General features: G+C 39.9%; 57 protein-coding genes and 2 tRNA genes (1 of these 59 running past the window's edge). 5 read left to right on the forward strand and 54 right to left on the reverse strand.

Annotated elements, in window-relative coordinates; all coding sequences use genetic code 11:
- Window positions 1-454: 454 nt before the first annotated feature.
- The 19 genes from lysS to spoIIE all read right to left on the reverse strand — a co-directional run bounded on the left by lysS (window position 455) and on the right by spoIIE (window position 20,726).
- Complete coding sequence (gene lysS, locus B7E07_RS00335; RefSeq protein WP_080843587.1) at window positions 455-1,945, reverse strand: lysine--tRNA ligase; 1,491 nt, start codon at window positions 1,943-1,945, stop codon at window positions 455-457.
- Window positions 1,946-2,216: 271 nt separating this feature from the next.
- Entirely contained in the window at window positions 2,217-3,218 is a 1,002-nt protein-coding gene (dusB, locus tag B7E07_RS00340; RefSeq protein WP_080843586.1) for a tRNA dihydrouridine synthase DusB, read from the reverse strand.
- A gap of 26 nt (window positions 3,219-3,244) precedes the next feature.
- On the reverse strand, window positions 3,245-3,451 hold the full coding sequence (locus tag B7E07_RS00345) for a helix-turn-helix domain-containing protein (RefSeq protein WP_080843585.1): 207 nt from the start codon (window positions 3,449-3,451) through the stop codon (window positions 3,245-3,247).
- Entirely contained in the window at window positions 3,403-3,930 is a 528-nt protein-coding gene (gene folK / locus B7E07_RS00350) for a 2-amino-4-hydroxy-6-hydroxymethyldihydropteridine diphosphokinase (protein WP_080843584.1), read from the reverse strand. The genes B7E07_RS00345 and folK overlap by 49 nt, the downstream gene beginning before the upstream one ends.
- On the reverse strand, window positions 3,924-4,286 hold the full coding sequence (gene folB / locus B7E07_RS00355) for a dihydroneopterin aldolase (protein WP_080843583.1): 363 nt from the start codon (window positions 4,284-4,286) through the stop codon (window positions 3,924-3,926). The genes folK and folB overlap by 7 nt, the downstream gene beginning before the upstream one ends.
- The gene (gene folP / locus B7E07_RS00360; protein ID WP_080843582.1) at window positions 4,279-5,115 is read right to left on the reverse strand and encodes a dihydropteroate synthase; all 837 of its coding nucleotides are present in this window, start codon (window positions 5,113-5,115) and stop codon (window positions 4,279-4,281) included. Before folP ends, folB begins: the two co-directional genes overlap by 8 nt.
- A gap of 11 nt (window positions 5,116-5,126) precedes the next feature.
- On the reverse strand, window positions 5,127-5,984 hold the full coding sequence (pabC, locus tag B7E07_RS00365; protein WP_080843581.1) for an aminodeoxychorismate lyase: 858 nt from the start codon (window positions 5,982-5,984) through the stop codon (window positions 5,127-5,129).
- A 2-nt stretch (window positions 5,985-5,986) separates the two neighbouring features.
- Entirely contained in the window at window positions 5,987-6,574 is a 588-nt protein-coding gene (gene pabA / locus B7E07_RS00370) for an aminodeoxychorismate/anthranilate synthase component II (RefSeq protein ID WP_080843580.1), read from the reverse strand.
- Complete coding sequence (locus tag B7E07_RS00375) at window positions 6,571-7,983, reverse strand: anthranilate synthase component I family protein (protein ID WP_080843579.1); 1,413 nt, start codon at window positions 7,981-7,983, stop codon at window positions 6,571-6,573. The genes pabA and B7E07_RS00375 overlap by 4 nt, the downstream gene beginning before the upstream one ends.
- Before the next feature lie 249 nt (window positions 7,984-8,232).
- Entirely contained in the window at window positions 8,233-9,162 is a 930-nt protein-coding gene (gene cysK, locus B7E07_RS00380) for a cysteine synthase A (RefSeq protein ID WP_080843578.1), read from the reverse strand.
- A gap of 197 nt (window positions 9,163-9,359) precedes the next feature.
- Window positions 9,360-10,235, reverse strand: coding sequence for a peptidyl-prolyl cis-trans isomerase (locus tag B7E07_RS00385; RefSeq protein WP_080843577.1), 876 nt, complete (start codon window positions 10,233-10,235; stop codon window positions 9,360-9,362).
- A gap of 62 nt (window positions 10,236-10,297) precedes the next feature.
- Entirely contained in the window at window positions 10,298-11,182 is an 885-nt protein-coding gene (gene hslO / locus B7E07_RS00390; RefSeq protein WP_080843576.1) for an Hsp33 family molecular chaperone HslO, read from the reverse strand.
- Window positions 11,183-11,243: 61 nt separating this feature from the next.
- A complete protein-coding gene (locus B7E07_RS00395) occupies window positions 11,244-12,029 on the reverse strand; it encodes a type III pantothenate kinase (RefSeq protein ID WP_176215077.1) in 786 nt (261 codons plus the stop codon).
- Between the two features lie 181 nt (window positions 12,030-12,210).
- Entirely contained in the window at window positions 12,211-14,202 is a 1,992-nt protein-coding gene (ftsH, locus tag B7E07_RS00400) for an ATP-dependent zinc metalloprotease FtsH (protein ID WP_080843574.1), read from the reverse strand.
- A 144-nt stretch (window positions 14,203-14,346) separates the two neighbouring features.
- Complete coding sequence (gene hpt, locus B7E07_RS00405) at window positions 14,347-14,892, reverse strand: hypoxanthine phosphoribosyltransferase (RefSeq protein ID WP_080843573.1); 546 nt, start codon at window positions 14,890-14,892, stop codon at window positions 14,347-14,349.
- Window positions 14,893-14,911: 19 nt separating this feature from the next.
- The gene (tilS, locus tag B7E07_RS00410) at window positions 14,912-16,303 is read right to left on the reverse strand and encodes a tRNA lysidine(34) synthetase TilS (protein ID WP_080843572.1); all 1,392 of its coding nucleotides are present in this window, start codon (window positions 16,301-16,303) and stop codon (window positions 14,912-14,914) included.
- Between the two features lie 139 nt (window positions 16,304-16,442).
- A complete protein-coding gene (locus B7E07_RS00415; protein ID WP_080843571.1) occupies window positions 16,443-17,432 on the reverse strand; it encodes a protein kinase domain-containing protein in 990 nt (329 codons plus the stop codon).
- Window positions 17,401-18,138, reverse strand: a complete 738-nt coding sequence (locus B7E07_RS00420; RefSeq protein WP_080843570.1) for a vWA domain-containing protein — start codon at window positions 18,136-18,138, stop codon at window positions 17,401-17,403. Before B7E07_RS00420 ends, B7E07_RS00415 begins: the two co-directional genes overlap by 32 nt.
- Before the next feature lie 104 nt (window positions 18,139-18,242).
- Entirely contained in the window at window positions 18,243-20,726 is a 2,484-nt protein-coding gene (gene spoIIE / locus B7E07_RS00425) for a stage II sporulation protein E (RefSeq protein ID WP_080843569.1), read from the reverse strand.
- A gap of 386 nt (window positions 20,727-21,112) precedes the next feature.
- Between spoIIE and B7E07_RS00430 the strand changes: the two genes are divergently transcribed.
- From B7E07_RS00430 to B7E07_RS00440, 3 genes are all read left to right on the forward strand, one after another.
- A tRNA-Met gene (locus B7E07_RS00430) sits at window positions 21,113-21,186 on the forward strand.
- A 23-nt stretch (window positions 21,187-21,209) separates the two neighbouring features.
- Window positions 21,210-21,281, forward strand: a tRNA-Glu gene (locus B7E07_RS00435).
- 178 nt (window positions 21,282-21,459) lie between these two features.
- Window positions 21,460-22,218 (forward strand): phosphotransferase family protein, encoded by a 759-nt coding sequence (locus tag B7E07_RS00440; protein ID WP_080843568.1) that lies wholly within the window; start codon window positions 21,460-21,462, stop codon window positions 22,216-22,218.
- Between the two features lie 89 nt (window positions 22,219-22,307).
- Here the strand turns inward: B7E07_RS00440 and B7E07_RS00445 are convergent, their stop codons facing one another.
- The 20 genes from B7E07_RS00445 to veg all read right to left on the reverse strand — a co-directional run bounded on the left by B7E07_RS00445 (window position 22,308) and on the right by veg (window position 41,727).
- A complete protein-coding gene (locus tag B7E07_RS00445; protein WP_066441720.1) occupies window positions 22,308-22,760 on the reverse strand; it encodes a S1 domain-containing RNA-binding protein in 453 nt (150 codons plus the stop codon).
- A 98-nt stretch (window positions 22,761-22,858) separates the two neighbouring features.
- Window positions 22,859-23,281 (reverse strand): FtsB family cell division protein, encoded by a 423-nt coding sequence (locus B7E07_RS00450; RefSeq protein ID WP_080843566.1) that lies wholly within the window; start codon window positions 23,279-23,281, stop codon window positions 22,859-22,861.
- A gap of 20 nt (window positions 23,282-23,301) precedes the next feature.
- A complete protein-coding gene (gene yabQ, locus B7E07_RS00455; RefSeq protein WP_080843565.1) occupies window positions 23,302-23,931 on the reverse strand; it encodes a spore cortex biosynthesis protein YabQ in 630 nt (209 codons plus the stop codon).
- A complete protein-coding gene (gene yabP / locus B7E07_RS00460; RefSeq protein WP_080843563.1) occupies window positions 23,928-24,230 on the reverse strand; it encodes a sporulation protein YabP in 303 nt (100 codons plus the stop codon). Before yabP ends, yabQ begins: the two co-directional genes overlap by 4 nt.
- A 221-nt stretch (window positions 24,231-24,451) precedes the next feature.
- On the reverse strand, window positions 24,452-24,727 hold the full coding sequence (locus B7E07_RS00465; RefSeq protein WP_080843562.1) for an RNA-binding S4 domain-containing protein: 276 nt from the start codon (window positions 24,725-24,727) through the stop codon (window positions 24,452-24,454).
- A 31-nt stretch (window positions 24,728-24,758) separates the two neighbouring features.
- Window positions 24,759-26,219: a bifunctional methyltransferase/pyrophosphohydrolase YabN gene (gene mazG, locus B7E07_RS00470; protein WP_080843561.1), complete on the reverse strand. Its 1,461-nt coding sequence runs from the start codon at window positions 26,217-26,219 to the stop codon at window positions 24,759-24,761.
- Complete coding sequence (locus B7E07_RS00475; RefSeq protein WP_080843560.1) at window positions 26,206-27,840, reverse strand: putative polysaccharide biosynthesis protein; 1,635 nt, start codon at window positions 27,838-27,840, stop codon at window positions 26,206-26,208. Before B7E07_RS00475 ends, mazG begins: the two co-directional genes overlap by 14 nt.
- Before the next feature lie 669 nt (window positions 27,841-28,509).
- A complete protein-coding gene (gene spoVT, locus B7E07_RS00480) occupies window positions 28,510-29,046 on the reverse strand; it encodes a stage V sporulation protein T (protein ID WP_080843590.1) in 537 nt (178 codons plus the stop codon).
- Between the two features lie 503 nt (window positions 29,047-29,549).
- Window positions 29,550-33,089 carry a transcription-repair coupling factor gene (mfd, locus tag B7E07_RS00485; RefSeq protein ID WP_080843559.1) on the reverse strand — a complete coding sequence of 1,180 codons (3,540 nt, stop codon included), beginning with the start codon at window positions 33,087-33,089 and terminating at the stop codon, window positions 29,550-29,552.
- A gap of 167 nt (window positions 33,090-33,256) precedes the next feature.
- Window positions 33,257-33,487: an anti-sigma-F factor Fin family protein gene (locus B7E07_RS00490; RefSeq protein ID WP_080843558.1), complete on the reverse strand. Its 231-nt coding sequence runs from the start codon at window positions 33,485-33,487 to the stop codon at window positions 33,257-33,259.
- A gap of 140 nt (window positions 33,488-33,627) precedes the next feature.
- Window positions 33,628-34,191: an aminoacyl-tRNA hydrolase gene (gene pth, locus B7E07_RS00495; RefSeq protein WP_080843557.1), complete on the reverse strand. Its 564-nt coding sequence runs from the start codon at window positions 34,189-34,191 to the stop codon at window positions 33,628-33,630.
- A 170-nt stretch (window positions 34,192-34,361) separates the two neighbouring features.
- On the reverse strand, window positions 34,362-34,991 hold the full coding sequence (locus tag B7E07_RS00500) for a 50S ribosomal protein L25/general stress protein Ctc (RefSeq protein WP_080843555.1): 630 nt from the start codon (window positions 34,989-34,991) through the stop codon (window positions 34,362-34,364).
- A gap of 190 nt (window positions 34,992-35,181) precedes the next feature.
- The gene (locus tag B7E07_RS00505; protein WP_080843553.1) at window positions 35,182-36,138 is read right to left on the reverse strand and encodes a ribose-phosphate diphosphokinase; all 957 of its coding nucleotides are present in this window, start codon (window positions 36,136-36,138) and stop codon (window positions 35,182-35,184) included.
- 19 nt (window positions 36,139-36,157) lie between these two features.
- Window positions 36,158-37,531 (reverse strand): bifunctional UDP-N-acetylglucosamine diphosphorylase/glucosamine-1-phosphate N-acetyltransferase GlmU, encoded by a 1,374-nt coding sequence (gene glmU, locus B7E07_RS00510; protein WP_080843552.1) that lies wholly within the window; start codon window positions 37,529-37,531, stop codon window positions 36,158-36,160.
- 390 nt (window positions 37,532-37,921) lie between these two features.
- A complete protein-coding gene (spoVG, locus tag B7E07_RS00515) occupies window positions 37,922-38,212 on the reverse strand; it encodes a septation regulator SpoVG (protein WP_009336662.1) in 291 nt (96 codons plus the stop codon).
- Between the two features lie 438 nt (window positions 38,213-38,650).
- Window positions 38,651-39,025, reverse strand: a complete 375-nt coding sequence (locus tag B7E07_RS00520) for a RidA family protein (protein WP_080843551.1) — start codon at window positions 39,023-39,025, stop codon at window positions 38,651-38,653.
- A complete protein-coding gene (purR, locus tag B7E07_RS00525; protein WP_080843550.1) occupies window positions 39,022-39,861 on the reverse strand; it encodes a pur operon repressor in 840 nt (279 codons plus the stop codon). Before purR ends, B7E07_RS00520 begins: the two co-directional genes overlap by 4 nt.
- A 59-nt stretch (window positions 39,862-39,920) precedes the next feature.
- Window positions 39,921-40,790 carry a 4-(cytidine 5'-diphospho)-2-C-methyl-D-erythritol kinase gene (gene ispE / locus B7E07_RS00530; protein WP_080843549.1) on the reverse strand — a complete coding sequence of 290 codons (870 nt, stop codon included), beginning with the start codon at window positions 40,788-40,790 and terminating at the stop codon, window positions 39,921-39,923.
- Between the two features lie 340 nt (window positions 40,791-41,130).
- Window positions 41,131-41,307: a small, acid-soluble spore protein, alpha/beta type gene (locus B7E07_RS00535; protein WP_080843548.1), complete on the reverse strand. Its 177-nt coding sequence runs from the start codon at window positions 41,305-41,307 to the stop codon at window positions 41,131-41,133.
- A 156-nt stretch (window positions 41,308-41,463) separates the two neighbouring features.
- On the reverse strand, window positions 41,464-41,727 hold the full coding sequence (veg, locus tag B7E07_RS00540) for a biofilm formation stimulator Veg (protein ID WP_080843547.1): 264 nt from the start codon (window positions 41,725-41,727) through the stop codon (window positions 41,464-41,466).
- 300 nt (window positions 41,728-42,027) lie between these two features.
- Here veg and yabG point away from each other — a divergent pair, with 300 nt between their 5' ends.
- The gene (gene yabG, locus B7E07_RS00545; RefSeq protein WP_080843546.1) at window positions 42,028-42,906 is read left to right on the forward strand and encodes a sporulation peptidase YabG; all 879 of its coding nucleotides are present in this window, start codon (window positions 42,028-42,030) and stop codon (window positions 42,904-42,906) included.
- 234 nt (window positions 42,907-43,140) lie between these two features.
- On the opposite strand, the gene rsmA is transcribed toward yabG, so the two are convergent.
- From rsmA to metG, 5 genes are all read right to left on the reverse strand, one after another.
- On the reverse strand, window positions 43,141-44,028 hold the full coding sequence (gene rsmA, locus B7E07_RS00550; protein WP_080843545.1) for a 16S rRNA (adenine(1518)-N(6)/adenine(1519)-N(6))-dimethyltransferase RsmA: 888 nt from the start codon (window positions 44,026-44,028) through the stop codon (window positions 43,141-43,143).
- The gene (rnmV, locus tag B7E07_RS00555; RefSeq protein WP_080843544.1) at window positions 44,021-44,581 is read right to left on the reverse strand and encodes a ribonuclease M5; all 561 of its coding nucleotides are present in this window, start codon (window positions 44,579-44,581) and stop codon (window positions 44,021-44,023) included. The genes rsmA and rnmV overlap by 8 nt, the downstream gene beginning before the upstream one ends.
- A gap of 210 nt (window positions 44,582-44,791) precedes the next feature.
- Window positions 44,792-45,982, reverse strand: a complete 1,191-nt coding sequence (locus tag B7E07_RS00560; RefSeq protein WP_080843589.1) for a G5 and 3D domain-containing protein — start codon at window positions 45,980-45,982, stop codon at window positions 44,792-44,794.
- A 441-nt stretch (window positions 45,983-46,423) separates the two neighbouring features.
- Complete coding sequence (locus B7E07_RS00565) at window positions 46,424-47,191, reverse strand: TatD family hydrolase (protein ID WP_080843543.1); 768 nt, start codon at window positions 47,189-47,191, stop codon at window positions 46,424-46,426.
- A 386-nt stretch (window positions 47,192-47,577) separates the two neighbouring features.
- The gene (metG, locus tag B7E07_RS00570) at window positions 47,578-49,545 is read right to left on the reverse strand and encodes a methionine--tRNA ligase (protein WP_080843542.1); all 1,968 of its coding nucleotides are present in this window, start codon (window positions 49,543-49,545) and stop codon (window positions 47,578-47,580) included.
- A gap of 734 nt (window positions 49,546-50,279) precedes the next feature.
- On the opposite strand from metG, the gene B7E07_RS00575 reads away from it, so the two are divergent.
- Entirely contained in the window at window positions 50,280-50,564 is a 285-nt protein-coding gene (locus tag B7E07_RS00575) for an AbrB/MazE/SpoVT family DNA-binding domain-containing protein (RefSeq protein WP_080843541.1), read from the forward strand.
- Window positions 50,565-50,621: 57 nt separating this feature from the next.
- Here the strand turns inward: B7E07_RS00575 and rsmI are convergent, their stop codons facing one another.
- The 10 genes from rsmI to B7E07_RS00625 form a co-directional block, all read right to left on the reverse strand.
- Window positions 50,622-51,500 (reverse strand): 16S rRNA (cytidine(1402)-2'-O)-methyltransferase, encoded by an 879-nt coding sequence (rsmI, locus tag B7E07_RS00580; protein WP_080843588.1) that lies wholly within the window; start codon window positions 51,498-51,500, stop codon window positions 50,622-50,624.
- 41 nt (window positions 51,501-51,541) lie between these two features.
- Window positions 51,542-51,808, reverse strand: a complete 267-nt coding sequence (locus tag B7E07_RS00585) for a GIY-YIG nuclease family protein (RefSeq protein ID WP_080843540.1) — start codon at window positions 51,806-51,808, stop codon at window positions 51,542-51,544.
- Complete coding sequence (locus B7E07_RS00590; protein ID WP_080843539.1) at window positions 51,795-52,538, reverse strand: tRNA1(Val) (adenine(37)-N6)-methyltransferase; 744 nt, start codon at window positions 52,536-52,538, stop codon at window positions 51,795-51,797. The genes B7E07_RS00585 and B7E07_RS00590 overlap by 14 nt, the downstream gene beginning before the upstream one ends.
- 117 nt (window positions 52,539-52,655) lie before the next feature.
- Window positions 52,656-53,033: a DNA replication initiation control protein YabA gene (gene yabA, locus B7E07_RS00595; protein ID WP_080843538.1), complete on the reverse strand. Its 378-nt coding sequence runs from the start codon at window positions 53,031-53,033 to the stop codon at window positions 52,656-52,658.
- A gap of 13 nt (window positions 53,034-53,046) precedes the next feature.
- On the reverse strand, window positions 53,047-53,877 hold the full coding sequence (locus B7E07_RS00600; RefSeq protein WP_066441806.1) for a PSP1 domain-containing protein: 831 nt from the start codon (window positions 53,875-53,877) through the stop codon (window positions 53,047-53,049).
- Complete coding sequence (gene holB / locus B7E07_RS00605; RefSeq protein WP_080843537.1) at window positions 53,870-54,877, reverse strand: DNA polymerase III subunit delta'; 1,008 nt, start codon at window positions 54,875-54,877, stop codon at window positions 53,870-53,872. The genes B7E07_RS00600 and holB overlap by 8 nt, the downstream gene beginning before the upstream one ends.
- A gap of 13 nt (window positions 54,878-54,890) precedes the next feature.
- Window positions 54,891-55,331 carry a YaaR family protein gene (locus tag B7E07_RS00610; RefSeq protein WP_080843536.1) on the reverse strand — a complete coding sequence of 147 codons (441 nt, stop codon included), beginning with the start codon at window positions 55,329-55,331 and terminating at the stop codon, window positions 54,891-54,893.
- A gap of 23 nt (window positions 55,332-55,354) precedes the next feature.
- Window positions 55,355-55,684 carry a cyclic-di-AMP receptor gene (locus tag B7E07_RS00615; protein ID WP_066441809.1) on the reverse strand — a complete coding sequence of 110 codons (330 nt, stop codon included), beginning with the start codon at window positions 55,682-55,684 and terminating at the stop codon, window positions 55,355-55,357.
- Between the two features lie 87 nt (window positions 55,685-55,771).
- Complete coding sequence (gene tmk, locus B7E07_RS00620) at window positions 55,772-56,407, reverse strand: dTMP kinase (RefSeq protein WP_080843535.1); 636 nt, start codon at window positions 56,405-56,407, stop codon at window positions 55,772-55,774.
- Between the two features lie 21 nt (window positions 56,408-56,428).
- Window positions 56,429-57,671 carry the 3' portion of an aminotransferase class I/II-fold pyridoxal phosphate-dependent enzyme gene (locus tag B7E07_RS00625; protein WP_080843534.1) on the reverse strand. 194 nt of this gene lie beyond the right edge of the window, so only the last 1,243 of its 1,437 coding nucleotides appear in the window; its start codon lies beyond the right edge, outside the window; the stop codon is at window positions 56,429-56,431.

The following is a 57,671-nucleotide window of genomic DNA, read 5'->3' on the forward strand; positions in this document are numbered from 1 at the left end:
GCCAGGATCAAACTCTCCAAGAAAGAGTTGATTAGCTCTTGTGTACATAATGTACATTGTTGATTCCGAAGAATCTTTTTAAACGTTGACGTTTTATTGTTCGTTCAGTTTTCAAAGAGCAATTTTTGTTGTTCGTTTGTCACGAGTGCGACTTTTAAATATTATCACAACCAGATGATCAAGTCAACAACTTTTTTAATTTATTTTTTCGTTTGTGCCGCTCTCTCGCAGCAACAGATATTAATATACCACCATACTGACGAGTGTGCAACATGTTTATTAAACTTTTTTTCATAAATGATAATAAAAAAATATTCATATAATTCACTACACCAATTTATAAGATAAGAAGAATCTAAACCAACTCACTTCAATAATAGATGGCCTTGACTAACACCTTCTTATATAAAGAAAAAAGACAGAGCATCTGCCCTGTCTTTTCCTATACTATAGATTAGCGGTGACGCATTAACGGGAATAAAAGCACATCTCTAATAGAAGGAGAGTTTGTTAAGAGCATGACTAGACGATCGATGCCGATCCCCAGTCCGCCTGTTGGCGGCATACCATACTCTAATGCTTCAATAAAGTCATCATCCATCATATGTGCTTCATCATTACCCTGCTCACGCTCTTTTAATTGTGCTTCGAATCGTTCACGCTGATCAATTGGATCATTGAGCTCCGTGAAAGCATTAGCATGTTCGCGAGCCACAATGAATAACTCAAAACGATCTGTAAAACGCGGATCTTCATCATTTTTCTTTGCAAGAGGAGAGATCTCAACTGGGTGACCATAAATAAAGGTTGGCTGAATTAACTTCTCTTCTACCTTTTGTTCAAAGAATTCATTTACAATATGGCCGTATAGCATATGTTCTGTAATCTCAACACCATGCTCCTTCGCAAGAGCCCCAGCTTCTTCCTTGCTCATTTCTTTCCAGAAGTCTACCCCTGTATATTCTTTAATGGCATCTACCATATGAAGTCTTGTCCATTCCGGTGTTAAGTCTACTTCATAGTCACCATACTGAATAACCGTTGTGCCAAGAACCTGTTTTGCAATATGAGCAATCATGTTTTCTGTCAGACTCATGATATCTCTGTAATCCGCATATGCTTCATACAGCTCAATCATCGTAAACTCAGGGTTATGACGAGTAGATACCCCTTCGTTTCGGAAAACGCGGCCGATTTCATAAACCTTCTCAAGTCCGCCAACAATCAGTCTTTTAAGATGAAGTTCGATGGCAATACGCATATAAAGCTGCATATCTAGAGCATTGTGATGTGTAATAAATGGTCTTGCAGAAGCTCCGCCAGCAATTGAGTGCATCATTGGTGTTTCAACTTCAAGATAGCCATTAGAATCAAGATAGCGTCTCATTTCTTGGATAATGCGGCTTCTGGCTACAAATGTTGCTTTACTTTCCTGACTCATAATAAGGTCAAGGTAACGCTGACGATAGCGTTGCTCAACATCCTTAAGTCCATGGAACTTCTCAGGAAGCGGACGCAGAGATTTTGTTAAAAGAACAAATTCTTCTACTTTAATTGAAAGCTCCCCTACTTTAGTTTTAAAAAGTGTACCCGTAACCCCTACAATATCCCCAAGATCAGCAGTTTCAAAGATAGCGTAGCTTTCTTCACCAATCGCATCCTTACGTACATAGATCTGAATTTGACCAGTCAGATCCTGAATATGAGCAAATCCAGCTTTCCCTTTTCCGCGCTTTGTCATGATTCTGCCCGCTAAAGTGACAGAAACATTCTTCTCTTCAATCTCTTCTTTTTCAAGACCGCCATACTGATCTATTAAAACATCGGATTGATGTGAACGGTCAAAGCGCTTGCCGAAAGGATCCATTCCTTTATCACGCAAGTTTTGCATTTTTTCGCGTCTTACTCTTAACTGGTCATTTAATTCTTCATGACTCTGACTCACTTATATCATCTCCATTTTTTCATTCGTGAAATATGTAACGCACTAGGCGAAGTATCACATTTTCAGTACATGTTTATTATTTTACACAATATGATTCAAACAGACAGCATAATTGATTATAAAAATTGAATGTTCTAGTACTTTTATTTCCAATAAACTTGAAGTTAAAAAGCATTTTCCAGCTTGGATAATAAAAAACTGCCAGTTCATCCACTGGCAGTTGTCTAATCAAAGCTATTATAGGCAAAGAAATTTTCCATGTCAAACAGCATTAGCCAACCTGTGACTCCATGCGCTCTTTTTCTTCCGCATCCAAGACAATAGCATTTAAAATGGCAACAAGTTCATCACGAGTATTACTTTCATTAACAGCATTGCGGAATCTTGCATTTCCGCGGATCCCCTTCAGGTACCATGCGGTATGCTTTCTCATCTCTCTTACCGCAATATGCTCGCCCTTCAATGCAACCAGGCGGTCAAGATGCAGGATACATACATCCATTTTTTCTCGCACTGATGGTTCGTCGATCAATTCACCCGAATCCAAATATTTTACCGTCTGATAGATCATCCAAGGATTCCCTAAGGCGGCCCGGCCAATCATGACACCGTCACAGCCAGTTTCATCAAGCATCCGCTTTGCATCCTGAGGTGTTTTCACATCTCCATTTCCAATGAGCGGAATCCCAATGCTTTGCTTTACTTCACGGATAATGTCCCAGTTTGCTGTTCCTTCATACATCTGCACGCGTGTACGGCCATGAAGGGAAACAGCCTTCCCGCCAGCCCGTTCAATTGCCTGTGCATTACGGACAGCATAAATATGGTTATCATCCCATCCCATTCGCATTTTTACTGTAACCGGCTTTTCAACAGCATCTGTTACCGCTGCAACCATTTCATAGATTTTATCCGGGTCTAATAGCCACTTTGCACCCGCATCACATTTTGTGATTTTCGGCACTGGGCAGCCCATGTTTATATCAATGATATCCGCATTGGTATTTTGGTCAACAAATTTGGCAGCTTGTACAAGCGTATCTTTCTCTCCGCCAAAAATCTGCAGACTAAGCGGTTTTTCCTGTTCGTCGATATAGAGCATATTTAACGTTTTTTCATTTTGAAAAACAATGCCTTTATCACTAACCATTTCCGCACAAACCAGGCCGGCACCAAATTCTTTAACCGTCAGACGAAAAGCAGAGTTGCAGATGCCAGCCATCGGTGCCAGCACAACTCGGTTTTTCATTTCAATATCGCCAATTTTAAGCATAGTGGTACCTCCTTCTTTATCTATTATTATTCCTTTGGAGCAATCTCATCAACTGACGTTTTCAGCACATCACTGATCTTCATAAGGAGCTGCTCGCTCGGCATCCTATTTCCTCTCTCAATTTCTCCGAGGATTGATACTGATATTCCAATTTCGCGCGCAAAGCTTTCTTGTGTAAAACCCTTCAGCTTTCGAAAAGCGCGAATGCGTCTTCCCCATTTTTCCGCTTCCATATTTGAACTCCTTTTTTGTCTGGAATCTCCTCAGCCAATATACGCAAAGGCATGTCCATCGCCGGAAGGGTGATGTCAGGCTTTATCTCTAAAAGAGGTATCATAACAAAAGCTCTTTCTTGTATCCGCGGATGAGGAACAGTTAGCTTCTCTGATTCAATATTGTCTTGATTATATAGCAGAATGTCAAGGTCTATTGTCCGGGGTCCCCATTTGATCAGCCGTTTTCTTCCAAGTTCCTTCTCAGCCGCCAAGCATATTTCTAACAATTCATAAGGACTAAGCTCCGTATCTACCTGGATGACCATATTCAGAAACCGATCTTGATCTTCATAGCCCACCGGATCTGTTTCATAAACAGAGGAGTAATTTACCATATTTATTTTGTTATTTGACGAGAGCATTTCAATGGCATCCTGCAAATAAGAGAATCGGTCTCCTATATTAGAGCCTAAAGAAATAAAAGCACTATTCATGATCGGGACCTCGTAATTTCAACTGCAACGGATTCATAATGTCCAGGAATAGGAGGATCTGGCTTAATCACTTTTACCGTAAGGGAATCAATTGTACTGAAACGCAGTAATAAAGCTTCAGCAATTGATTCAGCGACCGCTTCAACAAGCTTATAGGGCTTCCCCTCCACAATCTGCTTACAAACATCATAAAGCTCCCCATAGTTAATTGAATCATCAAGCTGATCGGTTTTTCCGGCCTGGCGCAAGTCTGTTTCTACCGTTAAATCCAGGATAAATCGCTGCCCTAGCTTTGTTTCTTCAGGAAAAACGCCATGATATCCATAAAAAGTCATCTTATTCACATAGATTTTATCCATTATATTCACCCTTTCCGCAAAGAGCATCCATCATTTTAGCCATTCTTGCCATTTCCTTTACATCATGAATGCGGATGATTTGGCAGCCCTTCTGTATGCCATAGCAAATTGTCGCTCCAGTGCCTTCGATGCGTTCGTTTATCGGCAAATGAAGCACTTGTCCGATTATGCTTTTTTTAGAAGTGCCCAGCAAAACCGGATAGCCGATATCGACAAGCTTATCCAGATTCCGCATCATTTCAAGGTTGTATGTTAAATCCTTCGCAAAACCAATGCCCGGATCGAGAATGATTTGTTCATCCTTTACTCCTGCCTTTTTGACAAGCATGATGCTTTCAAACAAATCATTTATGACATCTCGGTGAAAATCATCGTAAGCCATGTCAGAGCGGTTATGCATTAAGACAATTGGCGCTCCCGTATCTGCTGCAACACTCGCCATGTCTTCGTCCGCTTTCGCTCCCCATACATCATTAATGATATGTGCTCCAGCCCTGATCGCCTGTTTGGCCACCTCTGCCTTATATGTATCCACCGAAATAGGAACGTTAACTCTAGAGGAGACAGCCTCAATCACTGGAATGACTCTCTGAAGTTCTTCCTCTACTGAAACAGCCGTATGTCCCGGTCTTGTTGACTCTCCGCCGATATCAATGATATCGGCGCCAGCATCCACCATCTCCTGCGCCCTGATAACCGCCGCTTCTGCACGGTTATATTTTCCACCATCTGAAAAAGAGTCTGGTGTGGTATTCAAAATCCCCATAATCAGTGTTTTCTTGCCATAATCCAGCGTATAGGGACCACAGTTTAAACTATTTTTTTGCATTCTTTGCCCTCCTATAATTCATGCCGGCTTAACAGCTGTGAGGTTAAACTCTTATACTGATGGGATAAAAGCATCGTATACCTTCCATTCATACCCGGCATTACATCATTTTCAAAAGCTGAAACCGGGACAATCTCCTGAATAGAATTGGTTACAAATATCTCATCTGCTTCGGTAAGAGCTGAAGGCAAATAGTGCCCCTCCTCAACTGATAGTCCGTTCTTTTCAGCAAGCCTCATCACAAATAGACGCGTAATTCCATTTAAGATCCCTAAATCAACTGAGGGGGTATAAAGTGTTTCCCCCTTTATCCAAAAGATATTAGATGCAATTCCTTCTGCAGCAAACCCGCCTGCTGTTAAAAACAACCCTTCCTTTTTCGAGTCATCTCCTAACTCTTGTTTAGCTAAAAGATTGTTCATATAGTGGTGAGATTTTAATCTGATTTCACCTTCAGGAGTATTGCGCCGGAGGTTTAATACTACGACCTGCTTTTCATGGGTAATGGCATGCTCAGGTAATTCCTTCGCAAAAATAATCATATTCGGTTCAGTATATGGTGCCGCTCTTAAACCAATTTCACCTGTACCGGCGGAAATATTCATGCGAATATAAGCGTTGGACAGTTGATTTTTCTGCAGCAGTTCTTCCAATGCAGCTTTTACTTCTTCTTCACTGATCTGCCTGCGGATATTCATAGCCTCCAGTCCATGGTGGAGGCGCTCTATGTGATCTTTCAGCAAAAAGGGATGCCCGTCATAGATCCGAAATGTCTCAAATAGGCCCATTCCATATAAAAATCCATGGTCAAAAGGAGAGATCAAAGCTTCCTCTTGCTTAACCATTTGGCCATTTAAATAGATATACATACCTACACCTCTTTTACTTCAGTAACTCCTGTACAGAAGAAATTTCTCAGCAAATCCTTCCCTTCAGCGGTCATGATCGATTCAGGGTGGAATTGCACTCCCTCCACTGGAAGCTCTTTATGGCGAATGGCCATAATTTCTCCTTCATCTGTCCAAGCAGATACTTCCAGGCAGGATGGCAAGGTTTCTTTTTTAACAATTAACGAGTGGTATCTTGTCGCCGTAAACGGGTTTGATAGTGTCTGAAAAACCGTCTGACCATCATGATAAACAGGAGACGTTTTCCCATGCATCAGCTTTTCAGCACGCACTACTTCCCCCCCGAATGCCTGGGCAATAGCCTGCTGCCCTAAACAAACACCAAAGATCGGAATAACCCCTGCAAAAGCAGTGATTACTTCTAAGCTTATACCTGCCTCATTGGGGCTGCACGGCCCTGGGGAAATCATAATATAATCTGGCTTCAGGTTTCTAATCTCTTCGATTGAAATTTCATCGTTTCGTTTTACAACTAATTCATGTCCCATTTCACCTAAATATTGAACGATGTTATACGTGAATGAATCGTAGTTATCGATCATTAAAATCATTGTAATGCTCCTTTAGCTTCTTCTGCTGCTTCTTTTGCTTTCCATAGAGCAATTGCCTTCTTCATGGATTCTTTATATTCATTTTTCGGATTAGAGTCGATGACAATTCCAGCTCCTGCCTGCACATGAGCCATACCATCTTTTATAAGCATCGTGCGAATAATGATATTTAATTCAAGATCGCCGCTGAAATTCATCCATCCTAATGAACCAGTATAAACTCCCCGGCGCACCGGTTCGAGTTCCTCAATGATTTCCATCGTACGCACCTTTGGAGCCCCAGTAATCGTCCCTCCCGGAAAAGCTGCATCAATAAGATCAACACCATGCTTTCCTTCAGCAATCTTTCCTTTAACATTCGAAACAATGTGCATGACGTGTGAGTACTTTTCAATGACCATAAACTCGTCCACTTCGACTGTTCCATATTCACAGACTCTGCCAAGATCATTTCGTTCAAGATCAACAAGCATCACATGCTCCGCCCGCTCCTTCTCATTTTCAATCAATTCATTTGCAAGCCGGATGTCCTCAAGTTCATCTTTTCCTCGAGATCTAGTGCCGGCAATCGGCCTTGTGCTGACCGTGCTGCCTTTCTTTTTCACGAGCAGCTCTGGTGACCCGCTGACAAGCTCATATTCATCTGTTTGAAAATATCCCATATACGGAGAAGGATTCAGCAATCTTAGCTGATCATACACTTCAATCGCTTTAACATTTAGCGGCTTACTTTGGCGAACAGACAAATTGACCTGAAAAACGTCTCCCGCAGCAATGTATTCCTGTATTCTTTCAACTGCCTTTATAAACTCTTCCTCACTCATGGATACCTCTAGTCGCTGTTCAGGCGGAGAAAGATACTTCGGTTCCTCTTTCATCTCAGCAGATCCTCGCCACCTCTGCAGCCATAAAGCTTCACGTTCAGGCAGCTTGTCCGCTTCTTCCTCTTTATATAGCAATAACATCCACATTACTTCTTCTTGATGATCATATACAAACCACTCATTGTGAATGAAAAAATGAATGTCCGGCAAATGAAGATCATCTTCCGAGAGAGCAGGCAGCTTTTCAATGTAACGGCCATACTCATAACTAATATATCCAATTGCTCCACCTTGAAAATCGGGGAGATCACTGATCGGTTCAACTTTATATGCTTCCAGCCACTGTTTCATACTATGAAGCTGATTTCCTTTGATAATTTCTTTTTTCTCTCCTGTTATAATCTCAAGCTGATGATCTTTCCCCTTTAAAACCACTTCAGGCTCAAAAGCAGCAATGCTGTATCTTCCGCCTCTGCCGCTTTCCAGAATAACATGCTGTATACATGATTCTGAGAGGAACCTATATCTGCTGTAGAATTGTTTATATGAAATGGATTCCTTTTTTGCGTATATCTTATATCCCATTAAAACACCCTCTTTAAGATAAGTATAACCTTCTAAATAATAACATGTTTTTAGAAAGCGAATATTGTTTTGGAAGGAGCCTGTTATAAAAGTAAATTCCATAACTTTCACATTACCATTTGCTTTATAGGTTTATAAGAAATGCGGTATTACATCAGAGCAATTGCTTAAATCATGAATGTACCATTCCTTAAGCAGCAAAAAGACAGCTTTCTGAGAAAGCTGTCTAATACACTCTAGTGAACAATCTTATTCATTTTCAAATTGGTACAGAGGTGTGCTTAAATATCTCTCACCGTTACTTGGAATGATGGCAAGAACTTTTTTACCTTTGCCTAGTTCTTTTGCTACCTGTAGAGCAGCATAAATGGCTGCTCCAGATGAAATTCCTCCAAGAATTCCTTCTTCCTTAGCTGCACGGCGGGCATATTCAAAAGCCGTTTCATTTTCGACCTTAATAATCTCATCATAGATTTTTGTATTTAGAATATCAGGAACAAAACCAGCTCCAATTCCTTGGATTTTATGCGGACCCGGCTTTCCTCCAGATAGGACTGGAGAATCAGAAGGCTCAACTGCGTAAATTTTAATATTATCATATTTCTCTTTTAGCACTTCACCTGCACCGGTAATCGTTCCGCCTGTACCGATTCCTGAAATAAATGCGTCAAGCTGATCGCCCATTTGCTCTGTAATTTCCTTGCCTGTTGTTAAGCGGTGAACTTCAGGGTTCGATTCATTTTTAAATTGCTGCGGCATAAAGTAGCCGTGTTCCTTTGATAGCTCTTCAGCTTTGCGGATCGCCCCGCCCATACCTTCTGGTCCTGGAGTTAAAACTAATTCCGCTCCATATGCACGAAGCAGGTTGCGGCGCTCCATACTCATTGTTTCCGGCATAACGAGAATGCTTTTGTATCCTTTTGCAGCAGCCACCATCGCCAAGCCAATTCCAGTGTTTCCACTTGTCGGCTCTATGATGGTATCTCCTTCTTTAAGACCACCGTTTTCTTCTGCAGCTTCAATCATTGCAAGAGCGATTCGGTCTTTTACACTGCTGCCAGGGTTCATGTATTCTAATTTAAGATAAACTTCAGCAGATCCATCTTCTACAATCCGATTTAACTTTACAATTGGTGTCTGTCCAACTAATTCAGTAATTGAATTTGCTACACGTGCCATATTCCCACCTCTTATTCCGAGTATTTTTATTGGTTTTATTAAAACTTACCAATTGATGATTGAAAAGTCAATTATTTTGCAGAGTTGTGTTTTCTTTCTATGATCGAAAAATGCAACAGCCTTATATATAGCATACTCTCAAGAATGGGATTCTTTCCGTTTTAACAGAAAAAAATAACACGGAGTTCATCTCCGTGTTATTGTGTTTTATCATAAAACCATTCAACTTCTGCTTCATCCCAGAAAGGTCTTGCAGAGACTGGTGTATCCATCTGCTCAATGGCCAGCTGCCGGCGAATTTGCGCTTTCACATCTTCATACTTATACGCTTCTTCTTCTATATACTCATGAAGCAGCACAATCGCATAGCCATCTTCAACTTCGATTACATCGCTCCACTCACCAGGCTTTAATGCGCTTATTTCTCCAAGCATCGTTTCACTTACATGCTCCGTATCAGCACTTACAAAGCCTGCGTCTCCACCTTGACCCGCAGTGAAATCGTCAATCGAACGTTCCATAGCCAGTACAGAGAAGCTAGATCCTTGTTCGAGCTCTTGCAGGGTCTGTTCTGCCTCACCTTTTGTTTTTACAACAATTTTAGAGATATGGTAAGAATCAGGGAACGTAAACATAGCGCTATTTTCCTCATAATACCTTTCCAACTCTTCATCTGAAATATCAGCATCTTTTGTCAGCAGTTCTTCTAATACTAAGCTGTTTTCAATTTGTTCAGCCAACTTTTCTTCATCATATAAGGAATAACTGCCTGCTGGACCATATACAGTTTTCATCATCTTCATTTCACGATCAATATCTTCCTGTGAAATAGCAATATCGTACTTTTCTCCAGCTTGACTAATAACCTTTTCATTCACAAGCTCATCTAATACTTCTTTTCCATATTTTAATTCAATTTCACTGAGCCATTCCTGTCTTGTTATTTCCTGATTGCCGATCGTTGCGACAACCTCACTACCCTTTTGGCTATCACCGGAAAGAAGGAAAGTGAGAGTGACGCTATTTGTTATGATTAGAGCAGCAATGATCAGCCATAAATGCTGTTTTTTCATTTCTCCCTCTCCCTATAGAAAAACACTAAAGCTAAACACTGTGCTGCAGCAAATGATTAGCTCTATTTAGTTTGTGCAGTCTCTCTCATTTCCTCTAACTCTTCCTTAGAGAAGACATAGATTTCATTACAAAAATGACATTGCACCTCAGCTTGTCCATCTGATTCGATCATATCTGTAATCTCTTCCGCTCCAAGCGTTACGATCGCATTAGAAAAACGGTCTTTTGAACAAGTGCATGTAAAGGCGACAGGCATTTTCTCCAGAACCTTCACTTCATCTTTTCCTAGCACCTCTTCTAAAATTTGTTCTGGTGTTAAGCCCTTTTCAATCATTTTAGAAACAGGATCGATTAGAGTCAGACGTTTTTCAATATGTGAGATTACCTCGTCTTCTACACCTGGAAGCAGCTGAATAATAAAACCGCCAGCAGCTAAAATGGTGTTATCTGGATTGACAAGCACACCAACCGCAACAGAAGAAGGCACTTGCTCTGAAGAAGCAAAATAATAGGTGAAATCTTCTCCTAGCTCACCAGAAACGATTGGTACTTGACCAGTAAAATGTTCGCGCATCCCAATATCTTTTATGACCGTTAAAAATCCTTCTGTTCCAACAGCTCGGCGAACGTCCAGCTTTCCTTGTGCATTTAGATCAAAGTGCACTTGAGGATGTGTCACATAACCGCGCACTTCCCCTTTTGCATTGGCATCCACTAAGACAGGACCAAGCGGACCGCCACCTTCAATTTTAACTGTGATTTTCTCCTCACCTTTTAGCATAGCACCCATCATTACAGATGCAGACATTGCTCTTCCTAAAGCTGCTGAAGCAGTTGGCCATGTTTGATGACGGCGTTGTGCTTCTCCGATGGTTTCTGTGGACGATACTGCGTATGCCCGAACTTGTCCGTTGTAGGCAAGTGCCTTAATTAAATAATCACTCATATTTCAATCTCCTTTATTCAGATGTCATAAGAGCATTTACAACAGCCCCTATGGCAATCGTTTATGCCTTATCTTTTATACTATCCATGTTGCGTTTATAAATAAGCTGTAATCCTTTTAAGGTTAAAAAAGGATCAACAATATCAATCATCGTGGATTCCTTTGCTATTAATGTAGCTAGACCTCCCGTTGCAATGACAGTTGGCGCAACGGACGATTCGTCCTTCATTCTTTTTACAATTCCTTCAACCTGTCCAACATAGCCGTAAAAAATACCAGCCTGCATAGCAGAAACTGTATTTTTACCAACAACTCCATCAGGACGGGCAATTTCAATACGAGGAAGCTTAGCAGCCCTCGAATATAGAGCCTCTGTTGAAATGCCTATTCCCGGGGCAATTGCGCCTCCCATATACTGTTTATGTTCATTTATATAGCAGTACGTAGTAGCTGTTCCAAAATCAACTACAACAAGCGGGCTTCCATATTCATGAATAGCCGCAACTGCATTTACAATTCGGTCTGCCCCTACTTCACGAGGATTCTCGTATTTTATATTTAAACCTGTTTTAATCCCAGGTCCAACAACTAAAGGTTTGAGCTGAAAATATTTCTGACACATTCTTTCAAGCGAAAACATAATGGGCGGAACAACCGAGGAAATAATAATGCCATCGATCTCATTAAAGCTTAATCCTGCATGATCAAATAATGATTTAATCATCATTCCATATTCATCTTCTGTTTTATTGCGGTTTGTTTCAATACGCCAGTGATGTTTTAACACATCCTTGTCATATACTCCAAGCACAATGTTCGTGTTGCCTACATCAAAAACAAAAATCACCATTCTCACCACTTTATTTTTATTCTTGCCTATTATACTGCAAACATCATACCATAACTAACAACTGATCGTGTAATTGAAAAATCGCATGAAGAGAATCAGCAAGAGCCTTTGGAGTATGATTTACTTTGAAGGAATGAAAAAATGCCCCAATGTCAATGACATTGGGGCATTCTTCTATCTATTTGCGCTCTTCATCGATGGCTGGAGGATCAACAGATTCTTCAGGAGAGGTATTCTCTCTGCTTTCTGTGATTTCACCTTCACCTGTTGTTTCTTCTTTTTTCATGTTGATGTTTACTTTCACATCATTAGAAGTTTCGATTTTTTTAGCTGACCGATCTGGAAGTGTTCCATGATCAACAAGGTGTTTAATTTGTTCAGCATCAAGCGTCTCAACATCTAATAGCGTATTGGCAATAAGGTCTAGCTTCTCGCGGTGTTCAGTAAGAAGCTGCTTACATCTTTCATAAGACTCCTTAATAATACGCTGAATTTCTAAATCAATTTCGTATGCAATAGCATCCGAATAGTTTTGTTCATTATTGAAGTCTCTGCCAAGGAATACTTGCCCGCCCCCGGATTGACCAAATTGAAGCGGTCCAAGCTTATCACTCATACCGAATTCTGTTACCATTCGGCGAGCAATACCTGTTGCTCTTTGGAAGTCGTTATGAGCACCTGTGCTCACTTCTCCAAACACAATTTCCTCAGCAACACGTCCTCCAAGCAAGCCGACAATTTTATCAAGCAATTCTGGTTTTGTCATGAAATAACGATCTTCTTTTGGAAGCATAACAGCATATCCGCCTGCCTGGCCTCTAGGTACAATCGTTACCTTATGAACCATTTCCGCTTCATCAAGCACAACTCCGATCACTGTATGACCAGCTTCGTGGAATGCAACAATATTTCTTTCTTTCTTTGAAATGACACGGCTCTTCTTCGATGGACCAGCAATAACGCGGTCTGTCGCTTCGTCCACGTCCTCCATGTCTACCTTCTTCTTATTTCGGCGAGCAGCTACCAGCGCCGCTTCGTTTAATAAGTTTTCAAGGTCAGCTCCAGAAAAGCCTGGTGTACGCTGTGCAATGGACTTTAAGTTAACTGATTCATCAAGCGGTTTATTGCGTGCATGTACTCTTAATACCGCTTCACGGCCTGTTACGTCTGGTCGGTCAACCGTAATTTGACGGTCAAAACGTCCTGGACGCAATAAGGCAGGATCAAGAATATCTGGACGGTTAGTTGCGGCGATGATAATAATACCTTCGTTTGCACCGAAGCCATCCATTTCAACTAGTAACTGGTTCAGCGTTTGTTCACGCTCATCGTGACCGCCGCCAAGGCCGGCTCCACGCTGACGTCCGACTGCATCAATCTCATCAATAAAGATAATACATGGCGCATTTTTCTTCGCATTTTCAAACAAGTCACGAACACGGGATGCACCGACACCGACAAACATTTCCACAAAGTCAGATCCGCTGATTGAGAAGAACGGTACGCCCGCTTCACCTGCTGCAGCACGTGCAAGCAATGTTTTACCAGTTCCCGGAGGTCCAACTAAAAGGATTCCTTTTGGAATTCTAGCTCCGAGTTCGGCAAATTTGCGCGGATCCTTCAAGAAGTCAACAACCTCTACAAGCTCTTGCTTCTCTTCATCTGCACCGGCAACATCTTTAAAGCGGACTTTCTTCTTGCTTTCATCATAAAGCTTCGCCTTGCTCTTTCCGAAATTCATTACTCGGCTGCCGCCGCCCTGTGCTTGATTTAAAAGGAAGAAGAACAGGATAAAAATAATGATAAATGGAATGATTGAGGTGAAAAATGTCACCCAGCCGCTTGTTTCTTTAGCAGGCTGAATGTTCACTTCTGATTCTGAACCTGCTGCTAATGCATCAATTCGAGTAAGTACTGAATCACTATTCGCTACATAAGTAATAAATTGCTGACCCTCTTCTTGGGATTCTAATTGACCCGTTACTGCAAATACTCCTCTTTCAGGCTGCAGTGAGACAGATTCAATATCACCATTTTCTAAGTGTTCAACAAAAGTGTCGTAGCTCATTGGTTCTGCTGGTTCATTGCCGCCGTTAAAGAAGCTGACAACCCCTATAATCACTAAAAATATTAATAAATAAAAGATGGTATTACGGAAGATCCGATTCATCCCTTACCTCCTCCCACGGTAAACAAACTACATAGTATAGTATCATAGAAAATCGTGCCAATTCAAATATTTACACTTTTCACACCGGGCTAATTCATGCTGTAAGTAAAGGGCTTACCAAGATTATTTCCTTTTATCTTTCTCTTAATCGTTGCTGCTGTATACCTCTGGTTTCAGAACCCCAATATATGGAAGGTTGCGGTATCTTTCAGCATAATCTAAACCATAGCCAACAACAAATTCATCTGGAACGATAAAACCGACATAATCTGCTGTTATATCTACTTTTCGCCCAGTTGGTTTATCCAATAGCGTCACAATCTTGATGGATTTTGCTTTTCTGTAACGGAAAAGCTCTACTAGATAGCTTAACGTTAAGCCGCTATCGATAATATCCTCAAGAATCAGAATATCTCTTCCCTCAACTGAGGTATCAAGGTCTTTTAGGATCTTAACTTCTCCTGAAGAAACAGTGGAATTTCCGTAGCTGGAAACATCCATAAAATCCATTTCTAAGTATGTATCCATGCGTTTGAGCAGATCACTCATAAAAGGCATAGCCCCTTTTAACACACCGATTGCAAGCGGGAAGCGATCTTGATATTCATCTGTAAGCTCTTTTGCAAGATCAGCGATTTTTTCTTGCAGCTCTTCCTCTGAAATCAGTACCTTTTCAATATCATTTTTCATTTTTGTGCCCCCTAGAAGATCATTGCTTTATGTATTTTAAAAGAATATAACAAGGATGAGCATCACCCAGCATTGGTTCATCTGACTTCCTTAAACCCGGTAGCCATAGAATTTTCCCTTTTGCATCTGTCAGGACTGGCCATTGATCCCTTTCATTCCGAGGAACCTTTTGATCGATAAAGATATCTTTAATCTTTTTCGTCCCTTTCATTCCTTTTAAGTTGATTCGATCTCCACTTTTTCTCGTTCGGATAATGAGCGGCAAGGGAATACTGGCCGCAGATAAAAGGAGGGATTCGGAATGACCTTCCACATGTTGACTGCAGGTATATTCAAATTCAATTCTGCTGCCATTCGGAAGATCGATTTTCCCAGGTTCATCTAGCTCATAATGATAGGATGCCCGTAAAGTTTCCGTATAGAAATAAAACATACACTTTCTATACGAGCGTTCAATAATCAATCCACCTGGCAAATGCAGGACTCCTGATGGGTGAGGATTACGTATTAAAGAAAAAACATTTTCAATATGCACCGCTGATAAAGAAGAAGGTTTTTCCTTATAAAGATAGTTTAATATTAGTTGAATCCCTCTTCTTTGTAAAGGCATTGGCATATCTAGAAACAAATCAATGGCTAATCGCACTTCATTATCTTTTTTCTTCTCTATTACTTTATTCATTTCTCTGAAAGTTAATTCCTGCAGCAGAACCTCATCACTCTCCAATTCCTCACTAAATCGCTGGAATTGTTCATGCATTTGCGGATTTTCGTGTTTTAAAAACGGCAATACATGATGGCGAAACCGGTTTCTGCTATACGTATCCTTCTCATTGCTAGGATCACGCCTGGGGTTTAATTGATGCTCTGTGCAATAATCTTCTATTTCTTCTCTGTTAAGGCATAAAAATGGTCTAATAATGGTACCTCCAGCAAAGCTCCTCTCAAAAGGAATCCCTGCTCTAGCTGCTCCTGTACTGCCTCTTACAAGCCTCATTAGAACCGTTTCTGCCTGATCATCCCCGTGATGTCCTAGTGCCAAATAAGTGAATTTTTCGTTCTCCATCACTTCCTCAAAAAAACGATAACGGCACTCCCTGGCTGCTACTTGACTGCTTTTACCTGTTTCTTGCATATAAGCCGGAACATCTATTCGCTTCATTCTAAAGGGGATCCCTTGTTGTTTACAAAAACGTTCAACAAATCGCGCTTCTTCGAAAGATTCTTCTCCTCTAAACATATGATCGACATGCAGAGCAAGAATCTCTAGATCGAAGTGTGAACTTTTCTCTTTTAAATAGTGGAGCAGCGCTAACGAATCCGGACCGCCTGACACAGCGACCGCTATGCGTTTATGATGCAAATCAAAGCCCCGTTTAAAGAGAAATAATTTTACTTTTGAATCCAGCATCTTCGTTTCCCTCTATACAGTATTAATCAATGAAACAGAGGAATGCCTGCTATAATGGCCAATATATGCCCCTCATTTCATCTGATACTAAAATCATATCATTCTTATGCTGTTTGTTTCAAAGTCTGACTGCACTTCTTTAAATTAATTGACCATAGATATAAAGGAAATACAGGCAGGAAATCACCGCAACAATACAAGCTGTTTCAAAAAAACCACCGTTTTTCTTTCTACGGACATTATTCTGTGTGCGTGTAACCGTGCTGCCAGCAGATACAGGCGGAGGCGAGTGTCTGTTAACTCTGCCGCTGCTCTTCTGAACATCCATTTTATTCATTGAATCCAGCAGTGCATGTCTCATCTCTTTAGCTGATACATATTTACCCATTAAAGCTTGTGAAATAACCTCTTCAAACTGAATTAATTCTTTGCTGCTTTGAATTTTCTCCTTTAATTCTGCAAATCCGCCGTTTTTTTTTGTAAAACGGTTTGGGTATGCTGTATTAATAAGAATCATTGCTACTGCAAATAAGTCATAGCCTGGTTCAGCCTTTCTTGTTCCAAGATTCCAGTACCCCCGGTCATAAAATTCTGTAAACTCTTTGATTGCTCTTCCTTGCAAGGTTGTCCCGCCTACATCAATACAGCGCACCTTGGATGGCGGACCGGTAACAATTAAATTTTCAGGTTTTAAGTCCCCAAATACCCAGCCGCTGTCATGAAGCTTGGCCAGATCATTTAAAAGCTGAAGGATCAGTACAGCCGTCCAGGAAGGTCCCTTTTGCTGGATAAATGACAGCAGGTCAGGACCATGTATATATTCCATCACATAAAAGGATATATTTTTCCCATTAATGGCCCAGTCATCGACATCAAGCAAAGAAGGTCCGAGGGCAGACCCTTGGACCTTCGCAAATGATTTAAGCACATTTACTTCGGATGTAATGGACATCCCGTTATCACTCATTTTAATCGCTACTTGCTGATTATTAAACTTTGACAAGTAAACAACGCCATTTGCTCCATATCCAAGCTCTTTTAAGATGACATAACGGTTATTGTGCCATTTCCCATCTATAACTGTGCCTGAGCGAACGTTAAACTGACTCTTCATAGAATGATTCATCATCACGAGAAAGCAGTCCCCTTAACGACCGTTTTTTCTTAAAGTATTGCAATGCCTCGCGCAGTGCTGGCCCTGTTGGTGTAATTCCACCCACTGTCAGCTTAGCAAAAATACTATTTAGTGACTCAAGCCTCGGTGTCCAATCAAGCAGCTTCTCAACATCCTTCTTTTTCCCGGGAAATACAAAGACCGAGAAGCGATTATCTCCTGACCGGGCGTTTAAACTTAATGATAAATCAAATAACGCTTCTTTTACGGTCGGCAGCTTTTGTTTCATACTGGCACTCGTATCGACTAAAATCAGCACTTCCAGTTCTACTGTTTCACCAAGTTCATCCACCACTTCCATGACCTCGCCTCTTTGCTCGGGCGGGAGATCTTCAACCGTTTTAGAGCTGCCTAAAATCTCCTTTAATTCTTTATTAACGACTCCTTGCAGTGTTTGAGTCATTGCCTTCCTTGTCACCATTTGAACCGTTTGTGATAATTGTTTTGCATAAACAACCTGACTCACACCGCCGCCTGACATGGCGATTCCTTCAATTTCACTCATCCCTTTTTCATCTATCACATCATTTTCCATAACTCCAATAACATTAACGGTGATTCCCTGTTCTTTCGCCAAGGCAGCCATTGCAATTGGATCTTCTCCTTGATTGGAGCAGCCATCTGTAATCAGCAGAATTTGTTTCAATGTTCCTGTTTTCATATTTTCCCCTCCATCTCAATTTATTACCATTTTCGACGGTATGGGGTAGAAATATACATCATTTCATTTCATTTAGCAGATCATAATAAATTTATATACATTAGTTAATTTGCCTTCTTTCGCATATTCTGAATGGGAATACTCGACCACTTCGGTGTATTGTGAGTTACTTTTGAAACAACAACTGTCATATCATCTTCAATTCTGCCTGATCGGGACCGAATCACTTCCTCCATAATTAAATCTGCCACTTCCTGTGGATCAGAGGTCTTTAATTCAGTAATTTTCCGCTTCATCCATAAATCGAAATTCTCAACATGCTTTGGACCTTCAAATACTCCATCGCTCATCATAATCAATAGATCACCTGCCTTCAGCTGTTCGCTGACTACATCAACATCAAACTCTTGTATAATTCCCATCGGCAGATTGCTTGCCTGTATTTTCATCACCTTTGAACCACGCTTGACAAAGCTTGGTGTTGAGCCAATTTTCAAGAATTTCACTTCCGCATTTTGCAAGTCAATCATGGCTAAATCCAGCGTAGAGAAAATCTCGTCAGTGGTCCTTAGTGATAAAATAGAGTTCACTGATTTAATCGCCACCCGTTCCTCTATACCCGATTGCAGGATTTTTTGAAGAAGCTCTAGTGTTTCTTGACTCTCAATATGTGCTCTCTCTCCATTGCCCATTCCATCACTGATGGCAATCGCATATTTCCCGCTGCCTAGTTCAATCGTAGAATGGCTGTCACCTGAAATAAAGCCTCCGTCCTTTGCTGCATGTGCCACACTCGTTTCAACCGCATACGCTTTCGCTGATCGGAACGTCACATGACAAAAACCAGTTGAGTAGGCGGCACACTCTTCTTTACCGACCAGGATGGTTTCGCCAAGAATATCTGAAAGCATCGGTGCAATCAGCTTTTCACATTCCCCATGTCCATTGCAGTATGGGATCGCCATATCAATGTCTACATTGCCCTGCTCTAAGCTGTAGATATCAACCTGCTCAATTTCCACTCCGAATTCTTGAAGTGCCTCTAGAATCTGTTCTTCCTGTTTATGGTGGTTTTCCCTCTCCCGCTGAATTTCTTTCGCAAAGTCTCCCATCACCTCTGAAACACCCAGCAGCTGATCTGCTACAAGTCTTCTGCTTTCATGGACTTGCTGCTTCAGTTTTTGATTTGCTTTTAGAAAAGTAAGCTCCTGCTGAATCGTTTCTGTCACTTTTTTTGAACGTGTACAATGCTTTTCCCATTCTCTCCCCAGTTTTGCTGAGACAATTCCATCATTGCTATCTATTTCTGTCATAATATCCTTCATATAATCATAGGTTGTATTAAAATTCCTTGCCCAGCAATGGTCCTTCTTAAAACATGTCTGGCATGTTTTTTCAGTGACATTGCTTAAGAAATAATCAATTTCACGGTCTTCATCATCATCATCTCTGCTGGAGGTTGCGTCATAGTTAGAGAAACTTTTTGATAATGCTTGAAACACGTTCGAGAATTGAGAGACTCTTTGAGCCGTAACGTCTCGCATCTTTCTCATATAATGCTGCTGCTCTGCTGCATATTCAGGGGTACCTGGTATATGCTTCGCAAGCTTTGAGGTCAAACTAATCGGTGTAACCAAAAAAATAAATATCGCAGCACCTGTTTCATACAGCGTAATCACGAGGTTTCCATTGCCTTCTCCATACATGCCCATTAACAATGTTGCAATAAGCAGTCCTAGAGATACACCCAATTTCCTGCCTTCTTTTAAAAGCCCTCCAAGTAAACCGGCAAAGGCCAGCAAACTCATATGAAAGAAGCTAGAGATATTGGCAAGACTGAATATCAAGCCTGTTACAACCCCGACGGTGGAACCAACTGTTGCTCCTGCGACAAAGGCAAATAATAAAACCAAATATCTCGACATGATATGCTCAATCGACAAATCGTAAATCGTCCAGCCAATTGTCCCGGTCATCACAGAAGCAAGAATAATAATTAAACAGACAATTTCTTCTGTCTTTAACGATTGTCTTCTCTTATTCATAGATAGAAGCGGCAGACCTTGAAGGAAGATCATCGTTAAAATAAATCCGAGGCTAGCCTCTACACCCGCCATCATTCCGTTATATAGGGTTACTGTGCTTGTAAGAACAAAACTTTCAGCTATTTTCCCAACTATCAAAATGGCAAACACATAAAACGGAAGAGCCTTCATCTCATTACTTAGCCATTTTTTTGAAATCCTGAACACAAATAAAAATAAAAAAGCGATACAAAATGCTGATGCTGCATTTTGCACGGATAGAGTGGCTGCACCGGCCGTGAGTCCAACAAGTGCCAAAGGAGCCCGATCCTTCCTTAATAAGTATACAGCTGCGAAAAAAGGAAGCGTAAAAGGGGTCAGCTTGGCTAAAATTAAAGCTCTGCCCAGCAAGAAGCCGATAAACAGAAGGATGTATCCCTTCTTTAGAAAAAAAGTTTCCAGCCATAATTGAAAATTGATAAAGGCTTGTCCAATATCCACCTTAGATCGATTAAGCTGAACTTCCCCGAGCGGCTCTGTCATTGACCTTCCAACCTTTTGCATATATTGCTCACTCCCTATTCAGATTCGTATTGTTTGCTGATCATTATAAATTTCTAAGATAAAAAAGTTTGTCAAAATCGCAGACAAGCTTTATTTTTTCGTTCGACTTGTTTCTCCCAAATGAGCGAATTCTGTACAAAAAATATGGGAAATCGAGGCATGGCGATGATAGCTGTTTATGTTAAAAATGTTCTTGTTGATGCTATGCGGCATTAATAGGGAGCAATCTGACAATTTTTTTAGGATTTAAATGAAGGACGTAGTTTTCTGGCCATTTTCTAAAAACAGTACAGTTCCCTTCAAGTGCATAAAATACTTTTATAATTTTTTATTGACACTTCTTATAAAAGTTTGTATGATATTACTTGTGTCTGATTGATACATTTGGCGGTGTAGCTCAGCTGGCTAGAGCGTACGGTTCATACCCGTGAGGTCGGGGGTTCGATCCCCTCCGCCGCTATACTTTTTTTAAAAATATGTACTGGCCCGTTGGTCAAGCGGTTAAGACACCGCCCTTTCACGGCGGTAACACGGGTTCGAATCCCGTACGGGTCATCTATAAAAGCGTCTGGAGAATTCCAGACGCTTTTTTTATATATTTGATCGGGTTCTTATCTGGAGCATCAGTTTTAATTATTCTATTTTATACATTTTAGGCTTAAAACCTTTACCCCTTATTTGAAGTTATTTTAAAATGAAGATAAAGGCTGGATTGCCCGGAGGTAAGAGTCGTATGAATTTAGGAAATCCGATTGCAAGTGGAAATACCGCAAATATTTATCTATCAGAAAAGAAAATCATTAAAGTCTTTAAAGACTTTTTGCCAGAGTCAGAGTCGATTAATGAAGCAAAGAAACAAAACTATGCCCATTCATGTGGACTTCCAGTACCTAAAATATATCAAGTTACAAAGATCAATGGAAAACAAGCTATCATTATGGAGTATGCTGCAGGAGAAACATTGGGAAATTTACTAGCAAAAGAACCTGCGCATTTCACCTATTACCTCAATATGTCCATTGATGAACAGCAAAAAATTCATCGCATTATTCCAACTCCACTGGAATCCATGCATGATAAGTTAACGAATCAGATTAAATCAGTGAACCTGTTGAATAGTAAACAGAAATTACTTTTGCTGAAAAAATTAGATTCATTTTCTTTTGAGCCGAGATTATGTCATGGAGATTTTCATTTATATAATTTGATTAAAACAAAAGACCGTGTTGTCGTGATCGATTGGATTGACTGCAGTGCGGGAGATAAATGTGCTGATGTATACCGTACGTATCTTTTGTATACTCAAGTATCTACTGTTTTGGCTGAACAGTACATTAAACTTTATTGTAAAAAAAGCGGGATGAAGATGTCGGATATTTTTAAATGGGCTCCAATTGTCGCTGCAGCCAGACTAGCTGAAAACGTATCATCAGAAGATTCGGGAAGGTTGCTGGCAATCATAGAAAAATACGATTTCCCATCATTCAGATAAAAAAAATGAGACAGTCCGAAATTGGACTGTCTCATTTTTAAGGGAATATCACGTAAACCCTGCGATATATGAATAAAATCAGCAACAAGTTAGCCTCGTCTAGCGCCTCTTCCCCCACGTTTTGATTCCGTATTGCGCTTTAAAGATGATAGGCGGTCTTCACTGTCCTTTAAGAAGCGTGCCATTTTTGATTCGAAATTTTCTCTTGGAGCACGATTATCATTTGTTCTGCCTTGACGTGGACGTTGAGAAGGACCTCTAGACTCTCTTCTTTCAGGTCTTTCTGGTCTTTCCGGTCTTTCAGGACGGTCTTTTGCCTTTTTAATAGATAAACCGATCTTTCCGTCTTTTTCAACATTAATGACCTTAACCTCAACCATGTCACCAACCTTCAAATGGTCGTTGATATCTTTAACATAGTTGTCTGCTACTTCACTAATGTGAACAAGACCAGTTGAACCTTCCGGCAGCTCCACAAACGCTCCGAAATTTGTAATTCCTGTGACCTTTCCCTGTAACTTGCTGCCTACTTCGATTGACATAAAAAGAAATTGCCTCCTTAAAGATATAAAGTGAAACTAAAAAATTTCATACTTACTCTATATTATAACGAATTAGAAAAAAGGGTGTCAATACAGCTCTATTCCGATGCCTTTTCTTTTTCCTTATCCTTCTCCTTATCAGGAGTCTCTTCTGACTCCGGCAAAACAAAGATCGTTTCACTTTTGTCTGATAAATAATAATCCTTGCGGGCAAGCTTTGCAATGTACTCATCGTCATTCAGTTTAACGATTTCTTCTTCCAGTACGACTTGTTTACTTTCAAGCTCCGCCAGCTCATCTTCAAGTTTTTTCTTTTCAGCCAACTTTTCATCCAGAGCAGCGGATTGCGAGACGAGTGTGGTAATCATAAATATGGATACAGCAGCTGCTGCAATAAAAAAAGCTGCTAGCCTTCTAAACAATACTTTTCTTTTTCGATTGGCGCTAATCGTTGCATCCTCTTTCTGTTTCACATAGCTCGTTTGCATCTTAGCTACATTTTTTATCTCGTTGTCACTCATTCTTCGCTCCCCCTCTCTGCTTATTTCTTTTGCTTAAAGCTGTTTATTTTCTTAACACAATAATTCTTTATTTTTATAAAATATCCTGCTGCAGCTCTATAGAACTTATCGACCATTTTTTTAATATGTTTCGGCAAAAGTCTCCATATGAGCATAAAGATCCATTTTAGCGGTGAAGTAATTATTTTCATTATAAGTATAATGACCTTATATAAAAATAAAAATAGTCCTAAAGTCGCTTTTCCTAACATTAGTATAACCGCTATCACAGCTGATACAAGAGCTTGAATCGGCTTTATGACAAAAAATTTCAAAAACTTTACAAAAAAATGGTAAATAGAGATAAACATGGAGATAAGCAACTCTAATAGTTTTAGATAAATTCTTTTGAATAAGCTTTGATAAGCTGCAAACCCGCACAGCAAGGCGAGAAAAACATACAGACGCAATTCTCCCTGATTCACGAGGAATAGAATATAGAAGATGGCTAGTCCCTGCAGGAGCCAAAAGAAAATATCATTTATAAAGACAGCCCATCTCTTTCTTTCCGTCCTCTTGAGAAAACGCTGGTACGTATCAAGCGACGCACCGAACATCCCGCCCATGCCGATCATCGCTAGCATTGTCATAAATTGAGTCGTCAGTGTCATCTGAATAGCTTGCTAAAGAAACCTTTAGCTTTATCTCCGTGCTGATCATCAATGTAGACAAGGTCAAAAACCTTCCCTTTAATAGACACGATCCCTTTGTCGACATCAAGGTTTTTCATTTGCAGATTTTGCCCGCGTATTGCCAAAAATCCCATGACTGTTTCGAGTAAGAACTCCTCATTATCAAAGCTTTCCACTTGTTTAACCCCTGAAATTTCCAGTGTTCTTCTGCCCCGCATCACCACGTCATGCTCCTGGGCATTCGGCTTATTGGCGTTTGATTCATAATATTGGCTCATATAACATCCCTCACAATCGCAATGTACTGCTGTTTGTACATGTTTATGAAGGTGAGGGATGAATTAGAACAAGCCATTCTTTTACAGGATAAGAAGTCCTAGAATGATAAGCAATCTTATCATTTTTCTTCCAGCTCTAAACAGCTTATGGATTAGTTTCTAAGCTGCTCGGATTTTCTTGCACTGGTTCTATTATATTGATTCCTTTAGAAAGGAATCTTTTATTCGTTTCCAGTTTCTGCTCCCGCATTTTCTTCTTTTAAAATGCTATAAAGCTCTTGTGCTTCTTCCTTCCGGGTTGTTTCCTGCAGACCATCAATTCTGACCGTTACAAGCTTTTGACCAAAACGAATCGATAGTACATCGCCAACTTTTACATTAGAGCTTGCTTTGGCTTGTATTCCATTTATTGAAATTCTCCCTTGATCGGAAACCTCTTTTGCTAATGTTCTCCTTTTAATCAGACGGGAAACTTTTAAAAATTTATCTAATCTCATATGCAAACGCTCCATCACTTATATTTTAGTTTTATAATCCAGATTTTTTGGCCTCGTCCCAATATTGATCCAGTTCTTCAAGCTGGAAGTCTGCAAACTCTTTACCTGTCTCCTTTACCCTGTCTTCTATATAATTAAAACGCCGGATAAATTTTTCATTGGTCTCATGGATTGCTTGTTCTGGGTTAATGCCTAAAAATCTTGCAATGTTTACAAAAGCAAATAAAATATCGCCAAACTCTAATTTCATTTTTTCACTGCTTAATGCTTTTTCTGCCTCAAACTCACGGACTTCTTCCTTTACCTTTGCCCATGCAGCATCCGCTTCATCCCAATCAAATCCAACAGAAGCAGCCTTTTTCTGCAGCTCCTCTGCTCTCATTAGTCCAGGGAAAGAGCGAGGAACAGAATCTAGAAGAGATGTTTTGTCTACCTTGCCTGCCTTCTCTTCCTTTTTGATTTCCTGCCAATTCTTAACGACTTCTTCTGCATCCTCCGCTTGTGCATCACCAAAGACATGCGGATGTCTTCTAACCATCTTTTCTGATATGCCTTCTATGACATCTTTAATAGAGAAGAAGCCTTCATCTTCCCCAATTTGGGCATGAAGCATAATTTGCAGCAGCAGATCACCAAGCTCTTCAATCATATTATCAATATCATCATTGTCGATCGCGTCGATCAATTCATATGCTTCTTCAATTACATATTTTCTTAACGATTCATGCGTTTGCTTCCGATCCCAAGGACAGCCATCCGGTCCGCGTAAAATGGCAATGATGTCTTTCAACTTAGCAAAATCTTTATAAAGAATGGTTTCATCCTGAACAGGCGGAACATATAAAGAAGTCAAATTGTTCAGCTCTACCTCACGATCAAGTTCAACCAATTCTGCTTTTTTGATGTATTCCTGATCGCTTCCCGCAGCTGTCACTATAAAAACAGGATAATCATGCGGCAGCATTTCCATTAACTCCAGCTTAACGTTTGAAGCAACAAACTGGTCGTATACTTGTCCTATAATGATATGCTGGCGCAGCTGTGCTTCCTCAACCGAAAAGTCAGTACCGTCAAGAAGCTGAAACCCTTCAATGGGATCAATTCGCAGCGCTTGAAACAGAGCATCTAAAAAGCTCTGCCCACCGCCAATTTCTAATTGGATTCCATGTTGTTCTGCCCGTTCGATCAGAAGCTGTACCGTTCTTTCGGCAACGAGCGGATGACCAGGCACTGCATATGTAACCTCTTCACCTTGAGCGGCATTTAAGAGCACCTGCGTAATTTCTTCATACACAGCCTCAAAGGTTTCATTTTTATCATACACCTCATCAAATGAATGGAAGTCAGCACCTTCATTCATTAGCTCCTGCACAACGGGATGGTCCTTTGTCCGCAAATAAAGATTTTGAGTGTTTTTTATCGTTTTATAGACTCCCAAGGGAAGCTGATTCAAATCCCCTGCACCAAGTCCAATTACCTTAATTCTTTTCATTTTTCGTCATCCTCATTTTATTTTTGGGAAGCAGCAGCAAAAGCTTACTGCCTAAAGGAAGCATGTACAGTTCCTCCTCAGTAAAGACACGGCTTCTCAGCACGACTATTAAATAAATAAATCCGCCTAAAATAACAGCACTTATAGCCTGAAAACTTGATGCCATTCTTTCATAGCCAACCCCATAAAAGAAATCGGTAAGCAGTAAATACCCTTTTAGAACAATATACATACAAACCGCTCCCTTTAAAATGGGAGTGATAAATTCCAACTGAACAATTTTAATATGCAATTGAAATTTTAACTTAACCACTAGTGCCATTACAATAAAGAACAAGGCAATGCACGACGCTATTGCTGCGCCGTTTACCCCTGCAAGAGGCACCAACAGTATGTTTAATCCATATTTTATAATAAAGCCGCCTAAAATGACAAAAGCAGGATATAAGGTGAATCCTAAACCTTGTAATACGGCTGATGATGTCATAATGATCGAGCTTAAGAAAATCAGTATACTTAAAATCTGCAGCACATTAGAGCCCGCAGCATTTTCAAATAGCATGGTATTCGTTGGTTTTATAATGGATATTAGCCCAACCATCGCTCCTGCTCCAGCAAAAATGGCAACACGAAAGGCCAGCTGGAGCTTCTCTTTTAAAAATTGCTGATCGTTCTTCAGCTTCGCCTTGGTAATCAAAGGGACCAGCGAAAGTGATAATGAAGTAGCAACAACAGTTCCTAACTGAATAATAGGCTGTCCTCTGTCATAAATCCCCTTTAACTGCTTTGCCTCTTCACTGCCAAAGCCTGATGTAATGAGCAATGAATAGAGATTAAATGAGTCTGCCAGCTGAATAAAGACGAGCAGCAGGCTGCTTACACAAATAGCAAATCCTTGAACAATGAGTTCCTTTGCTATTTTGACAGATGAAGTTAACTCAAGCCGCTTTCCCCATAAAGTCTTTTTCAAATTTGCATTCCTTTTAGCAAAAAAAATGCTCAACAGAACAATCGCCATTAGTCCACCTGCCAAAGAACCTAAAAATGCCGAACTCCCTATGTTATAAAGTGATTCGTTCTGTCTCACTAACAAAATGGCAAGTGCTAATATAGTCAAAACCCGTACAAGCTGTTCCCCAATTTGAGAAATCGCTGTTGGGACCATATCATTTCTTCCTTGAAAATAGCCTCTAAGCAAAGAAATCGGCGGAAGCAAAAGAAATACAAATGAGACCGCTCGAATGGGATCTGCCAAATGCGGATCCTTCATCCTTTCAGCAAGATAATCGGCTCCGCCATACAATAAAGTAAAGCCGCCAATGCTTACGAATAATAAAATTATCGATGACACAGCTAGTACATGGCGGGCTCCATGCCATTTATTTAGACTAATTTGTTCTGCATACAGCTTAGAAATAACAACAGGAAATCCATAAGTAGCTAATGCAAGCACAATCCCATAGAAAGGGTAGACTTGCTGATAAATATAAAAACCAACATCTCCTACAATATTTTGAAAAGGCACCCGATACACAGCACTCAATATTTTCGTAATCACTGCCGCTGCTGTCAAAACAAGCGCCCCTCTAATAAACTCACCTGAACGACCCACCCGCTCCATCGCCCAACCCCTCTCAAAAACAACTTTAAACATTATAGCATACTAAGAAATGTGGAGGCGGCTTGCTCAGCCCCGACAAGCATAAGGCGAGACGGCTGGAAGGTTGTTCTTTAACCTTCTAGATGGATCGACTTATGACCTCGAGGGGCTAGCCGCCGGAACTGGACAACTTGAAATGTGGAAGGCGCTTGCCCAGGGGCGACAAGCATAAGGCAAAACAGCCAGAAGGTTGTTCTTTAACCTATAGGGCAACATGGCTTATGACCTCGAGCCCCTAGCGCCTGGAGCTGGACAACTTGAAATGTGGAGGCGGCTTGCCCAGCATCGACAAGCATAAGGCGAGCTGGCTGAGTTTTATAAATGCCTAAAAGATACCGGCTGACGACCAAAAGTGCGGAATTTAGCTCTACTCCATATACCAATTAACAGAAAAGGCAACACAGCAAGTCTTTTTTTATCTTAAATCGTTTAAAGAAGGCGGTTATCCGCCGTCCAGAAATTATATCCGCCAAAAAAGTGAAGATATCCGCCGTTATGTTCGATATATCCGCCAAAAACGTCCATATATCCGCCAAACCCCAACTAACTACCACCATAAAGACTCCGCCGCCGTCCTCTTCCATACAAAAAAATACAGAAAAAAAACAGGCAGCCCATGCCGCCTGTTTCTTATGATTCCATTTGTCTTGCGAGGAAGCCAGCTGCTGTTTCAACTGCTTTTTTCTCCACTTCGCCTACAGTATCCTCTTTTGCAAAGATAACAACTGCACCAATTGGATCACCATTCGCTACGATTGGTCCAATCGTATAAGAAGCAACTGATTCTGTGTTTCCATCAACAATTGAAATGTCACCGGATTGTGTGACAAGGACGGAACTTCTGTCCTCAAGCGTCTTTTCAATCAGATCACTAATGTTTTTGTTTAAGTAATCTTTCTTGGAACCGCCGGCTACTGCGATATAAGTATCACGGTCACAGATTAAAATGGCATTTCCGAGGCTGTCATATAGTGCCTCTGCATATTCCTTCGCAAAATCGCTTAATTCGCTGATTGGCGAATATTTCTTTAAAATGACCTCGCCATCTCGGTCTACAAAAATTTCAAGTGGGTCCCCTTCTCGTATGCGCAAAGTTCTGCGGATTTCTTTCGGAATGACAACACGACCCAAATCATCGATACGACGAACTATACCAGTTGCTTTCATCCAACGTTGCCTCACTTTCATCTGATGATTTTTTTGAACAGCGGAAGCACTTAACCTTTCCTCAAGCAAAAAATGGATGTATAAGGGATTTGCAGTCTTAATACTTGCAGGAAGGTTTGATATGTAGAGCTGCACCTTCATGGTCTATTCCATGAACACGCCAACACCAATATATCGGGCACTTCTGCCATTCTAATACGGCAATGCTTCAAAATCACAATTGGGAGAAAATGAATCCATCACCATGTTTGAACTTAGTATCTTTCATATGGAAAGTTCTATACACGTGCATATAGGTTTTCTTTATGCTGTTTTAAATTCCATAAACGGATAAACATTCCAATAGATGATTTATTGTGAAATTACCCCTACTTTGCGCAATTAAACATTTCATATATTTCAATTTATTTACAAAATTCTTATAGCTCATCCTGAAAGGTTTCAATAAGATTCAGAAATGCTGATTTAACCACTATAAAAGGGAGCTCCTGAAATATACTGGTCTATGCTTTAGCCGGTTTTTCCTTCTTTTTTGCGTCCTGAAGGCCTTGAATGAATTCATACAATGTCTCAAGCCATTTGCTTGCCTCGATCCCTTTAATATGGAATACAGCTTTTAGCTTTTGACCTTCCATACCTAGTCCGATCATTCTGCCGTATTTACTCGACAGCTGAAATACCTTTTGTCCATCGATTTGAGCGCTTGCCTGCTCAGAAAATAACAATAAAATCTCCTGTTTCGACTGCTTAATGATTTCAATACCTGAGAGTTCGCCAAATACCTTCATCTCTGCAATCGTAAATAAGTAGGAAACTTCCTGCGGATAATCGCCAAAACGGTCAACAATTTCTTCTTGAAGCTCTTCAACATCCTCAAGAGCAGAAATTCCTCTAAACCGTTTGTACATTTCAATTTTTTGATGACCGTCTGCAATATAGGCATCCGGAATATAGGCATCAAGCTCAAGATCAATTTCCATTCTTGCCTTTTTCTCTTCGGTACCCATCATTACATCTTTTCGTTCCTCAATCGCCTCTTTCAGCATTTGAGAGTACAAGTCAAAACCAACTGAATCAATAAACCCATGCTGCTCTGCTCCCAGAAGATTCCCTGCACCTCGAATCGTCAAGTCTCTCATCGCAATCTTGAAGCCAGATCCTAACTCCGTGAACTCTTTAATGGCTTGCAATCTCTTTTCTGCCACTTCTGTTAATACTTTGTCTTTTCTATACGTAAAGTAAGCATACGCTACCCGATTTGAGCGTCCTACACGACCTCTTAACTGGTAGAGCTGCGAAAGCCCCATTCTGTCTGCATCATGAACAATCAGTGTATTAACATTAGGAATGTCTACACCTGTTTCAATAATGGTCGTGCTGACAAGCACATCATATTCACCCTCGAGAAAACCAATCATCACCGATTCAAGTTCATTCTCAGTCATTTTCCCGTGTGCATATGTGACTCTGGCATCAGGAACAAGCATAGAGATTTCCTCTGCCTTCCTTTCAATATCCTCAACACGGTTATATAGAAAGTACACCTGTCCATCACGAGCCAGCTCTCGTTCAATTGCTTCTCGCACTAGTGCTCCATTATATTCCATTACATAAGTTTGCACTGGAAACCGATTTTCAGGCGGTGTTTCAATAACAGACAAATCACGAACCCCAAGCATGGACATATGTAAAGTCCTTGGAATTGGCGTAGCTGTGAGTGTTAAAACATCAACATTGGTTTTCAGCTGCTTAATCTTTTCCTTATGCGTAACACCAAAGCGCTGTTCCTCATCAATGACAAGCAAACCTAAGTCACGATACTCAATATCCTTTGAGAGGATACGATGCGTTCCAACAACCACATCAATCGTTCCTGCTTTTAAGCCTTTTAATGTTTCTGTTTGCTGCTTCTTTGATCGGAAACGGCTTAATAGACCGATTTCAATTGGATAATCCTGAAAACGCTCACGCATTGTCTCAAAATGCTGCTGTGCCAAAATCGTCGTTGGCACTAGGAAAGCCACTTGTTTTCCATCTGCTATAGCTTTAAAAATAGCACGGATAGCAACTTCCGTTTTGCCATATCCAACATCTCCGCACAGAAGACGATCCATCGGACGTTCCCTTTCCATATCTTTTTTAATTTCATGGATAGAACGAATCTGATCCTCTGTCTCCTGGTATTGGAAAGCAGCCTCAAAATCACGCTGCATCTCTCCATCCGGGCTGAAGGCATATCCTTTCGATGACTCCCGTTCTGCGTACAATTTAATTAAATCATCCGCTATGTCCTCGACTGAGGATTGAACCTTTTTCTTTACTCGCTTCCAGTCATTTCCGCCAAGTTTATAAATTTTCGGTTCTTTCGATTCGGAGGCAACGTATTTCTGAACAAGATCAATTTGTTCAACAGGCACATATAGCTTATCACTGCCTTGATAGCGAATATGAAGGTAATCTTTGTGCACCCCATTAATTTCTAGTGTCTCAATGCCAATGTATTTACCAATTCCGTGATTGACATGAACAACATAATCACCAATTTTAAGTTCAGAATAGCTTTTAATACGCTCTGCATTGGAAAGCTTTTGTTTTCGTGCCTTTTTCTTCACTTTTTTATTAAATAATTCTTCCTCTGTTATAACAGCCAGCCGCTGTGAGCTTAGCTCAAAGCCAGTCTGCAAGCCGCCTGGAAGGATTTGAACTCTTCCTTGAAGAACTGCTTGATCGGCACTAATCTTAACAGCATCAATTTCATAATCCTCGAGCACCTTTTGAAGTTTATTGACTCTCTCATCGTCAGATGCTAAAAATACAACAGAATAGTTATTCTTCTCCCAGCGTTCTAACTCGCCTTTGAGCACATTCATTTGTCCATGAAAATTCTGCATTTGCTTACAAGTCATATTCACAATATTTTGCGGACTTGTATTTGGGACATGCCGAAGAAACAAGGACATATAAGTGATGGAATGGTTCGTTCTGGCAGTAAGCTCCTTTAGTGTGAAGGCAACTTTTACATCATGGATCATTTTCCCTTCACCAAGCATGCTTGTATACCATTCTGCTTCTTCCTTTTCAAGTGAATCATTCATTTCCTGCACTCTGCTGATTTCATCTATAAAAACAAGACCTGAATCTGGTAAATAATCTATTAAACTACTTCCTGATTCATAAGCAAGGGAGGTATATTTAAAGAGCTGCTCAGGCTTATGGCCTGTTCTCAGCTGTTCAAGCTCATATCCAATATTCTGTGATAATAATGTCTTATCTTTCTCATTTTTAAGCTTTTTTAAGCTTTTTCCCAAGTTTAATTCAATTTGCTTAATCAGTCTGTCATAATGTGCCTGTTCCAGCGGTATTTCGGTTGCCGGGCCAATTAATGTCTGCTGCAGTTTATTTTTCGATCTTTGATCTTCTAATGAAAAGGTTCTAATAGAATCAATTTCTGTATCAAATAGCTCTATTCGTATAGGATCATTTTCAGTTAATGGATAAATATCAATAATTCCGCCTCTGACGCTGAATTCCCCTGGAGCTGAAACCATATCAACACGAACATAGCCCATTTGAATAAAAAGATTCAGTTGCTCTTCCAGCAGGTCATCTCCTACAGACAGTGTCATCTGGTACTCTTTCCAAAGGTCTGATGGCGGAAGCACCTTTCTAACTCCTGCCATTGGAGCAATAACAATTCCTGTTTTCTGCTGGATTAAATAATTTAGCGCCTCTATTCTTTGCGCCTTAAGCTCTGGGCTTGCGATGCTAATCTCTGCAGCAATCAATTCGTTGGCTGGATAAAGAAGTACTTCTTCTTCTCCTATTAAACTGACGATATCATCATATAATTTTTGCGCCTGTAATAAATTATGGGTCACAATGAGTACAGGCTGTTTCGTCTGTTCATAAACTGACGATATGAACAGCGCCCGCGCAGAACCAGATAAGCCAGCGATCAGTTGCTCTTTTAACCCTTCTTGAATACCAGACAAGATGCTTACTACATCATCCTGCTGGCCAAATATTCGCTTTAGCCCTAACATACAGAAAAGTCCTCCTATATAAAGTCCGATGCTTCACAACAACCCTGTGACGCGATGAAGTATATTGTTTCATTGTATACATAGCATTAGGTATTTCCTATTTATAAACTATTAAAAAATACTATAAATGCAAATAGAAAAATGCTTTGGACAAACGGCCCAAAGCGTTAATGAATCAGAAAATCCTGCTGGTGGTAATCGGGATTGCGTTCTAAAGATTCCTGGCAGTCCTCACAAATTGCCTTTACCTGCAGATCCCCAGAGGCATCGTACATTAGCATATCCTGACGCTCTGCATCATTTAGTTTATGAAATCCAAGCTGTTCTGTCTGAACAGACATTGAATCAATAGATCCAAGCTTTACTCCGCAATGGCGGCAATGATAATGAATGGCCATTAAAACCCCTCCTATCCTGTACATATCCCTATTATGGACGTACGGAAAGGAAGTTATTCAATCGATTCGAAGGCTCCCATTTAGCAAAAGGTGATGATGTATTAATCTAGCTTATTAATTTGATCTGCTAAATATGAGAACTAAGATTGGTTAAACTTGTTCATCACTTGTAAGAATGGCTCTGTAATGGCCGATTCACATGCGTCTACACATTTCTCGATTACGGTCTGCATTTCCTGCTGTTCGTCAGAAGAAAATTTTCCGAGTACATAATCAGGAACCTTCATACCTGCTGGAGGACGGTCAATCCCTACCCGTATTCTATTAAATTGCACCGTTCCCAGATGAGCAATCGTTGATTTAATTCCATTATGTCCGCCGGCGCTTCCTTTTTGCCGAAGACGAATTTTTCCGACAGGCAAATCAAGGTCGTCATATATTACGGTTAATTCTTCATCTTCAATTCCATAGTAATCCATAAGCGGGCGAATGGATTCACCAGATAAATTCATATATGTAAGCGGCTTTAGTAAGAATACTTTTTCTCCATTACAATGGCCTATTCCATAAATACCTTTAAACTTTGCTTGATCTAATGTAATGCCTAGCTTCACAGCCAGGGAATCAATCACTTCAAAGCCGATATTATGTCTTGTTTGTTCATATGGTTTGCCTGGATTTCCGAGGCCAACAAATAATTTCACGTCACTTCACCTGCTTTATATTCTAATGACGGCAGATGGCAGCGTCAGACGGCTTGTTAGAAGCTGCATATCAGCTGTAATAGCTAATTTACCTTGTCAAAGAGAAAAGCAAAAGCTGGCCTAACATCGTAATGCAGCCAGCTCTTGGCAAGTATAAAAGGGTTTCTTTTTTACTCGCTTTCCGTCTCTCTTCCTTCTTCTTGTTCAGGCGTGCCTTCCTCCTGCTGTTCTCCGCTGTTTATTTCCTCTTCCTGTTTAGGAGGAAGAATAGAAGCAACCACTTCTTCAGCATCGTGGTTAAGCGTATAGGAACGGCTTGTCTTAAGATCAGCAACCGTTATCGTTTCATTTACTTGAAGCTCCGCTACATCTACATCAACTGAAGAAGGTATTTCATTTGGCGTAGCTGTTACGGAAACTTCATGCAGTGATTGCTGCATGACACCGCCGTCTTTCACACCTTGTGCATCGCCGACCAAATTGACCCGCACCTCTGCCGTTATTTCCTTCGACATATCCACTGCTAGAAAATCAATATGCACAATATTATTGCGCAATGCATTTGTTTGATATTCCGTTAACATGACGTCATGTTTCTTGCCGTCAACATCTAATGAAAATACACCATTGCGGCCTACTTCCTTAATGGTTTTCACAAAATCAGACTCACTCAGATAAATAGGTGTACTCTCTAGCTTTTGTCCGTAGACAACTGCTGGGATATTCCCTTCATGCCTAATTTTAGTTAGAGATGAATGACGAAATTCATTTCGTTTTTTTGCTTCTAATACTACTGCCATAGTGATCCCCTTCCTCCTGTTTAATAAGTGGCTTCTATATAAAAAATGCCCTAAAAAGAGGAAGTCTAAACGTTTTAGTTTATAAGACCAGCATAGCGGGAAGCAGAGAAGTATTACCCTATAAGCTTAGAGCCGCAGTTTTCCTGCAATACAGGCAGACCTGCTTTTAATTAGCAGGCCTGATTATATATTAATCAAACAATACACTTACGGATTGTTCTTCATGTACACGGATAATCGCTTCACCAATTAATGATGCTACTGATAGCTCGACAACTTTCCCTGATTTCTTTTCTTCTTGCAGTGCAATTGAATTGGTGACAACAAGCTCTTTAATCTTGCTGTTTTCAATTCTTTCAATTGCAGGTCCTGATAAAACCGGATGACTGCAGCAAGCATATACTTCAGATGCTCCATTTTCCACTAGTGCATTAGCAGCTAACGTGATGGTACCTGCTGTATCAATAATATCGTCAATTAGGATTGCAATTTTGCCGTCAATATTTCCAACAATGTTCATAACCTCAGCAACATTTGGCTTTGGACGGCGTTTATCAATAATGGCAATCGGCGCTTTTAACTGATCAGCCATTTTGCGTGCGCGGGTCACACCTCCGTGGTCTGGAGAAACAATAACCACATCCCCTTGCAGATCTTTGTTCTTAAAGTATTCCGCTAGAATTGGCACACCCATTAGATGGTCAATCGGAATATCGAAGAATCCTTGAATTTGCGGAGCGTGAAGATCCAGTGTAATGACACGAGTTGCACCTGCTGTTTCAAGCAGATTAGCCACAAGCTTTGCTGTAATTGGCTCACGAGCTCTTGCTTTACGGTCTTGGCGTGCATAGCCATAATAAGGCATAACAATATTAATTGTTTTAGCAGAAGCACGTTTTAATGCATCAATCATAATAAGAAGCTCCATTAAATGCTCGTTAACAGGAGCGCTTGTTGATTGGATCACATACACGTCACAGCCGCGAATACTTTCTTCGATGTTGATCTGAATTTCTCCATCACTAAAATGGGTTACAGAGCATTTTCCTAGTTCAACGCCAATAAATTTGGCAATTTCCTCGGCTAATGCTTTATTTGAATTTAAACTGAATACCTTCAAATTTGGATCTAAGTACTGATTCGACATGCCTGTGCCTCCGTGTTTTTTATTTCTTGATATCTAGCTTTTGTACATAATTCTCTTTATTTACTTGGCGAGCTCGCGCGATAGAAAGCGCCTCTCCTGGAACATCCTCAGTAATGGTTGAACCAGCTGCAACATATGCGCCTTCTCCAATTGTTACGGGTGCGACTAAGTTTGAATTGCAGCCAATAAACACACCATTCTCAATTTTGGTTAAGAACTTATTTTTCCCATCGTAATTTACTGTAATCGCTCCGCAGCCGATATTTACATCCTGCCCGACCTCTGCATCACCAATATAGCTTAAATGCGAGACCTTGCTGCCTTTTTCAATTACTGATTTTTTTATTTCAACAAAGTTGCCGATTTTCACCTCATCATGAACATTTGATTGCGGGCGGATATGTGCAAATGGTCCAATCTGGACATCTGTACCGATCTCGCTGTTGAAAGCCGCTGATTGGCGAATAACCGTTCTATCGCCAATTTCACAATTTTCTATATGGGTGTTAGGACCAATCGTACAATCTGAGCCGATTTTCGTTACTCCGCTTATCGTCGTTCCAGGATATATTACCGTATCAGCTCCGATCTCAACATCTGCTCCAATATAAGTAGCAGCCGGATCGATGATGCTAACACCTGCGCGCATATGGTATTCATTAATACGTTTTTTCATAAACAGTTCGGCTTGAGCCAATGCTACACGATCGTTAACACCTAAAGTCTCTTCAAAATCATCTGTTCCAAAGGCAGTTACAATTTCACCCTCTGTTTTTAATATCTCAATGACATCAGGCAAATAATACTCTCCTTGTACATTATCATTTTTGACTTTCTTTAAGGCTGTAAACAGTGCTTCATTATCGAAACAATACGTGCCTGTATTGATTTCATTTAATTGCAATTCTTCTTCAGAGGCATCTTTGTGCTCTACGATCTTCTCCACATGACCTTTTGCGTTACGCACAATACGGCCATATCCCGCTGGATTCTCCGCAAATGCAGTTAGTACTGTTGCTTTTGCATTTGTTTTTTCGTGATGAGCAAAAATCGCTTCCATCGTTTCCGCTTTAATTAGAGGCGTATCTCCGCAAACAACAACTGTGACACCCTCTTTATTTTCCAGATGATCTGCTGCTTGCATAACAGCATGAGCTGTACCGAGCTGCTCTTCCTGCAGGGCATATACACTTTTAGCGCCTAATTGTGCTTTTACTTTTTCCGCTCCATGCCCAGTAATCGTAACAATATCTTTGATATCAAGCTTCGCAACTTGATCAACAACATGCTGAACCATCGGTTTTCCACACACAGGATGCAGGACTTTATATAATTTTGATTTCATTCTTGTCCCTTGGCCTGCGGCTAAAATGACCGCGTATCGATTAGACATTTAATAGCCTCCAATTTCACCTTTTTATCCATTAAGAATATATCTTAAATAGAGGCTGATTTCAAGGAATCTCGTGTAAGTAGTTATATTTTACAGGATATTTTTCACTTACCTCACAAGATATAATCAGACCGAAATAATAGATGCATGCTAACCATCCTTATTTGTCTGCTAATGTTAAGAAGGAATTATACTAAAATATAGCTGCTATTTAATTATACTACGAAAAGTCTGTTTGGAATCTTGAACAATATAACAACTTTTCCTGCTCAGATAGGTTTAACAAGGGTTAACAGAGGGTATAAAATGGAAGTGGTATTTCAAAGAGGTACATTTTATAAATAAAAAAGAGCCCTACTTAACACAGCAGGCTCTTGTTGGAATCTCTTTCTAGGAAGCTCCAGCTTCTTCAAACTCTACTTCTAACTCACCTAAACGGTGGTATTCTGCTAAGACCGCTTCTTGGATTTTACCGCGGGTTCCGGAATTAATAGGGTGAGCAATGTCCCTGAACTCTCCATCCGGAGTGCGTTTACTTGGCATTGCAACGAATAAGCCGTTATTCCCGTCAATCACCCGAATGTCATGAACAACAAATTCATGGTCCAGTGTAATAGAGGCAATCGCTCTCATCCGTCCATCCGTATTTACACGGCGTAATCTTACGTCAGTTACTTCCACTATGTTCACCACCTTTTCCAGTAGATAAAATCCTATTTATTAACATTCAACATCATTTGGCATATTTCCTCCTTTTATAGAAAAAATTTTTTGAATAATTAGGCCTTAATATGGAATTAGACAGAAATACATGTCAAAAAGTCCCGAAAAAGATTCATCAACGGCTGTTTCTGCAAACTTTTAAGATTTATAAGAATGAAAAAGCACCCGTTTAAAGCCGGGTGCTTTTTCATTCTGCTATTTTCACAAACTTTGTTGTTTTACTTAAACATATAGATATTTCCACTTCAAAGAACTTACTTTTCCGGCAAGGAGAATCTGAGTCTCCTCGTCCCGCAGGAGTCTTGCGCTCTTTCGTTTCAATCAAAATATCCTTTAAAAAGTGTTATTCAAAACAATAATCACTCAGAAAAGAGTATTTACATAATCCTATTTATTTTATTTAACCAATGCAACAACTTCAATTTCTACTAAGCTATCTTTTGGCAGGCGCGCTACCTCAACACAAGAGCGTGCGGGTTTATGCGTATGGAAATACTCGCCGTATACTTCGTTAATACTAGCGAAATCATCCATATTTTTAATAAAAACAGTTGCCTTGACAACCGTTTCAAGTGAAGCACCTGCCTCTTTAAGAACAGCCTGCAGGTTTATAAACACTTGATGAGTCTGTACTTTTACATCTCCCTCTGCCATCACTCCGTCAGCTTTTAACGGAATTTGTCCAGAGCTGTAGAACAGATTATTTACGGTTATCCCCTGTGAGTATGGTCCAATTGCGGCTGGTGCTTCATTTGTCTGAATGATTTTCATGAATGTCCCTCCACTAGTTTATTCGTAAAGTAGTTGCCATGCGACACATTGATTTTCTTTTCTTTCACATCAACATCTGAGAGTTTGACTAAAGATAAATAATCATCCACCAGTCGTTCTTCAGCTTTTTCTGCCTCTACTAAAACAGCAATGCCGACAAGCTCTGCATTAAACTCCTCCAGCATACTAATCATCCCGTTAACCGTGCCGCCCGCTTTCATGAAATCATCAACAACAAGGACTCTCGAACCTTGTTCAAGACTTCTTTTCGACAGAACCATTGTCTGGATTCTTTTCGCGGAGCCTGACACATAATTAATACTAACGGTAGAGCCTTCCGTTACCTTGCTGTCTCGTCTCACAATCACAACAGGTACATTTAAATAATTCGCAACCGCATAAGCTAATGCTATTCCTTTTGTAGCCACAGTCATAACTACATCTATTTCTTTATCTGCAAATGCCGAAGCAAATAAGCGACCTACCTGCTTTACAAGCATAGGATCACCTAATATATCTGTCATATAAAGATAACCGCCTGGAAGCAGTCTATTTGGACTGGCGATTAACTCACAAATCTGATCGATAATTGGGCGTGCATCCTCTTCCGTCACTCTCACCTGATATTTCACTCCGCCCGCTGCACCTGGTACAGTTTGCAGTGTGCCAATCCCTCTATGTTCGAAGGTTTCTTTAATGATAGCTAAATCTTCACTAATGGAAGATTTAGCCGATCCATATCTTTCTGAGAAGTAGGTTAAGGATACCAGTTGCTGCGGATGCTCTAATAAATAGTTCGTCATATCTATTAAACGTTCACTTCTACGAAACTTCATCATTGGCCCTCCCGTTAAATCCGAATATTTTAACAGTAATATACCATTAATATACGGATCTAATCAAGCGTATGTCGTTCCCCAAGCATTCTGACTGCAAATACCTGGTCACAGAAACCGCGTAGTCCATTATAAACACGGTGCATGCGCGAGTCATGATGGGCAAGTCCAAATACTGTAGGACCGCTCCCGCTCATTAGGACCGCATCTGCTCCGAAGCGTTTCATCTGATCTTTGATCTGAGCGACCTCAGGATGCATTTTTAATGTCACAGTTTCTAGTACATTCTCAAGATGGTCACACACCATTTCATAGTCATCATTCTCAATTGCTTTAATCATCTCTGAGGTTTGCGGGTGTTTTACTCCGGCCAAATCAAGTTTACGATATACATCAGCCGTTGATACCCCTATAAATGGTTTAGCAAGAATAACCCAGCATGTCGGAGGTGCATCGAGCTGCCGGATCATTTCTCCTCTTCCTGTAGCTAAAGCAGTTCCTCCATATACACAAAAAGATACATCTGATCCTATCTCAGCGCCAAGCACAGCCAGTTCATCCAAACTTAATCCTAGATCCCACAGCTTGTTTAAACCTCTTAATGCCGCAGCTGCATCACTGCTTCCGCCTGCCAGCCCTGCTGCAACCGGAATCATTTTTTCAATTGTAATAGCAGCACCCTGCTTTACATGAAATCGTTCCTTTAGCAGCATGGCTGCCTGATAAGCTAAATTCCTATGATCGTCTGGAACAAAACGATTATGTGATATGATTCGAATTTCGTCTTTATCCAATCGTGTTATTTCAAGCCGGTCGGCTAAATCAATGGTTGTCATAATCATTTCTACTTCGTGATAGCCATCATCACGCTTATGTAGTACATCCAATGATAAATTAATCTTCGCCGGGGCCTTCACCAAAAGCTTCAAAATCTCCACCTACTTTATATAATGAATCCGCAAATGCCGTTTGCGGATATAAATCCTTATCGGTCCTGCTGCATACTCTTTTTCAAGTAAATCAGCATCTCCATTTTTTGTCCTATTTTACCACAAAACGAATATCGTAAGACCTGTGAATCCATATTATTAAAAATTATTATGCATTTTTACTCCAGCAACTAATTAATTTAGCTTACTAGAGTTCTCTATCTGCTTTATTTTTTCGGGATAAATACCCGTTTATTTTAAATTAAGCCGGAGCAGAAGCCCCGGCTGTAATCGCAGTGCTATTATGATGTGATCATGTGTGAGTGAAGTTTGGAATTGTCTAGCGTTTGTCTTGAAGATTTTGCTGGGCGATCTCTATGGCTCTTTTCACCATATTACCGGCATCAACAGCCTTGATGCCGCCCCAGCCTTCTTTTTGAACCGTATCATAAAAACCGAGTTCCTTTGCGATTTCTTCTTTCAGCCGGTACGACATGATTCCTCGTCTTCTAGCCACTGACAACCTCTCCTTTTTCACACTGCGATAGTATTAGTATGAAACACTGATCGGTTTTCATAAGAGGCTATTTTCTCCATTATACATTTTTATAAAAAGACAAAGCAAAAAGCAGCAAACCATGTTCACTGCTTCAGATGTAGCCATTATTTTATGTCAGCTTAAAGCAACATGTCCTGATGTGTCATCATAGAAGGTAATCTGAACCGTTTCTGTCAGTATATCCGCATAGCTGTATGATACACGTTCAAATGCATTTTCATCCTGGTCTAGCTCAATGACGAATACTGAGGGATATGTTTCAGCTAAAACGCCTGAACGCTCGATCGTCTTTCTCCGTCCGCCATTTGCTTTCAGCAATAGCCTTTTTCCAAGATTTGAATCAAGAGCTTTCTTAATATCCGTTAATGTTTTTGCCATTCGGTCCACCTCACTATGTAAAGTATATCACACTGACACAACAGAAGTCAAATAAAAATATAAATTATAACAGGATTTTAAAATGTATGTCAATATATTTTTTTCTTCTTTTTCTGTTGATTTTCAACATTTCTTAGCATATCCCATCGACAAAGTGAATATGTACACTTTTTTAGTTTTTTTATATTATATTTCTTTAAGGTCTTCATCAATCGACTTTGCAGGCACAAGTCATAAGGAAAGTGCATAGTTTATGTCAGAACCGTTATTGTAACGAAATGCCTAATTGGAGTGACGACATTGACTATAAATATGATGGATATCGTCGGGAGGGTATCTTACAATTGTGATATTATGTTTCGCGTCATCGATATTAAAGAGGAAGCAGGACAAAAGCTGGCCATTTTATATGGAGAAGATGTTCGATTAATTGCTGATGCACCTTATGAAGACTTAATTACAATCAGCGGTCCGGACCGAATGAGGAAAGAACAGGAATACCGTTCTCTCGAAGAACAGTCATTCCACTTATTTCGCCAGGATGTTGATCTCATAAAACAAAAACAAGAATACGCAGCTACAGATAGCTACAGCAAATCGTATAACTATTTTCAGATGCCAGGAAAAGTTCTTCATCTCGATGGCGATCCTGCTTATTTAAAAAAGTGTTTATCATTATATGAAAAAATCGGTGTTCCCGTCACTGGTATACATTCAACCGAAAAAGAAATGCCTTTAAAAATTGGAGAGCTTGTTGAGCATTATAGGCCTGATATTCTCGTTATTACAGGCCACGATGCCTATTCAAAAGCAAAAGGCAGCAAAACAGATATTAACGCCTACAGACATTCAAAGCATTTTGTTCAGACAGTAAGAGAAGCCCGCAAACGAGTTCCGCATTTAGATCAGCTTGTCATTTTCGCCGGAGCATGCCAATCTCATTTTGAATCTCTTATTCATGCTGGAGCGAACTTTGCCAGCTCTCCTTCAAGAGTCAACATACACGCCCTTGATCCAGTCTATATTGTAGCTAAAATAAGCTATACGCCCTTTATGGAGAGAATTAATGTTTGGGATGTCCTCCGCAATACGTTAACAGGCGAAAGAGGAATTGGAGGCATTGAAACAAGAGGTGTATTAAGAACGGGAATGCCCTTTAATATGGATGAACAAAAATAAACAACAACGCAAGTGGCTCAGTCTAGCCTTTGCACTTAACCCCCTTCAGCTGCATCTTTAGAAATACTCAATAAAACCATTCCGTCTAACCTGCCCTATTGGAGACAACGCCTTCTTAAAGCAGTTCCTATTATGTCAACTTCTTTTAGAAGCTATCATCAGAGATAAATAATATAGTGAAGATAAAAAAAAGCCTGCAAAAGTGAAAAAAGCAGGCTTTTTATATAGTACGACTTAAAACAATCCTTTAAAATGCGGATAAAGCGCATCACTCGCCTTGCCAAACTCCTCGATCGAAAGGGTCTCTCCTCTTCTGCCTGGATCAATTTCGACTTGTTCTAATGCAGAGAGGATTTGTTCTTTTTTTTCTTTTCCATTCGGAAGCTGACTCGTTAAATTATTGAGCAGTGTTTTTCGTCTTTGTGCAAAGCTCGCTCGTGTCACAAAAAAGAAAAACTCTTCATTGTGCACTGTAACGGCAGGTGCTTCTCTTTTAATCAGCCGAATAACAGCTGAATCCACATTAGGCTGTGGCATAAAGACCGTTTTCGGGACAATCATAACCGTCTCAGCCACCGTATAATACTGAATTGCAATGGATAGAGAGCCATAATCCTTTGTACCAGGTTTAGCCGCTATACGGTCAGCCACTTCTTTTTGCAGCATACATACAATACCTCTAATGGGCAGCTTGTCCTCAAGCAATTTCATAATAATCGGTGTTGTAACATAATACGGGAGGTTTGCAACCACCATAATATCATCTAAACCAGCAAATTCTTCTGCGATTGCCTTATGTACATCTGCTTTTAATATGTCACTATTAATGATTTTTTTATTCTCGTATGGTGACAATGTATCTTCCAGGATTGGCAGCAGCCGCTGATCAATTTCAAAGGCAAGCACTTTGGCGCTTCTTCGTGCCAGCTGTTCTGTCAGCGCGCCAATGCCGGGACCAATTTCAATTGCACCTGAAGTTTCCGTTAATTCCGCATGATCCACAATCCGCTTCAATATATTCGTATCAATTAAGAAGTTCTGACCAAGACTCTTTTTAAAAGAGAAGCCGTATTTATCAAGGATCGCCTTCGTTCTAACAGGTGTCGCTATATCTTTATTCATGATTCTCCTCCTGGCTGATTGCTTCTATTGCACGTTCCAAATCTTCCTTCTTCACAGAAAACATGGTAAGCCTTTTATGAAGCTGCTTTCCATTCGTATAGCCAATTTTCAGCAGCCTGCCCAGCTTCTCACGGCGCTCCTTTGCCCCGGGACCGCCAATCAGTCCTGCTTCAAGTAAATCATCCTGTGTAATGTCTATTTCTACGATTTGGGTCATCACATGAGCATGCTTCAGTGCCTCACGGATGACGTCTGGCGATGCATGCTCGACTCCTACTCCTCTGCCCAGCTTTTCAATTGCTGCACTTTTCTCAATAAACGCATGCTTGCAGGTTGGAACGTATTCACTGATGATTTGCCGGATCTTTTGACCAGGAAAATCAGGATCTGTAAGCACAATAACTCCTCTTGCTTCCTGTGCATGTTTAATTCTTTCCAGTGTATCTTTATTAATAGCAGAGCCATTTGTCTCAATAGTATCCGCTTCAAGGGCTCTTTTTATAGCTACAGTGTCGTCCTTGCCCTCTACGACGATAATTTCTTTAATTTTCATAAATGCTCCTCTTTAAAATGAAAAAATAAAATAATTGAAAAATAAATGAAACATTTTTGTAATGTGAATCGTCTATATAGATACAAAGATATTTTTCCAATGCAACTTATTATATATGAAAATATAACGAAACAAAAGAAAGCACTGCCACACAAGCTTATACTTCTGAAAGTATAAAAAAGCAGAGGATGTAAATCCCCTGCCATGTTCTTAATTTAATATTTTTATTTTAACAGATTTGCGTCCCCAGCGATAAGCATCGGATTTATTAGCAAAGAAGACATCAATCTTGTTTCCTTTAACAGCAGAGCCTGTATCAGCAGCGACTGCGTAGCCGTATCCTTCAACATATACCTTTGTGCCTAATGGAATGACACTAGGATCAACCGCGATAACTTTTACATTCGGGTTAGCTTTTAAGTTAATGCCCGTAGCTGTAAAACCAGAGCAGCCGTTACAGCTTGCTGTATAAGCAGTAGAGCTGACATATATCTCTTTTCCGCCAGCTGGCGCACTGCCGCGGGAAACAACCTTTGTTTCAGCAGCTACTTTCGTGCCGACAGCAACAACTTTATCCTGTTTTTCTTTAAGTGTTTTCTCACTAATTAATTTACGTGAGATTTCTTTCCCATTTTCCTTAATAATCTCGAATTGTTTTGAAACGAGACCTTCTTGACCAGGTGTAACAACCTTCTCAGAGCCTCTGTTCAAGCTGTTATCCTTTTTTGTTACAACTGCATAATTGATTGGTTCTTCCACTACATCGGTGACTTTTTCAACTCGAATGACTTTTATAACGTCATCTACTTTGACTGTCTCTTCCAAATTTGGCTCAACACGATCTAATTCCTTCAGCTCAATTCCTTGCTGTGATAAAAAGTCAGCGACCGTAGTCGAAGTTGACCAAACCTTCTTTTCTTCCCCGCCATTTGAAAGGGTTAAAGAAAATGCTTTTTCAATCTGTATAGCTGTATTACCTGTAATTTTTTCATCCTGCTTTGGTTCTACCAGGTCATGCTCGGTAATCTCAATATTTTGTTCCTGCAAAAACTCACCAACTGTTTCAGCTGCGGACCAAACTGATTTCGTCTCACTGCCATTCACAAGCTCAATCTCGTTAGCAGGATTCCATACTACTTCTAAATCATTCTCAACCTTTGTGTTAACCGAGGGAAACACGTAATCTTCTGAGCGTAATGTTATATCCATTTCATCAAATATTTCATTGATGGTATCTGCATGTGTTTTGATGATTTCTTCCCGGCCATCAAGCGTCAGCACAACGGACTTTTTTGTCATTTCAAAAATAACAAAGCCAAAGGCTGCTGCAAATACTATAAAACTAGCAGAAATAATGGCCAGCTTCTTTTTACTCAAAGACTCGGATAACAGGTTTTTCATGTTTTGTATCACGATGAAAAACGCCTCCTTTTCTCTCGGAGTGATTATATAGACAATCTTTCAGGCTGTCAACTCTTTCTCTTTTCCAGTTTGAAAGGTTTGGGCGTTCGAACTAGATTTTTAAAGGAAAAGATCGTCTTTCTTAAAAATAGGTATAGAAGACCGTTTTGGATCCTCCTCTCCAAAGTTCGAAAGCAAAAATCAGCAAAGTGACTCCTCCATTTTCACCTCCAAATCATGAATCTTAGTTACGATCAACGCCTATATCCCTAAATTTACAAACTTGCCTGATAACGTATATCCTATTATGCAAAAAAAGAAGGAGAAAGAAAAGAGAGAGTTATCGACATGGTTATCCTATGTTGACGATAAGACATGTAGAACTTTTTAGAATTAGAAAAAAATCGGACAAGCTTATCCAAAAGCCGACAGTATTTGCTATCAGTTTATGCCGAATAATTTTTTTGCATTGTCAGTTGTAGCCTTCGCAACCTCTTGAACGGGAATGTCTTTAATTTCAGCAATTTGCTGTGCGACAAGAGTGACATAGCTTGGTTCATTACGTTTTCCTCGAAACGGGTGCGGTGCTAAGAAAGGGCAATCCGTTTCAATCAATAATTTTTCTAATGGTATAACATCTGCGACTTCCTTTGGTTTCTTGGCATTTTTAAATGTTACAGGTCCGCCTAATGAAATAAGGAAGTTCATTTCCACACATTCTTGCGCTGTTTCAGCACTTCCGCTAAAGCAATGCATAATGCCTCCCACTTCCGCTGCCCCTTCTTCTTTTAAAATAGCCACAATATCCGCTGTTGCCTCACGGTTATGAATGACGATTGGCAGACCCACTTTTTTAGCAAGACGAATTTGCTTGCGAAACACTTCCTTTTGAATTTCCTTTGGCGATTTATCCCAATGATAATCGAGTCCCATCTCTCCTAAAGCAACCACTTTTGGATGTGAAGAAAGCTCTTCGATCCATTGCAGATCTTCATCTGTCATGTCAATCGCATCAACAGGATGCCAGCCGACACTTGCATATAAAAAATCATATTTCTCTACAAGCTCCATTGCCTTCGTAATAGTAGGCCGGTCAAAACCAACAACGACCATATTGGTGACACCCTCTTCAAGCGCTCGGTCAATTACCTCTTGAATGTCCTCTTCGAATTGTTCAGCATTTAAATGTACATGTGTATCAAAAAACATCAGAATACCCCTTATTGTCATATTTTTAATTTCTATAACAAATGTTTCAGTTGCATAACAGCTATTTTTACTATAGTAGTATACATTTTTTTCTCTTATTAAGTTTCTCTTTTATTTTCAATCCATCTAATAATAAGAAATATAATCAGAATGAATTTATTAATACTACTAAAGATAATATTCCAAAAAATCATTTCTGGATATATGATCCATTTTGTATTCAGCTGTATATTCAAAAATTTATTTTTTGTAACAATCAAATTTTCACAATCCATCGAGACTCTTAGCGCTCAATATATGATGAAATTCTCCTATAACTGTAAAGAAAACATAGAAGCGCCTGCAATAAAGTCCGCGGCACTTCTATGTCCCTTATAAAAACAGATTTATTTCACCCGAGCTCCTAGCGGCAATGATTCGGCAATGGTTGCAAGAGAAAGCTCTCCATCTTTGCTGCCGGCAAGGATCATTCCTTCCGACAATTCACCGCGTAATTTAACTGGCTTCAAATTTGTTACACAAACAACTTTTCGGCCAACTAAATCTTCTGGTTTGTAAAATTGAGCAATACCTGAGACAACTTGACGTTTTTCATACCCTAAATCAAGCTGGAGCTTTAGAAGCTTATCTGCCTTTTTAACAGGCTCCGCTTGAATAACCTGGGCAACCCGTAAATCAACCTTCATAAAATCATCAATGTTAATTTCTTCGCTGTCCGGCTTTTCCTCCGTTTTCTCTTGAGGCTTCTTCGCTTCAGGAGCAGGAGTGCTTCCTTGCATTTTTTCTTTAATATAACCAACTTCCTCATCCAGCTCTAAACGAGGGAAAATTGGTTCTCCCTTCTCAACCTTCGTTCCAGATGAAATTTTTCCAAACTGGTCCAAACTTTCCCAAGATGTCAGTTCTGGGCTGTTAACATTCAGCTGATTAAAGATTTTAACCGGTGTTTGTGTAAGGAATGGCTGAAGAAGGACTGCAATTCTTCTTAAGGATTCAGCAAGATGATACATTACGTTTCCTAATTCATCTTTCTTGTCTTCTTCTTTTGCCAGTGCCCATGGTTTGGTTTCATCGATGTATTTATTTGTCCTGCTGACAAGCTGCCATAGTGCTGTTAAGGCTACAGAAAACTCCATTTTTTCCATTGCTGCTTCGTACTTTTCAACTGTTTCTTCATTTATTTGAAGAAGAAGCTGATCGAACTCCCCATTCGACCCATTATAAGATGGGATGATTCCATCAAAGTATTTATTAATCATCGCAACCGTACGGTTAAGGAGATTTCCTAAATCATTGGCTAAATCGAAATTAATTCTCTCAACAAAGCCTTCAGGTGTGAATACACCATCTGCTCCAAACGGAACTTCGCGAAGCAAGTAGTAGCGAAGTGCATCTAAACCATACCGGTCGATTAGCGTTACCGGGTCTACTACATTTCCTTTTGATTTAGACATTTTTCCGTCCTTCATCAATAGCCATCCGTGTGCAAACACCTTCTTAGGCAGTGGTACATCCAAAGCCATCAGCATAATCGGCCAATAAATCGTATGGAAGCGGACAATTTCCTTTCCAACTAAATGAACATCTGCCGGCCAATAGTTTAAATATTTCCGGTCATCATCTGTTCCATAGCCTAGTGCTGTAATATAGTTTGAAAGAGCATCAATCCATACATATACAACATGCTTAGGATTTTCCGGCACTTTTACGCCCCAGTCAAATGTTGTTCTGGATACAGCCAAGTCCTCCAGACCAGGTTTAATAAAATTATTAATCATTTCGTTCTTACGTGATTCAGGCTGAATAAAGCTTGGGTTTTCCTCATAATACTTCAGCAGGCGATCAGCATATTTGCTTACTTTAAAAAAGTAAGACTCTTCCTTCACTTTATGAACATCTCTGCCGCAGTCAGGGCATTTTCCATCTTCAAGCTGACGTTCAGTGAAATAAGATTCACATGGCGTACAATACCATCCCTCGTATTCTCCCAGGTAAATGTCACCTTGCTCTAAAAGCTGTGTGAAGATTTTCTCAACAATTTGCTTATGGCGATCTTGTGTAGTTCGAATAAAATCATCATAAGAAATGTCTAGCTTTTCCCAAAGTGATTGAATACCAGCTACGATTTCATCCACATATGCTTGCGGAGTAACACCTTTCTCTTCTGCTTTCTCTTGAATTTTTTGACCATGTTCATCGGTCCCCGTTAAATACATAACATCGAAACCGCGTAAGCGCTTGTAACGAGCCATTGCATCACCTGCAACAGTAGTATAGGCGTGCCCTATATGTAGATTTCCGCTTGGATAGTAAATCGGCGTTGTTAAATAAAACGTCTTTAATTTTTCTTCCATTCCTATTACCTCCTATAAATAATAAGTTCGTTCAGCCCTGTTATACTGGGAAACAAAAACTTTGTATTTGGCTGCAGCCTGACGAGTTTGTCTTTTATATAATTCCATTTCATTTTTCAAAAAAATCCCGTCCGAAAAGACGGGATTAAGGAACTTCCATATTCTATTGATCAGTGCAAGCTTAATGAACAGCAAGAGCTTGCTCTGGTTAAGTCAAACTATGGATAACTGACCCATTTAACGCTTAAACCCGGCCAGATTATTTTGCCGATCGCAGAACAAAATATTTTTATTATTACACTCGTCAGCATTACCTCTTATATCAACAAAATATACCTAAAAATAAGAAATTGTGCAAGGAAAGATCCTATTGTAAACGTTATGATCTTACCCGATATCTCCCTCTTCATTTAATCGACTAAAAGAGCTTTGTCGACACACTACATTAAATATGTAGAATTTTGTCGAATCAAGTAAAAAATACTCTTAATTAAAACTATTCAATTGATAATAATCAAGAAAAAATATATACTTAATTCAAGATTTTTTTTATGAAATTCGCTCTATATCAGCCTTCAATCTACTAACTAAATTTTCCACATAAAAATATTATAAAGTAATTGACGAATATGGTAATGGCTGGTATCATATAAATATAGAGAATTTTGTCGAATAATGACGAAACATAGAGAGATAGACATAAATTAATTGGAGATTTGAGAGGAGAAACAATAATGAAATCTACAGGTATTGTTCGTAAAGTTGATGAGCTTGGCCGCGTGGTAATTCCGATTGAATTGCGTCGCACACTAGGAATTGCAGAGAAAGATGCTCTTGAAATTTATGTAGATGATGAAAAAATCATTCTTAAAAAATATAAACCTAACATGACTTGCCAGGTAACTGGTGAAGTTTCTGATGATAATCTTGCTTTAGCTGGCGGTAAATTAATTTTAAGCCGTGAAGGTGCAGAGCAGCTTCTACAAGAAATCCAAAACAACTTTGAAACATCTAAATAATATTAAAAAGCTTCTCAACTTATTGAGAAGCTTTTTTTGTATTATGTTCGTTCCCCATTAATCATTCTCAACATGATAAGCTTGGTAAACATCCCTTTTGGGCATCTGCCGATCTAAAGCTGTGTGCTTTATGGCCTCCTTTGCTGCCAGTTCCTTCATATTTATATAGTGTTCTACATGCTCCACTACTGTCAGCTGCTCCCACCAGGCAGAATGATTACTTTCCTCAGGCAAACCGCCTTCAACAATTACACAGAATTCACCGCGAATCTCTTCTGTTTTGGCCCAGTGTACGGCTTCTGACAAGCTTCCTCTTATAAATTCTTCATATTTTTTTGTTAGCTCACGGCATAAAACTACTTGCCGATTTCCTAACTGTTCTTCCATGATTAGCAGTGTTTCCTTCAATCTGTGTGGTGCCTCATAAAAAATTAGCGTTGACTCCATATTAGACAGTTCACTCAGCTGCTTTCGTTTTACCTTTTTCTGACGGTCTAAAAAGCCGTAAAAGTAAAAAGGCTGTGTGGTAATACCTGAAGCGATCAGTGCGGTAAGAGCAGCGTTTGCACCGGGCAATGGAACAACTGTAATATTCTCTTCCAATGCAGCTGCCACTAATTCATAACCTGGGTCGGAAATGGCAGGCATTCCCGCATCACTGACAAGAGCAATCTTCATGCCTTCCTTGAGTTTTTCCACAATTTTGTGCCCGCTCGCTTCTTTATTATGTTCATGATAGCTAATCAGCGGCGTCGTCATTTCAAAATGGCTGCAAAGCTTTTTGGTATTCCTTGTATCCTCTGCTGCAATAAAATTAGCTTCTTTCATGATTCGGACTGCTCTATACGTCATATCCTCTAAATTGCCGATTGGTGTTGGAACTAAATAAAGGATGCCTTTCTGTTCTTCATTATGAAAGCTTTTTTGCTGTTGCATCATCTCACCCGTCTTCTATTATGTATAAGCGCCTTCACCGTTCACAAAATAGGCGCAGTTTGCTTTATAAAATGAAGCTTTTTTTGCCGTGAAAGCTGCTTAAATTGATATTCTGCCCTCAAAGCATCTCCCTGATTATTAAATGTCTGTGAAAAGACAAGCTCTACAGGGCCTCTTCCTCTTGTGTACTTGGCCCCTTTTCCTTCATTATGCTGTTTTACTCTTCTTGCTAAGTCGTTTGTATATCCAGCATATAGACTTCCATCCCGGCAATGCAGAACATAGAAGTAATGGCTAGTTGTCTCCATATAATAGTTCACGCACCTCTGCCGTGTATTCATTATTTTGATCATAAACGATTAAAGGAGGCAGGATTTTGAGATCTGGTTTGCCATGCTTGATTGCTTCAATTAATAAGGTATTGGCTTCCTTGCCTAATTTCGGGTATACAAAACGGATTCGCTTTGGTTCAAGCTGATAGGCTCTCATATGCGTTATGATATCCATCAGTCTGCCAGGTCTGTGTACAAAGGCAACTTTACCGCCTTGCCGTACTAACTGGCTGGACACTTTAATTGTATCTTCCAGTGTACAATGGATTTCATGCCGGGCAATAGCAAGATGTTCATTTTCGTTTATCTCTTCACTAGAAGGAGTCGGGAAATATGGCGGATTGCATGTCACCACATCATATTTCCCATACCCAAGCTCAGATGGCATGTCTTTTAAATCTCCATGAATCATATGCAGGCGATGCTCCAATTCGTTATATTTTATACTTCTTACCGCCATATCATATAGTCGCTCTTGAATTTCAACTCCAGTAATCGTCCCCTTTGTTCTCGCACTTAAAAAAAGGGGCACAACCCCATTCCCGCTGCATAAATCAATAAGATTGCCTTTTTGGATCGGTACATAAACAAAACGGGACAGCAATACTGCATCTAGGGAAAAAGAAAATACAGATGGACTCTGAATGATCCTTAGATTCTCTGCAAGCAGATAATCAAGGCGCTCATCACCTTTTAAAAATTCCATTTTAAATCCTCCAGGTTTTAACTAGGCTATTTTTGTAAACTTTGATGTTTAAGAGCCTAACTATATGTAAAGGCCAGTTGTAAAAAAAACCTTCCTAATAACAGGAAGGTAATCACACTACTTTTTATTAAGAAAAGACAGGCAAAATAGACAATCTCCTTCTTTTCTCGGACTGCCAAAATGAAGATTACAGATGTGAAAGCCTTCTTGATAAAGTCTTGCAAGATTATCATAGCCTTCACCGACATCCAATAGCTTATCCAGTTTCTCTGCCTCTGTCTCAGGTTCGTTCTTTTCTTCTTTCCTCTGAGATGTATCTTTCGTGGCAGCAGTGCTGTTCATATGGCGGCGTAAATGCTCGTTTTCTAATTTTAGTGCATTGTTTTCTTCTAATATTTCTGCCAAATGCTGTTTTAGCTCTCCAAGCTGCTGATACAACTGGCCAATTTGCGTTTCCATATTAATGACTGAATCAAATATCTCTTTTTTATCCAAGCATTCCACCTCATTAATCTGTGGATTGAGCCGATACAGCACCTTGTTGTTTCGTAATTTCTTCGAGTGTAAATTCAAGGACGCGTTCCTGCTCCTTAACATCTACTTGCAGAATTCGTTCAAGAATGTTTAAACCTACTACTTTTCCATGACCTTCAGGTGTTTCAATCCATTCACCAATATCCGGCAGCTGTTCTTTTGCTGCTTCATATTCATCATTTTCATATTTTAAACAGCACATTAAACGGCCGCAAAGTCCAGATATTTTCGTAGGATTTAGAGACAGATTTTGATCTTTCGCCATTTTAATGGATACAGGATCAAAGTCGCCTAAAAATGTGGAACAGCAAAGCATTCTTCCACATGGACCAATACCACCCAGCATTTTTGCCTCATCACGTACACCAATTTGTCTTAATTCAATTCTTGTTCTAAAAATAGCCGCAAGATCCTTTACAAGCTCACGGAAATCGACTCTTCCGTCTGCTGTAAAATAAAAAATCACTTTATTGCGGTCAAATGTATATTCTACATCCACTAGCTTCATATCTAGTTGATGGGTGCTTACTTTTTCACAGCAAACCTCATATGCTTCGGCAGCTGCCTGTTTATTCTCTTCAACAATCATTTGATCCTTTTGATCAGCTATACGGAGGACCTTCTTTAAGGGCAGTACAACATCATGCTCATCGACCTTTTTAGGAGCAATAACCACCTTGCCATATTCGACACCTCTTACCGTCTCGACAATGACATAGTCATCCTTTTGTATAGGAAGCTCTCCGGGATCGAAATAATAGATTTTGCCCGCTTTTTTAAAGCGAACTCCTGTTACATCATACAAATGTAGATCCCTCCTGCATTTTTAACACTAGCTGTTCCATAAGGAGCTGTGTGTTCATATTTGCGTGCAATTTTCTCTTTGCTTCTAACACGGCACTCATCTGCTCAGTCAGCCTTTTGCTTGATGATTGCAGCGCAAACATTTCTATACGCTGTTTTTCACTTAGAAAAACGACCTGCTTCCACTTGCCAAGCTGAATATATAATAAATCTCTTAATAAAAGAAGTAGTAAGTCTAAACCTCTATCACACTGTTCTTTTTCTTTAAAGTGTAAAAACCAGCTCTCCTGAAGAGCGACCATGGCTTCAAGAGGGTTTTTTCTTAGTGCTTCATATAATTTTAACACTATTTTTCTTGCTTGTACAAACCAATCATCTCCACTTAATGCCAAAGCTTCTTCCAAATTATTTGTCATTTGCGCAAGCAAAGGCGCTAACAGTGGATCAACCCCATGTTCTACAAGCTGATCCACAACTTTTAAAGGAGATAATGGTTTGAAGGTCACAATTTGACATCGTGATAAAATGGTAGGCAGCATCTGCTGCATTTGTTCTGTTAACAGGATGGCGGTTGTTTCCGCATGCGGTTCCTCTAGAAACTTCAGTAAGCTATTTGCAGCATTTACAGTCATTTTGTCGGCACCCGCTATTAGATAAACCTTCTTTTTTGATTCTACACCTGTTTTCGAAAATTCCTCTTGCAGTTCCTGAATCTGATGTTTCTTAATGGATAGGCCATCCGGCTCAATCATATGAACATCAGGGTGGTTGCCAGCCGAGATTCTCTTGCAATTTAAACATTGCTCGCAAGGAATATATGCATCTTGTGGCTGCAGACAAAATATGCTCTTAGCCAGCAGCAGTCCGGCTTCCCTTTTTCCTGTCCCTTTCATTCCTTCAAATAAATAAGCGTGGGCCAGCCGATTCTTATTTAGGCTATTCTTGAACATTTTTAAGACAACAGGCTGTATTTCTTGTAATTGATCCCACGATTGTGCCAAAAAAATCACTCTCTTACATATATAAATTAATGAGCAGTCCTTTAATCTCTCCAATCTTCCCGAGAAGATCAATTGACTTTCCTTCTTTGTTCAGCGCTTCTTCAGTAAGCTGGGCAAGCTCTTTATCGATGGTTTCTACAATTTTTAGTGTTCTTCCTTGCCCCATCTCATTCCAGCTATGCGATTGCTTCAAATCCATCCCATAGTCAACTGCTTCTTTAACAAAATTTTTGACTAACGTCTTAAATTTAGCCATATCTTTGAAATTTCTCGATCTTCCCAGCCTCTCACCTGCCAGATCAATATCCTTCATTAAGGCTTGAAGCTGAGAAAATTGCATTTTTTGCCCTTGCTTCTGAACAAGTTCATTAAATGTAGAAGAAGATGTAACTGGCTGGCTATGATCTCGTCTTGATTTATCTAAATTCAAGCGCATTTCTTGATTGATTTTCATTATTTACCCCCGATTCACCTATTTTAGAAATGGTGAAACTGTTCTACTGGCAGTACAAACACGGTAGCTCCGCCTACCTCTACCTCGACCGGATAAGGGATGTAGGAATCAGCATGCCCTCCCATTGGAGATACTGGGGCAACTAATTGTTCCCTTGATTGGCAATTATCTTTTATGATCTGTAATGCACGGTCTACTCGAATATCTTCTGTCCCAATCATAAACGTTGTATTTCCAGATTTTAAGAAACCTCCGGTGCTTGCGAGTTTCGTGGCTCTAAAATTATTATCCACCAATGCATTCATTAGTTTATTACTGTCCTGATCTTGAATTACAGCTAATATGAGCTTCACCTTGCACTCCCCCTTCATTTCTTATCACTTTATCTTATTATAGCAATTATTTGTTCATGTAAAAGAGCTGGTAAAAAAAAGAATGTATTACTGAGCAGATATTTTTTTAATAACTGCTTTTTTGGCTTCTTTATATACCTCTTCAAGAGCCTTGCCTGCATCAATCACCTGAATTCTTTCTGGATACGCTTGTACAAGCTTTTGATAGCCTTCCCTAACCTGATGATGAAATTGAAGAGTTTCTAAATCCAGTCGATTTACTTCTCTTTCTTTATGACGATTTATTCGCTCAAGACCTGTCTCTGAATCCACATCAAAATATAATGTTAAAGATGGCATCATGTTTTCAATCGCAAACTGATTTATTGTTAGCACATTTTCCATGCCAAGACCTCTTGCGTACCCTTGGTAAGCAAGAGAGCTATCAATAAAACGGTCACATAGAATGATATATCCTTTTTCCATCGCAGGTATGACTTTTTCAACTAAATGCTGCCTTCTTGCTGCCGCATACAAAAGGGCTTCCGTCCGTGCATCCATGCTTGTATTATTCGTATCTAATATAACGCTTCTGATCTGCTCTGCAATTTCGATCCCACCAGGCTCGCGTGTATACATGATTTGATATCCGTCTGCTTTCAAGCTCTCAGCCAGCATGGTAATGACTGTTGTCTTTCCTGCACCCTCTGGTCCTTCAGCTGTTATAAAAATTCCCTTTTCCATTTAGTAACCCCCAGATGTTTCTTATTTATATATACTAATAAATCCTTTTATTACATTCTCTCCTTGCTGAAATCTTGCGCCTTTCTTCAACAGCAATCTTAAGAGGCTGATATCATCCTCAGTAATCTTCTCACCAGGGTACAATAAAGGGATTCCTGGCGGATATGGGATAACCATTTCAGCACTTATTTGACCAACAGCCATTGATAAAGGAACTTCGGCTGAATGCATCCTTTTCATTTGTTGTTCGTTCAATGTTAATTCTGAAACTGCAGCTTTATGAACTTTAGGTTTTTCTGCCTTTACATGTATCATTTCAAATGAAGAGACAGCCTCTTTTACTAACTGAACTGTTTTTTCCATAGGAAATTCTGTTCTCTGTTTCAGCAGGGGAAAAACAAATAATACATTATAGGGGTCAGCTAATTCTGTAAATACTCCCTTTTTTTCAAGCTGCTCTTGTAGCTCAAAACCGCTTAAAGCTGTTTCCGATTGAATGGTTATTTTTAATGGATCTCCCTTGCCATCTTGGAATTGCAGCAGTCTGATCCCTTTTATAGTCATAAGCTCCGATCTGAAGGATGCAATCTTCTCTAACGTATATTGTTCATCCTCTTTTGTAAAAGAAGCTATATAATGCCTCGCTAAGTCGAGAGAAGCCATAAGTGGATAGGAAGGACTGCTCGACTGTAAAATACTTAAGTATTTTCGGATAGATCCTTTATCAATCCTGTCACTATTAATGTGTAAATAAGCACCCATTGTCATAGCTGGAAGCGTTTTATGAGCAGACTGAACGACAGCATCTGCCTTCAGCTTTACTGCTGATGGCGGAAAGTGATTGCCAGCAGCAAAATGGGCCCCATGTGCTTCATCAATTAGAACAGGAATATTCCTTTGATGTGCTACCTCTATTATGGACTCTAAATCATTGATCATCCCATAATAATTAGGATAGGTAAGGATGATGGCTTTTGCATGTGGATAAAGAGAAAGTGCCTCCTCGACGACCGAGGAGGATATGCCTCCTGCTACTCCCCAATCTTCATGAAAATCGGGCTGTAAAAATACTGGTCGTGCATTGGCCAAGGAAATTCCATTCAAAACTGACTTATGGCAATTTCTTTGCACAAGCACTTCATCATCCTCTTTAAGTACAGCCAAGATCATTGCCAAATTACCGACAGTGGAACCATTAACTAAGAAGTAACTCTGCTTCGTCCTGTAAAAATCAGTGAGCAGCTGCTCCGCCTCTTTAATCATT

The sequence above is a fragment of the Cytobacillus gottheilii genome, assembly GCF_900166665.1.
GTDB classification, from domain to species: Bacteria; Bacillota; Bacilli; order Bacillales; family Cytobacillaceae; genus Cytobacillus; species Cytobacillus gottheilii_A.

What these genes read in the sequence shown, in the direction of transcription:
- B7E07_RS00345 (WP_080843585.1), bottom strand. Translation starts at nt 3,451, where the DNA reads ATGGAAGCGGAAAAATGGGGAAGACGCATTCGCGCTTTTCGAAAGCTG.
- B7E07_RS00565 (WP_080843543.1), bottom strand. Translation starts at nt 47,191, where the DNA reads ATGTTTTTTGATACACATGTACATTTAAATGCTGAACAATTCGAAGAG.
- spoVT (WP_080843590.1), bottom strand. Translation starts at nt 29,046, where the DNA reads ATGAAAGCAACTGGTATAGTTCGTCGTATCGATGATTTGGGTCGTGTT.
- hslO (WP_080843576.1), bottom strand. Translation starts at nt 11,182, where the DNA reads ATGAGTGATTATTTAATTAAGGCACTTGCCTACAACGGACAAGTTCGG.
- rsmA (WP_080843545.1), bottom strand. Translation starts at nt 44,028, where the DNA reads ATGAATAAAGATATAGCGACACCTGTTAGAACGAAGGCGATCCTTGAT.
- glmU (WP_080843552.1), bottom strand. Translation starts at nt 37,531, where the DNA reads ATGTCTAATCGATACGCGGTCATTTTAGCCGCAGGCCAAGGGACAAGA.
- B7E07_RS00475 (WP_080843560.1), bottom strand. Translation starts at nt 27,840, where the DNA reads ATGGAGCGGGTGGGTCGTTCAGGTGAGTTTATTAGAGGGGCGCTTGTT.
- B7E07_RS00490 (WP_080843558.1), bottom strand. Translation starts at nt 33,487, where the DNA reads ATGGCCATTCATTATCATTGCCGCCATTGCGGAGTAAAGCTTGGATCT.
- pabA (WP_080843580.1), bottom strand. Translation starts at nt 6,574, where the DNA reads ATGATTTTAATGATCGATAACTACGATTCATTCACGTATAACATCGTT.
- metG (WP_080843542.1), bottom strand. Translation starts at nt 49,545, where the DNA reads ATGGAAGAAAAATTAAAGACGTTTTATTTAACAACGCCGATTTACTAT.
- B7E07_RS00560 (WP_080843589.1), bottom strand. Translation starts at nt 45,982, where the DNA reads ATGAAAAACCTGTTATCCGAGTCTTTGAGTAAAAAGAAGCTGGCCATT.
- purR (WP_080843550.1), bottom strand. Translation starts at nt 39,861, where the DNA reads ATGAAGTTTCGTAGAAGTGAACGTTTAATAGATATGACGAACTATTTA.
- rsmI (WP_080843588.1), bottom strand. Translation starts at nt 51,500, where the DNA reads ATGCAACAGCAAAAAAGCTTTCATAATGAAGAACAGAAAGGCATCCTT.
- B7E07_RS00465 (WP_080843562.1), bottom strand. Translation starts at nt 24,727, where the DNA reads ATGAGATTAGATAAATTTTTAAAAGTTTCCCGTCTGATTAAAAGGAGA.
- tilS (WP_080843572.1), bottom strand. Translation starts at nt 16,303, where the DNA reads ATGCTGGATTCAAAAGTAAAATTATTTCTCTTTAAACGGGGCTTTGAT.
- B7E07_RS00375 (WP_080843579.1), bottom strand. Translation starts at nt 7,983, where the DNA reads ATGGGATATAAGATATACGCAAAAAAGGAATCCATTTCATATAAACAA.
- ftsH (WP_080843574.1), bottom strand. Translation starts at nt 14,202, where the DNA reads ATGAATCGGATCTTCCGTAATACCATCTTTTATTTATTAATATTTTTA.
- B7E07_RS00610 (WP_080843536.1), bottom strand. Translation starts at nt 55,331, where the DNA reads ATGAAAATCAATCAAGAAATGCGCTTGAATTTAGATAAATCAAGACGA.
- B7E07_RS00445 (WP_066441720.1), bottom strand. Translation starts at nt 22,760, where the DNA reads ATGTCAATCGAAGTAGGCAGCAAGTTACAGGGAAAGGTCACAGGAATT.
- B7E07_RS00415 (WP_080843571.1), bottom strand. Translation starts at nt 17,432, where the DNA reads ATGATGAATCATTCTATGAAGAGTCAGTTTAACGTTCGCTCAGGCACA.
- pabC (WP_080843581.1), bottom strand. Translation starts at nt 5,984, where the DNA reads ATGTATATCTATTTAAATGGCCAAATGGTTAAGCAAGAGGAAGCTTTG.
- B7E07_RS00420 (WP_080843570.1), bottom strand. Translation starts at nt 18,138, where the DNA reads ATGAAAACAGGAACATTGAAACAAATTCTGCTGATTACAGATGGCTGC.
- mfd (WP_080843559.1), bottom strand. Translation starts at nt 33,089, where the DNA reads ATGTTAGGGCTAAAGCGAATATTTGGCCAGCAGGATGATGTAGTAAGC.
- spoIIE (WP_080843569.1), bottom strand. Translation starts at nt 20,726, where the DNA reads ATGCAAAAGGTTGGAAGGTCAATGACAGAGCCGCTCGGGGAAGTTCAG.
- yabQ (WP_080843565.1), bottom strand. Translation starts at nt 23,931, where the DNA reads ATGACACTGACGACTCAATTTATGACAATGCTAGCGATGATCGGCATG.
- B7E07_RS00500 (WP_080843555.1), bottom strand. Translation starts at nt 34,991, where the DNA reads ATGGCAGTAGTATTAGAAGCAAAAAAACGAAATGAATTTCGTCATTCA.
- hpt (WP_080843573.1), bottom strand. Translation starts at nt 14,892, where the DNA reads ATGAAAAATGATATTGAAAAGGTACTGATTTCAGAGGAAGAGCTGCAA.
- B7E07_RS00585 (WP_080843540.1), bottom strand. Translation starts at nt 51,808, where the DNA reads ATGGAGACAACTAGCCATTACTTCTATGTTCTGCATTGCCGGGATGGA.
- dusB (WP_080843586.1), bottom strand. Translation starts at nt 3,218, where the DNA reads ATGCTTAAAATTGGCGATATTGAAATGAAAAACCGAGTTGTGCTGGCA.
- B7E07_RS00575 (WP_080843541.1), top strand. Translation starts at nt 50,280, where the DNA reads ATGAAATCTACAGGTATTGTTCGTAAAGTTGATGAGCTTGGCCGCGTG.
- veg (WP_080843547.1), bottom strand. Translation starts at nt 41,727, where the DNA reads ATGGCAAAAACATTAACGGATATTAAGAAAGCTCTTGATTCAAATCTT.
- folP (WP_080843582.1), bottom strand. Translation starts at nt 5,115, where the DNA reads ATGCAAAAAAATAGTTTAAACTGTGGTCCCTATACGCTGGATTATGGC.
- B7E07_RS00385 (WP_080843577.1), bottom strand. Translation starts at nt 10,235, where the DNA reads ATGAAAAAACAGCATTTATGGCTGATCATTGCTGCTCTAATCATAACA.
- B7E07_RS00440 (WP_080843568.1), top strand. Translation starts at nt 21,460, where the DNA reads ATGAATTTAGGAAATCCGATTGCAAGTGGAAATACCGCAAATATTTAT.
- folB (WP_080843583.1), bottom strand. Translation starts at nt 4,286, where the DNA reads ATGGATAAAATCTATGTGAATAAGATGACTTTTTATGGATATCATGGC.
- cysK (WP_080843578.1), bottom strand. Translation starts at nt 9,162, where the DNA reads ATGGCACGTGTAGCAAATTCAATTACTGAATTAGTTGGACAGACACCA.
- rnmV (WP_080843544.1), bottom strand. Translation starts at nt 44,581, where the DNA reads ATGAAAATTAAAGAAATTATCGTCGTAGAGGGCAAGGACGACACTGTA.
- mazG (WP_080843561.1), bottom strand. Translation starts at nt 26,219, where the DNA reads ATGAAAAGAATTAAGGTAATTGGACTTGGTGCAGGGGATTTGAATCAG.
- B7E07_RS00590 (WP_080843539.1), bottom strand. Translation starts at nt 52,538, where the DNA reads ATGGAATTTTTAAAAGGTGATGAGCGCCTTGATTATCTGCTTGCAGAG.
- B7E07_RS00505 (WP_080843553.1), bottom strand. Translation starts at nt 36,138, where the DNA reads ATGTCGAATCAGTACTTAGATCCAAATTTGAAGGTATTCAGTTTAAAT.
- B7E07_RS00450 (WP_080843566.1), bottom strand. Translation starts at nt 23,281, where the DNA reads ATGAGTGACAACGAGATAAAAAATGTAGCTAAGATGCAAACGAGCTAT.
- B7E07_RS00520 (WP_080843551.1), bottom strand. Translation starts at nt 39,025, where the DNA reads ATGAAAATCATTCAGACAAATGAAGCACCAGCCGCAATTGGACCATAC.
- yabP (WP_080843563.1), bottom strand. Translation starts at nt 24,230, where the DNA reads ATGAGCCAATATTATGAATCAAACGCCAATAAGCCGAATGCCCAGGAG.
- tmk (WP_080843535.1), bottom strand. Translation starts at nt 56,407, where the DNA reads ATGGAAAAGGGAATTTTTATAACAGCTGAAGGACCAGAGGGTGCAGGA.